Here is a 45,583-nt window from a genome sequence, read left to right on the forward strand (position 1 = left end):
GGCGCTGGTGCTGTCGGCCACCGCACCGGTGGACGAGCCGGTGGCCGAGGCCTGGCGCGCCGACATCGTCAGCCGCTCCTCGGCGATGGCCGAGGTGCTGGCCGAGACGCGCCTGGTCGCCGCCAGCGACGCCTCGGTGCTGATCCGCGGCGAGAGCGGGGCGGGCAAGGAGCTGCTGGCCCAGGCGATCCACCGGGCCAGCCCGCGGGCGGCCCGCCCGTTCGTCGCGGTCAACTGCAGCGCCATCCCGGAGGCGCTGCTCGAGTCGGAGCTGTTCGGCCACGTCAAGGGCGCCTTCACCGGCGCGGTGGCCAACCGGCGCGGGCTGTTCCAGGAGGCCGCCGGCGGCACGCTCTTCCTCGACGAGATCGGCGACATGCCGCTGCCGCTGCAGGTCAAGCTGCTGCGCGTGCTGCAGGAGCGGCAGGTGCGCCCGGTCGGCGCGCAGCAGTCGGTGCCGGTCGACGTGCGCATCCTGTCGGCCACCCACCGCGACCTCGAGGCCGCGATGGCCGGGGGCGAGTTCCGCGAGGACCTGTACTACCGCCTCAACGTGGTCACGCTGACCCTGCCGACGCTGGCCCAGCGCCGCGAGGACATCCCGCTGCTGGCGCAGCATTTCCTCGACCGGCTGGCCACGAAGTACGGCAAGAAGCTCAACGGCTTCGCGTCGGACGCGATGTCGGCGCTGGCCACCGCGGCCTGGCCGGGCAACGTGCGCCAGCTGCACAACGTGGTCGAGCAGGTCTGCGCGCTGACCACCACGCCGCTGATCCCGCTGGCGCTGGTGCAGCGGGCGCTGCGGGTGCCCACGGTGGAGGTGCTGACCTATGCCGAGGCGCGCCAGCGCTTCGAGCACGAGTACCTGGTCAACCTGCTCAAGCTGACCGACGGGCATGTCGCCGATGCCGCCCGCCTGGCCGATCGCAACCGCACCGAGTTCTACCGGCTGCTGCAGAAACACGGCCTGACCCCCGGGCTGTTCCGGGGCGAGTCGCTGCCCGGGGAGGCGCCCGATCTGCCTGTCGCCCTTTAGCGACAGGATTTTTCCCTTCCACATCAACCACTTGCATCCGCTGGCCGGATGAGGGTGGCGAGCTTGTCGCCGCAAGGCGACGCTTTGAGACCCCGGAAACCGTGTTTTCGGGGCTTTTTTTTGCAAGTGCTTGATCCGTAAGCGATTTTTTTTGCTGGCACAGGGTTTGCCCTAGAGGGTGGGCGGGGCCATCCGGCCGCGCCTACCGGACTGGAGGTCTGCCGTGGTGATGACATCTGTACTTGCCCCCCTGTCGCAGCGTGGCCTGTCGCCGCGGCTGTGCGTGGCGGGCGCCCGCCTGCTCTTCTGCGTCTGCACCGGCGTGCTGCTGGTGATGTCGGTTCCGGGCGAGACCTGGGCCGGCGTGATGCCGGTGGCCGACCCGGCCGCCTCGTCGTGCTCCCTGATGACCCGGTGAACCCCGACATGGATACCCTGCGTTCCTCTTCTTCGCCCGCCACGGGCATGCCGCCGATCCGCCGCGGCTCGATGGTGCCGCTGCCCTGGCTGGGCCTGGCCCGCCGCCTGCGCGGCGAGACCGCGCCGGCCGATGCCCCCTGGCGCCACAGCGCGCAGGCGCTGGCCGTGCAGCCGCAGGCCTGGGAGGGCGTGGCCCGGCAGCGTCGCCGCTGGCTGCTGTTCTGGGTGCTGCTGTCGACGGCCTTCGTCGCGACCGTGCTGTGGTCGGTGCAGCCGGCCGAGGGCTCGGTGGGGCTGCAGGTGGCCCAGATGGCTCTGTTCACGCTGCTGTTCGCCTGGGTGGCGGCCGGCTGCGTCACCGCGGTGATGGGTTTCCTGGTGACGCTGCGTGGCGACGCGCATGCGATGTCGGCCCGCCGCGCCGGCACCGCACCGATCGACGACGAGGCGCGCACCGCCATCATCATGCCGATCTGCAACGAGGACGTGGCGACGGTCTTCGCCGGCCTGCGGGCGACCTGCGAGTCGCTGGCGCAGACCGGCGAGCAGCGTGCCTTCGACGTGTTCGTGCTGTCGGACAGCAACCGGCCGGAGCTGCGCTCGGCCGAGCTGGCCGCTTGGCAGTCGCTGCGCGAGACGCTGCAGGCCGCGGGCAATGCGGTGCAGGTGCACTACCGCTGGCGCCAGCACCGCACCCGCCGCAAGGCCGGCAACGTGGCCGATTTCTGCCGCCGCTGGGGCCGTGCCTTCCGCTACATGGTGGTGCTCGATGCCGACAGCGTCATGAGCGGCGAGAGCCTGGTCACCCTGGTGCGCCTGATGGAGCATCATCCGAACGCCGGCATCCTGCAGACCGCTCCGCGCGCCTGCGGCCATGCGACGCTGCATGCCCGGGCCCAGCAGTTCGCCAGCCGCGTCACCGGCCGGCTGTTCACCGCCGGCATGCAGTTCTGGCAGCTGGGCGAGGCCCACTACTGGGGCCACAACGCCATCATCCGCATCGAGCCGTTCATGAAGCACTGCGCGCTGGCCTCGCTGCCGGGCACCGGTGCGCTGGCGGGCGAGATCCTGTCGCATGACTTCGTCGAGGCCGCGCTGATGCGCCGCGCCGGCTACGAGGTCTGGCTGGTCAACGACCTGGAGGGCAGCTTCGAGCAGCAGCCGCCGCACCTGCTGGCCGAGCTGCAGCGCGACCGCCGCTGGTGCATGGGCAATCTGCAGAACGCCCGCCTGATCAGCGAGCCGGGCCTGCACGGGGTGCACCGGGCCATGCTGTTCACCGGCGCGATGGCCTATGTGTCGGCGCCGCTGTGGCTGCTCTACGTGGCGCTGGGCGCGCTGCTGTGGTCGATGGGCGGCCGTTCGCCCGAGGCGCCGCTTGGCCTGTTCGCCCATGAAGGCGCGGCGCTGCTGTGGCTGGTGACCGGCACGATGCTGGTGCTGCCGCGGGTGCTGGGGGTGCTGGCCATCGTCTGGAACGGCGAGCAGGCCGCTCATGGTGGGGCGCTGAAGCTGGTGGGCAGCTCGGTGTTCGAGGCGCTGCTGTCGATGCTGCAGGCCCCGCTGCGCATGGCGGCCCACAGCCTGTTCGTGATCGGCGGGCTGACCGGCTGGGCGCTGGAATGGAAGTCGCCTCCGCGCGACGCCACCGACGTGCCCTGGTCGCAGGCCGCTCGCCAGTTCGGCGGGCTGTCGCTGCTGGTGGCCGGCGTGCTGGCGGCCGTGGCCTGGGTCGCGCCCGAGGCCGTGGGCTGGCTGCTGCCGATGGGTCTGCCCGTGCTGCTGGCCGTGCCCTTCACCGTGTGGTGCAGCCGCGAGGCGCTGGGCGCACGCTGGCGTGATGCCGGCTGGCTGGTGATCCCGGAAGAGGCCCGGTCGCCCGTGGTGCTGCAGCGGGCCTGGTCCTATGCCCGCGAGCCGATGCGTCCGGCGCCCCTGCCGGGCCTGAGCGGTGACCTGCAGCGGCTGGCCCAGCTGGTGCTGCAGGCGGTCGGGCCGCGCCGCACCGGCGCCGGCCTGCGCGGCCGGCTGCGCCAGACGCAGGTGCGCCAGCTGGCGCTGGGCGCCGCCGGCTCGTTGCCGGTGCGTGAGCAGATGCGTTTCCTCAGCGAGCCGCACAGCCTGCGCCTGCTGCATGCCGCGATGGTCGGCTCCGCCGGACACGCCGCCAGCTGATCCGCCGGCCTCGCGCGCCTCGACGGCCCTGCAGCGCCCGTCACGCCTTGGTGCGTGACGGGCGCTGTCGCGTGCAGCCGGCCGCCGCCATGCCCGTCATCGGGGCGGTGATGGCCGGTCTGCGCTGGCTCGCCACTTGCTAATCCTGTGGCGTGTGGGAAGTGGGGTGGGCCTGGGAGGGCCCGTGAAGGGGTGCGGAGCTGGTCCGCACCCCTTTGTTTTTCGATCCGCCACGATCGCTGCAAAGCGTACGCAGATGTAAGCCGATGCGTGAAGGATTCACGCCGCACCGGCCTGTCCCTGCGGGCGGGATCGGGCTGACGGGCCTGCCGGCCTGAAGTGTCCGGTTACCTGGGCGGCGGGCGGAGGCCACATCATGCGTGTCGACCCGGCCGACCTTGCGGTCCAGCCGGAAGGCGGGGAGCAAGGGTCGTGGTGGTCGCCGGCCTGACGGGCCGACATCCGGACGAGGTGCAGTGGGCGCCAGAGCGGTCGGATGCGTACCGGTTGGCAGGCGCGCTGCGGCCCTTGTCCATTTCAGGGGGACGCCCCAGGTAAATCCGGTGTGCAGCCTGCCCGAAGGTCTGCAAGCTGTGATGGTGTCGTGAGAAATGACCGGAAAACAAGCTTCCGGGCCGCGACGCTCCTGCCCGCCCGGCGCAGGACATCACATCGGAGGACCCCTCTCATGCTGAACCTTCTCCCCGTGCAGGACCGGATCTGGGCGCGCCGTCGTGTGGTGGCCGCCGCCTGCTGTGCACTGATCACGCTCGGTGCCTGCGGCGACGACGACAACGAGGACCTGAACCGCCTGCCCGCCGGGGTCCGGGGCGGGGTCAGCGAATCGGTCCACGACGGCGTCACCGACGACCTGCTGACCGCCGGCCTCGGCAAGACCGGCCTGATGGCTGCCGCACCGGCCTATGCCAACGCCGCCGCGCCCACGGCCGCCGAACTGCGCCGCAACGCCATCCACACCAACTACCGCGCCCTGGTCGACTACACCGCCAGCGGGGGCATGGGCACGCTCTACGGCCCCAACGTCGATGCCGCGGGGGTCGTCACCACGGGCGAGGGCCGCATCGCGGGGCGCGAGTACATCGCCTGGGCCGACGACGGCACCGGCCAGCGCAACGTCACGCTGATGGTGCAGCTGCCCGACAGCTTCAGCACCAGCAGTCCCTGCATCGTCACGGCCACCTCGTCGGGCTCGCGCGGGATCTACGGCGCGATCGGCACCGCGGGCGAGTGGGGCCTGAAACGAGGCTGTGCCGTGGCCTACACCGACAAGGGCACGGGCAACGGCCTGCACGATCCCGTCAGCGGCCTGGTGATGAAACGCGACGGCACGACCACGACGGCTGCCGCGGCCGGGCTGGACGCCGTCTTCAGGCTGCCCGACAGCGCCGCGGCGCTGTCGGCCTTCAACACCGCCACCCCCGACCGGGTCGGCTACAAGCACGCGCACTCGCAGCAGAACCCGGAGAAGCGCTGGGGCGCCGACACGCTCGACGCGATCCGGCTGGCGTTCTACGTCATCAACCAGCGCCATGGCGCACCGAGCGCGGACGGCACGCAGCGCCTGCGCACCTTCCAGCCGTCGAACACGCTGGTCATCGCCTCGTCGGTCTCCAACGGGGGCGGGGCCGCGCTGGCCGCGGCCGAGCAGGACACCGAAGGGCTGATCGACGGCGTCGCCGTCAGCGAGCCCAACGCCCAGCCGGGCAGCCTCGGCAGCCTGGCGCTGCGGCAGGGCTCGACCGCGGTCGCGACCTTCGGCCGGCCGCTGATCGACTACTTCACCTACGCCAACCTGTTCCAGCCGTGCGCGGCCCTGTCCAGCCAGGCGGGGCTGTCGATGTCCTCGGCGTTCTGGCCGGCGGCCTACACGACGGCGGCACAGAACCGCTGTGCCGGCCTGCAGGCCAAGGGCCTGCTGAGCGCGACCACGCTGGCCGGCCAGGCCGACGAGGCGCTGTCGCGGCTCGACAGCTACGGCTGGGCGGCCGAGCAGCACTTCTTCCAGCAGTCGCACTTCCGCTTCGCGAGCAACTCGATCGCCGTCACCTACATCAACACCTACGGCCGCTTCAGCGTCACCGACAGCGTCTGCGGCTACAGCATGGCAAACACCAATGCTGCCGGGGACGTGATCGCCCAGGTGGCCTCCACCCAGGCCGGCCTGTTCGCCAGCGGCAACGGCGTGCCGCCCACCAGCGGGGTCAACCTGGTCTACGACCGCTCGTCGGGCGGGGCGAAGCTCGACTTCCTGGCCGTCTCGCCCAGCACCGCCGTGGCCGACTTCGCGCTCGACGGCGCGCTGTGCCTGCGCTCGCTGGCCACCGGCCTCGATCCGGTGACCGGTGCCGCGCTGACCGGCACGCTCAAGGCGCAGTCGGACCGGGTGATCGCCGGGGTCGCCGAGGTCCAGCTGAGCGCGCGCCTGCAGGGCAAGCCGACCGTGATCGTGGCCGGCCGCAGCGACACGCTGCTGCCCGTCAACCACACCGCCCGGGCCTACTTCGGCAAGCAGCAGCTGGTCGATGGCCGCCACGCGGCCCAGGTGCGTTATTACGAGGTGACCCATGCCCAGCATTTCGACGGCTTCATCGCCTTCGGTGCGCTGCTGGGCTACGACACCCATGCCGTGCCGCTGCACCCCTACCTGAACCAGGCCCTCGACCTGATGTACGCCCACCTGAGCAGCGGGGCGGCCTTGCCGGCCAGCCAGGTGGTGCGCACGACGCTGCGCAGCAGCAGCGCGCAGGCGCTGACCGCGGCCCATGTGCCGGCGATCGCCACCTCCCCGGCGGCAGCGGACCTGATCACGATGAGCGGCAGCACGCTGCAGATCCCGGACTGAGCCGTCGCGGTCGCCATGAAAAAGGCGGCCCCGAAGGGCCGCCCGGCAGGAGGAACGCAGATCGGACCGTCAGGGGGTGGTCGAGGCCTGCGCCACCCGGGCGGCCAGGTGGGCCAGGGCCTCTTCCACCTGGTCGACCAGCACCAGGCACAGATCGCCCGGGCGCAGCTGCCCGAGCGCCGTGTCGATCGCGGTGAACTCGCCGCGGATCTCGCTGACCTCGGTGGTGCGGGGCGCCCCGACCAGACCTTCACGCAGCAGCGACAGCACCTCGCCATCGGCGCGGCCGCGCTGGCAGGCGTCCTGGTAGAGCACGACATGGTCGAACGCGCCACCGAGGATCACGGTCTGCTCGCGGATGTCCTCGTCGCGGCGGTCACCGGCACCGCTGATGACCACGCTGCGGCGCTGGCCGGCCTCGGTCGGCATCGCCTCGACGGCGGCGACCAGCGCACGCATCGCGTCCGGGTTGTGGCCGTAGTCGGCGATGACGGTGGCGCCGCGGTAGTCCATGACGTTGAAGCGCCCGGGGGCGTTGTCCGCGTCGTTGACGAAGCTGGCCAGCCCGCTGCGCACCGCCTGCCAGTCCAGCCCGACGCCCCAGGCGGCCGCGACGGCCGCCATGACGTTCTCGACCTGGAAGCTGATTAGCCCGCCACGGGTCAGCGGCACGTCGTGCAGCGACAGGAACTCGCGGCGAGCGCCTTCGGCCGCCACGATCTGGTCACCGTCGATGTAGACGCAGCGACGGCCCTGGGCCCGGTGCGTGGCCATCACCGGGTGGTCGGCGTCGCAGGCGAAGTAGATGATCTCGCTGTCGCACTTGGCGGCCATCGCCACCACCTGCGGGTCGGCGGCGTTCAGCACGGCATAACCGCCCGGCGCCACGTTCTGCACGATCACCCGCTTGAGCACCGCGAGGTCCTCGACGGTGGTGATGTAGTTCAGCCCGAGGTGGTCGCCCGCGCCGATGTTGGTGACCACCGCGACCTGGCAGCGGTCGAAGCCCAGGCCCTCGCGCAGCACGCCGCCACGCGCGGTCTCGAACACCGCGGCATCGACGTCCGGGTGCATCAGCACGTTGCGCGCGCTCTTGGGGCCGCTGCAGTCGCCGCTGTCGATCTGGCGGCCCTCGACGTAGACGCCGTCGGTGTTGGTCATGCCCACGCGCAGGCCGTCGGCGGTCAGCAGGTGGGCGATCAGCCGGGTCGTCGTGGTCTTGCCGTTGGTGCCGGTCACCGCGATGACCGGGATGCGGCCGTTGTCGCCATGGGCGAACAGGTTCTGGATGATGGCCTCGCCGACCGGGCGACCCTTGCCGTAGGACGGTGCCAGGTGCATGCGCAGACCGGGGGCGGCGTTGACCTCGACGATGCCGCCGCTCTGCGCCTCGAGCGGGCGCAGCACGCTCTCGCAGACGATGTCGACGCCGCAGATGTGCAGGCCGACCATCTGGGCGGCGGCGACCGCCCGGGCGGCCACCTCGGGGTGCACGTCGTCGGTCACGTCGGTGGCCGAGCCGCCGGTGCTCAGGTTGGCGTTGTTGCGCAGGATCACGCGCTGGCCCTTGCTCGGCACCGACTCGGGCTTCAGGCCCTGCATCGCCAGGCGGGCGATGGCGATGTCGTCGAAGCGGATGCGCGTGAGCGAGGTGGCGTGGCCGCTGCCGCGGCGCGGGTCGGCGTTGACCTGGTCGACCAGCTCGCGCACGGTGTGCACGCCGTCGCCGCTGACCTGCGGCGGATCACGCCGGGCCGCGGCGACCAGCCGGTCACCGACCACCAGCATGCGGAAGTCGCTGCCGGGCAGGTACTTCTCGACCATGACCTCGCCAATCTCGGCGGCGGCCTGGTAGGCCAGGTCCAGGTGGGCACGGTCGACGATGTTGACCGTCACGCCCTTGCCCTGGTTGCCATCCTGCGGCTTGACGACCACCGGCAGGCCGACCTCGAGAGCCGCGGCCCAGGCGTCGTCCGGATCGCTCACCGGCCGGCCGAAGGGCACCGGGGCGCCGGCGGCGCGCAGCAGGCGCTTGGTCAGGTCCTTGTCCTGGGCGATCGATTCGGCCACCGCGCTGGTGGTGTCGACCTCGGCGGCCTGGATGCGGCGCTGGCGCGAGCCCCAGCCGAACTGCACCAGGCTGCCCTGGGTCAGCCGGCGGTAGGGGATGCCGCGGGCGACCGCCGCATCGACGATGGAGCCGGTGCTCGGGCCCAGCCGCACGTCCTCGTCGAGCTCCTGCAGCTCGGCCACGGCGGCTTCGGCATCGAACTGGCCGCCGGTCAGCGCCGCCTGCAGCAGGGCCTGGGCGAGCGCGAAGGCGCGGCGGCCGACGTCCTCCTCGCTGTACTCGACCACCACCTGGAACACGCCGGCCTCGACGGTCGCGGTGGTGCGGCTGAAGGTCACCGGACAGCCGGCCGCGGTCTGCAGCGCCAGCGCGGCGGCCTCGAGCACATGGGCCAGGCCGGTCGCGCCGGTCGAGCCCAGCGGGTGCAGCGGGCCGATGGCCGGGAAGAGCTCGCGCACCGCCGACTCGAGCGCGGGCGTGATCTGCAGTTCGGACGTGTCGCAGGACACGACGGCCTCGATCGCCGTGTGCCGGCTCCAGAGGTTGGGGCCCCGCAGGGCACGGATACGTGAAACGTCCATCAACGCGTCTTTCGAGTGTCGGGTCAGGGGCTCAGGCGGGTGCCGTGTCGCGTTCGAAGGTCTCGATGCCGGCCGAGATCAGGTCGGGCGAGATGCCCAGCGCCCAGGCGGTGGCGGCGACGGCCAGCAGGCTGTCGATCGAGATCTGTCCGGCGCGCGGCAGGCGCTGCAGCGTCAGGCAGGGGGTCTCCTGGGGGCCGCGGGCCAGCACGATCTGCCCGTTCTTCAGGAACACGGCACGACCGTCCTGCGCTCGGTGGGCGCTGATCACCTCCAGCGCGCCGTCGGCGGCGTAGAAGATCACCTCGCCATCGCACAGGTCGGCCAGGTCGGCCAGGCGGGCATCGGCGGCGTTGAGCACGCCGGCGCCTTCGGCCAGCACCACGTCGACCTGCGTGCGCAGCACCTTGACCAGCTGGTCGCCGTGCTGCACGTCGTGCTCGGCCAGTGCCGCCGCGTCGGCGTCGGGCAGATCCAGGTCGGTGATCACGCCGACCTGGCAGCGGTCGTAGGGCAGGCCGTCATCGAGGATGGCGACCGGGTTGCTCTCGAACACCGCCAGCTCGACGTTGCGGTTCATCAGCAGCCGGGTGCCGGCTTCCCAGTGGGCCTGATGGCCGGCCTCGACGCGGCGACGGCCCAGGTAGAGGCCTTCGCGGCAGGCCAGGCCGACCTGGCGGCCGCTCAGGTGCACCAGCCACGCCACCAGGCGGGCGATGACCTGCGTGTCCCGCGAGCCGGCGATGCCGACGATCGGGATGCGGCCCGGCGCGGCGCTGTCCTCGTCGGGGAACAGGTGGTCCACGATGGCCCGGCCGACCGGGCGCGGCGAGCCCTGGGCCGGCTTGAGGTGCATCAGCAGGCCCGGCCCGGCGTTGACCTCGACGATCGCGCCGCCGGTCTCGTGCAGCGGGAGGCCGATGTCGGTCGTCACCAGGTCGACCCCGGCGATGTCCAGGCCGATGACGCGCGCGGCCAGGCAGACCTGGTGCGCCACCTCGGGGTGCACGGCGTCGGTACAGTCGATCGCGACATTGCCGTTGCGCTGGATCAGCACATGGCGGCCGGCGGCCGGCACGGCCTCACCGGCGAGCCCCTGGCGCTCCAGCAGCAGGCGGATGACCGGCTCGTTCTCCAGGCGGATGGTCTCCAGCGGGAACTCCTCGGCATCCCCGCGGCGCGGGTCGCTGTTGAGCTGGCTGTCGATCAGCTGCGCCACCGTCGAATGGCCGTTGCCGGTGATCCACAGGCTCTCGCCGCGTGCGGCGGCGGCGACCTGGCCACCGACGACCAGCACCCGGTGCTCGTCGCCGCGGATGTAGCGCTCGACGATGACCTCGCTGCCTTCCTGGTCGGCCACGGCCCAGGCGGCCTCGACCTCCTCGCGGGTGTTGAGGTCCAGGCTCACGCCCCGGCCGTGGTTGCCGTCGGTGGGCTTGACCACCACGGGCAGGCCGATGTCCTCGGCGGCGTCCCAGGCGGCGGCCGGGGTGTCGGCCACGCTGCCTTCGGGCACGGGCACGCCGCAGGCCTTCAGCAGGCTCTTGGTCAGGTCCTTGTCGCCGGCGATGCCTTCGCCGATGGCGCTGGTCATCTCGGTCTCGGCCGTCCAGATGCGGCGCTGGCGGGCGCCGTAGCCCAGCTGCACCAGGTTGCCGTCGTTGAGCCGGATGTGCGGGATGCGCCGGTCGGTGGCCGCGCCGACGATGCTGGCGGTGCTGGGGCCGAGGTAGCAGTCGTCGAGCTTCTCGCGGATCTGCGCGACCGCGGCCGCCACGTCGAAGGGCTGCTCGTGCAGCGCCGCCGTCAGCAGCGCATGGCCGGCCTGCAGCGCGCACAGCGCCACCTGCTCGTCACGGGCACGGAACACCATGCGGTAGACCCCGTGGCGCGAGGTGCTGCGGGTCTGGCCGAAGCCGGTGGGCATGCCCGACAGGTTCAGCAGCTCGATGACGATGTGCTCGAGGATGTGGCCCGCCCAGGTGCCGCTCTCGAGGCGTTGCAGGAAGCCGCCCCGCTCGCCGACACCGCAGTGGTGCTCGGTCAGCGCGGGCAGCAGCGCCAGCAGGCGGGCGTTGAAGCCGGGCAGCCGGTCCGACGGCCACTCCTCGAGTTCGCCCAGGTCGAGCCAGGTTTCCAGCACCGGACGGTAGGTCCAGATGTTGGGGCCACGCAGGTAGCTGCTGCGCAGCAGCGTCAGTTCAAGGTTCTTGTTCATCGTCCGCGAGGAGGTACGCGTCGGTTGGTCCGAGCACATCGACATCAAAATGGTCTGCAGACCGGCTGGGCCCGTCTCATGCCCTGCATTGTGACGAGGCCGCGAGGCGGTCCTGTTGTGGAAACCATGCAGTGAGCGTCAGATCATGCGGTCGTCCGTGGCGCCGCTGCCGCGTTGAAAGGGGATCAGCGAGAATTGCCCACCCCGAGACCGGTCGTTCCGAAGGGGTTCCGGCACTCGAAATCGACTTGAAATGAAAAATAAGCATCCAGTTTCTGCCGCAACCCGTTCCCAGGATCCTTCAGGGAACGACACGACCCCGTGGCTTCAAGGCCCTGAAAACGTCCTGATCGTGCTCGAGGTTGACCTCGACGACCAGTTGCGATTTTCACGCAGTCGCCTGGTGCTGACCGACCAGGCGCTGCTGGCCTTCCCCCCGGGTGGAGGTGAGCCGGCCCGGATGGTGCTGCAGCCGGACTGGCGCCTGTTGCACGGCGACCACGCCGGCCTGGGCACGCTGGCGCTGCACGACGGCCAGGGCCGGCTGGCGCAGTGGCGCTACACGCTCGGCCAGGACAGCCAGGCGCTGCGGCTGCTGGCGCTGTTCGAGCGCCAGATCGAGCAGCTGGCCCGTCCCGGTGCCGTCGAGGTCGAGGAGGTGCCGACCTGCCCGTCCTGCCACGCCCCGCTGCCGCCCGACACCGAGGACTGCCCGGTCTGCAGCCGCGAGGACAGTCGCCCGCCCTCGACCTGGGTGCTGCTGCGCCTGGGGCGTTTCGCCCGGCCCTACCGAGGCCAGCTGGCCGCCGGCTTCGCGCTGACGCTGGCCTCGACGGCCGCGACGCTGGTGCCGCCCTACCTGACCATTCCGCTGATGGACGACATCCTGATCCCGTTCCAGAACGGCCAGACGATCGATCCGATGCTGGTGATGTTCTATCTGGGCGGGCTGCTGCTGTCGGCGCTGCTGGCCTGGGGCCTGGGCTGGGCGCGCACCTACCTGCTGGCGCTGGTGAGCGAGCGCATCGGCGCGGACCTGCGCACCACCACCTTCGAGCACCTGCTGGGCCTGTCGCTGGACTACTTCGGCAGCAAGCGCACCGGCGACCTGCTGTCGCGCATCGGCAGCGAGACCGACCGCATCAACGTCTTCCTGTCGCTGCACGCGCTCGACTTCGCCACCGACGTGCTGATGATCGGCATGACCTCGGTCATCCTGTTCTCGATCAACCCGACGCTGGCGCTGGTCACGCTGCTGCCGCTGCCCTTCATCGCCTGGCTGATCCACCTGGTGCGCGACCGCCTGCGCACCGGCTTCGAGAAGATCGACCGCGTCTGGGGCGATGTCACCAACGTGCTGGCCGACACCATTCCGGGCATCCGCGTGGTCAAGGCCTTCGCGCAGGAGCGGCGCGAGGCGCAGCGTTTCCGGGACGCCAACCGCTACAACCTCGAGGTCAACGACAAGCTCAACCGCACCTGGAGCCTGTTCACGCCGTCGGTCTCGCTGCTGACCGAGATCGGGCTGCTGGTGGTCTGGGGCTTCGGCGTCTGGCTGGTCAGCAAGAACCAGATCACCGTGGGCGTGCTGACCGCCTTCATCGCCTACATCGGGCGCTTCTACGGCCGGCTCGACTCGATGAGCCGCATCGTCTCGGTGACGCAGAAGGCCGCCGCGGGTGCCAAGCGCATCTTCGACATCCTCGACCACGTCTCCAACGTGCCCGAGCCGGCGCAGCCGGTGAAGCTCGAGCGGGTCGAGGGCCGGCTGCAGATGGAGCAGATCGGTTTCCGCTACGGCAGCCGTTCGGTGATCCGCAACCTGAGCCTGGACATCCGCCCCGGCGAGATGATCGGGCTGGTCGGGCACAGCGGTTCGGGCAAGAGCACGCTGGTCAACCTGATCTGCCGCTTCTACGACGTCACCGACGGGGCCATCAAGCTCGACGGCGTCGACCTGCGCCGCATCGGCGTGGCCGACTACCGCCGCCACATCGGCCTGGTGCTGCAGGAGCCCTTCCTGTTCTTCGGCACCATCGCCGAGAACATCGCCTACGGCAAGCCCGAAGCCGGCCGCGAGGAGATCGTCGCGGCTGCCCGCGCCGCGCATGCGCACGACTTCATCCTGCGCCTGCCGCAGGGCTACGACTCGCTGGTCGGCGAGCGCGGCCAGGGCCTGTCGGGCGGGGAGCGCCAGCGCATCTCGATCGCGCGTGCGCTGCTGATCGATCCGCGCATCCTGATCCTCGACGAGGCCACCTCGGCGGTCGACACCGAGACCGAGAAGGAGATCCAGAAGGCGCTGGACAACCTGGTGCAGGGCCGCACGACGATCGCCATCGCCCACCGCCTGTCGACGCTGCGCAAGGCCGACCGGCTGGTGGTGATGGACCGCGGTCAGGTGGCCGAGGTCGGTCCGCACGACGAGCTGATGGCGCGCAAGGGCGCCTACTGGCGCCTCTACGAGGCGCAGGCGCGCCGCGTCGATGCCGACGGCAATGCGCTGCCGGCCTTGCCCGAGGCCGGCCACGCGGCCCACCCGGCGGGTCAGTCCTGATGTCGCGCGAGGAGTTGAAGATGAGCGGATCCGAGCCTTTCCAGGTCGAGCGTGATGCCCACGGCCGCCTGGTGCTGATCGATGCCCAGGGCGTGCGCCACGAGGGGGTGGTGCCGGTGCGCGCGTTTCCGCTGCAGGCCCCGGGTGAAGGGGTGTCGCTGGTCGGCGCCGACGGCCGCGAGTGCCTCTGGGTGCCGCGGTTGGACCGGCTGCCCGAGCCGCAGCGCACGCTGCTGGACGCCGAGTGCGCGCGGCGCGAGTTCATGCCCCGCGTGAGCCGCCTGCGTTCGGTGTCGACCTTCTCGACGCCCAGCACCTGGGAGGTCGACACCGACCGCGGCGCGACGTCCTTCGTGCTCAAGGGCGAGGAGGACATCCGCCGCCTGCCCGAGGGGCGGCTGCTGATCACCGACAGCCATGGCATCCAGTACGAGGTGCCCGATCGCCAGGCGCTGGACCGGCCCTCGCGCCGGCTGCTCGAGCGTTTCCTCTGACGCCGGCTCAGCGCGCCGGTCGCCGCCGCAGCCAGGCCCAGGCCAGCACCACGGCGGCCAGGGCCGCCAGCGGTGTGCCCGAGAGCGCGCCACCTCCACCGGGTCCGCCGGCGTCGGCCGGGCTCGAGCCGGTGCCCGTGCTGGTGGTGCTCGCGGGGGCGTCACCGCCGGCGGCCAGGACCGTCAGCGTCACCCGCGCGGTGGGGCTGGCCAGCCCCTCGCTGTCGACGGCCACGATCTCGAAGGTCCAGTGGCCGGGCTGGGGCGAGGTCCACTGCAGCAGGTCGCCCGACACGCTCGCCCCCTCCGGGCCCGACAGCAGCTGGTAGCCCAGCACGTCGGCGTCGGCGTCCCGCGCCTGCAGCCGCAGGCTCCATGCCGCCTGGCCGGTCTGGCTGGCGCTGGCATCGTCGAGCTGCGGCGCATTGTTCACCTCGACCTGCACCGGCGCGCCGTGGCTGATCTGGTGGGCCGTGGTGACCTCGACCTGGAAACCCAGGCGGCTGCGGGTGGCCGGGGCGGTGAAGCTCAGGGTGGCGCCATCGCTGCCCTCGAGCGCGACGGCCGGGCCCGACACCTGGGTCCAGCGCCAGGTGAACGGCCCCAGTCCGGTGGCCTCAGCCTGCAGCGTGACCCGCTCGCCGCCGGCGACCACCGCCTGCGCGCCCGTCACGCTCAGCTGGGGCAGCGCCACCGCCTGCACCGCCGCGGCGGCATCGAGCATGCCGGCGCCGCACAGGCCGGCTTGCCGGGCGCACAGCGTGCCGGCCGGGTGGGGGCGGGCGTGGGCCTGCAGCGTCGACTGGATCTGCGCCGGGGTCAGGCTGGCGTCGATGGCCAGCATCAGCGCGACCGCGGCGCTGACGTGGGGGGCCGCCGACGACGTGCCGCCGTAGAGCCGGTTGTCGACCGGCAGGCCGGGGGTGGTGGTGCCGCTGTTGCCGAGGGTCGGGATGGCGCTGCTGTCGCAGTCGCTGCCGGTCTGCACCGCGCAGGCGCCACCACCGGGGGCCGTCAGCGTCAGGCTGGCGGTGTGGTTGCTGTAGGCGGCCAGGTCACCCGAGCGGGTGTGGGCGCCCACCGAGATCACGCCGCTGCAGTTGGCCGGTGCGGCCAGCCGGGTGCTGCTGGCATCGTTGCCGGCCGACGCGACCACCACCGCTCCCCGGGCGATGGCCCGGGTGATGGCGTCCTGCAGGTAGCCGTGGCAGGCGGTGCCGGCGCTGGCGCCCAGGCTCAGGTTGATCACGCGGGCCGGTGTCGGGTTGGCGGGGCTGCTGCCGGCGCCCGAGGTCCAGAGGATGGCATCGGCCACGTCCGACAGCCAGCCGCCGCAGCGGCCCATCGCGCGGGCCGGCAGCAGCGACACCGCGGGCGCCAGGCCGGCGATGCCCCGCTGGTTGCCATGGGTGGCCCCCAGCAGACCGGTCGTCATCAGGCCGTGCCAGGAGCTGGTGGTGCCGGCGCTGGCGCACCAGTCGCCCGGATCGCTGGCGTCCCCGTCGCGGCTGTCCCCGTCGCCGCCGGTGGTGGCGTCGCTGACGAAGTCACGCCCGGGCAGCAGGGTCGCGCCCAGGTCGGGGTGGGCGAGCGAGCCGGTGTCGATCACCGCCAGCACGACGCCGAGGCCCCGGCTCAGCGGCCAGGCGTCGACGAAGCCCGCGGCGCCCGCCGCGGCGCCGCCGCTCGAGGCGATGTCCCACTGCCGTGCGGCCTGCGGGTCGTCCGGCAGCAGACCGTGACCGGTCACGCGCACGTCGGGCGCCACGTCCAGCACGCCGCTGTCGCGCGCCAGCCGGTGGGCCGCCTGGCGCGCCGCGTCCGCGTCCATGGCCGTGCGGCTGCGGTAGATCACGCTGCCGTCGCCGCGCTGGCGCACCACGCTCAGCTCCTGCCCGAGCCGGTCGGACAGCCGGCGCCGCACCGTTTCGGCCGATCGAGCCCCGGACGCGCCCGCGGCCAGTGCCGTGGCCCGCAGGTCCGGTTCGCTGCCCGGCCGGAAGCGCACGACCAGCCGGTCGGTCAGCGGCGGCGTCTGCACCGCCTGTGCCGCGTGGCCGGACAGCAGGGCGGCACCGGCCAGCAGCAGCATCCGGAGGGCCGACCACCGGCCCGGGCTGCGGCCCGCCGCGGTGGTGGAAGGGATCGGGTGAAGAGGCGGGAGGGGCATGGAGGCAGCAGGTGGACGCGGGTGTCCCGTGCTTATCGGCTGCGCCGGGGGGGATCCTGAAGCCCGGACCCCTGACCGGGTGGGACTTTCTGGCGCCGGGGCCGCATGACCCGGGTTCAACCCCGGTCACGCGAGCTTCCTAGAATGTCCGCTCCCCCCTCAGCCGCACCTGCACCATGACCGCAAAGAAAGGTTCACCCGCCGCCGGCGTGATCGCCGCGACCGCCCACGAGGCGTCGACCGGGCAGGGTCTGATCCGCATCCGGGGGGCGCGCCAGCACAACCTCAAGAACCTCGACCTCGACATCCGCACCGGCGAGCTGACGGTCGTCACCGGCCCGAGCGGCTCGGGCAAGTCCAGCCTGGTGTTCGATACGCTGTACGCCGAAGGCCAGCGGCGCTACGTCGAGACCTTCAGCGCCTACGCCCGCCAGTTCCTCGACCGCATGGACCGCCCGGCGGTCGACGCGGTGGAGGGCGTGCCGCCGGCCATCGCGATCGACCAGACCAACCCGGTGCGCACCAGCCGCTCCACGGTCGGCACGATGACCGAGCTGAACGACCACCTGAAGCTGCTGTTCGCCCGCGCGGCGCAGCTGTTCGACCGGGACACCGCGGGCCCGGTGCGCGAGGACGATCCGCAGAGCATCCGGGCCGACCTGCAGGCCCGCTGCGCCGCGGCCGGCGATCCGCGGCTGGTGGTCACCTTCCCGGTCGAGCTGCCGGCGTCGACCACGCCCGAGGAGATCGAGCAGTGGCTGTCGGCCAGCGGCTACACGCGGGTGCAGGCCGAGCGTGAGGTGGCCACGCTCACCGGGCCGCGCAAGGTGCTCGACGTCGTGGCCGACCGCTTCCGCCTCGGCAACGCGGAAAGCATCCGGGTGATCGAGGCGCTGGAGGCCGCGCTCAAGCGCGGCAGCGGGCGCTGCAACGTCTACGCGCTCGGGGTGGACGAGGGCCGGGACGCCATCTGGCGCTACAGCCAGGGCCTGCACTGCCCCGAATCCGAGCAGCGCTACAGCGCCGCCCAGCCGGCGATGTTCTCGTTCAACTCCGCCTTCGGCGCCTGCGAGACCTGCCGCGGCTTCGGGCGGGTGATCGGCGTCGACTTCGGCCTGGTCATCCCCGATCACCGCAAGACGCTGCGGGGCGGGGCGATCAAGCCGCTGCAGACGCCGGCCTGGAAGGAGTGCCAGGACGACCTGATCCGCTACGCCGGGGACGCCGGCATCCCGCGCGACACCGCCTGGGCCCAGATGAGCCCCGCCCAGCAGGCCTGGGTCATCGACGGTTCGCCGAACTGGAACGGCGAATGGAACCAGCAGTGGTACGGCATCCGGCGCTTCTTCGAGTACCTGGAGAGCAAGGCCTACAAGATGCACATCCGGGTGCTGCTGTCCAAGTACCGCAGCTACACCCCCTGCGGCGCCTGCGGTGGCGCCCGGCTCAAGACCGAATCGCTGCTGTGGCGCCTGGGCGGCAAGCCGCAGGCCGACGCCGCGCTGCCGGCGGCCCAGCGTTTCCTGCCGGTGGGCGTGAAATGGTCGCGCGCGCAGCTCGAGGCGCTGCCCGGCCTGAGCCTGCACGACCTGATGCTGCTGCCCATCGACCGCATGCGGCGCTTCTTCGACGGGCTGGAGCTGCCGTCGCAGCTGCTCGACGACGCCCTGAACCTGTTGCAGGGCGAGATCCGCACCCGGCTGAAATACCTCTGCGACGTCGGCCTGGGCTACCTGTCGCTCGACCGCCAGAGCCGCACGCTGTCGGGCGGCGAGGTGCAGCGCATCAACCTGACCACCGCGCTGGGCACCTCGCTGGTCAACACGCTCTTCGTGCTGGACGAGCCGTCGATCGGCCTGCACCCGCGCGACATGAACCGCATCAACGAGGCCATGCTGCGCCTGCGTGATGCGGGCAACACGCTGGTGGTGGTCGAGCACGATCCGGCGGTGATGCTGGCCGCCGACCGCGTCATCGACCTGGGCCCGGGGCCGGGCACGCAGGGCGGTCGCATCGTCTTCGACGGCACGCCCGAGGACCTGAAGGCGGCCGAGACGCTGACCGGCGCCTACCTCGGCGCGCGCCGCACCATCGGCCTGGGCCTGACCCGCCCGGTGGTCGACAGCACCCCCCGCCTGATCCTCGAAGGCGCGCGCGAGCACAACCTGCGCAACGTCACCGTCGAGTTCCCGCTGCAGCGCCTGGTGTGCGTCACCGGCGTCAGCGGCTCGGGCAAGTCCACGCTGATCCAGGACGTGCTGCATCCGGCGCTGGCGCGCCATTTCGGCCAGGCCACCGAGTCGCCCGGCGCGCACGACCGCCTGCTCGGCGCCGACGGGCTGAGCGACGCGGTGTTCGTCGACCAGAGCCCGATCGGCAAGACCGCGCGTTCCAACCCGGCCAGCTACGTCGGGGCCTTCGACACGATGCGCGAGCTGTTCGCCGCGCTGCCGGCGGCGCAGCAGCGCAGCTACACCGCCGGCATGTTCAGCTTCAACGCCGGCGACGGCCGCTGTCCGACCTGCGGCGGTTCGGGTTTCGAGCATGTGGAGATGCAGTTCCTCAGCGACGTCTACCTGCGCTGCCCGGACTGCGACGGCACCCGCTACCGCGCCGAGCTGCGCGAGGTGAAGATCGAGCGGCTGGGCAAGGCCATGTCGATCTCCGACGTGCTGGAGCTGACCGTGGCCGATGCGGTGCGCCTGTTCGCCGATGACCGCGAGGTGGTGCGTGCGCTGCAGCCGCTGGCCGACGTCGGCCTCGACTACGTCAAGCTCGGCCAGCCGGTGCCCACGCTGTCGGGCGGCGAGGCGCAGCGCCTGAAGCTGGCCGGCTTCCTCGCCGAGGCCGCCAAGGCGGCGACGTCGAGCAAGCAGAAGCTGGCGAAGAAGGGCACGCTGTTCCTGTTCGACGAGCCGACCACCGGCCTGCACTTCGACGACATCGCCAAGCTGATGCGGGCCTTCCGCAAGCTGCTCGAGGCCGGCCACAGCCTGCTGGTGATCGAGCACAACCTCGACGTGGTGCGGGCCAGCGACTGGATCGTCGACCTCGGCCCCGAAGGCGGCGAGGGCGGTGGCGAGCTGGTGGCCGAAGGCACGCCCGCGGACCTGAAGGCTCATCCGACGAGCCACACCGGCCGGTCGCTGCGCGAGTACGACCTGTCGCTCGGCCATGGCGGCCAGCGGGTGGAGGAGGGCGTGCCGCTGCAGACGCTGGTCAAGGCGCGCCGCGACCGGATCCGCCAGGCCCACGACGACGCCATCCAGATCGTCAACGCCCGCGAGCACAACCTCAAGGGCCTGTCGGTCGACATCCCGCGCGGGCGCTTCAGCGTCATCACCGGCGTGTCCGGTTCGGGCAAGTCGACGCTGGCCTTCGACATCCTGTTCAACGAGGGCCAGCGGCGCTACCTCGAGAGCCTCAACGCCTATGCCCGCAGCATCGTGCAGCCGGCCGGGCGGCCCGAGGTCGACGCGGTCTACGGCATCCCGCCGACGGTGGCCATCGAGCAGCGCCTGAGCCGCGGCGGGCGCAAGAGCACGGTGGCCACGACCACCGAGGTGTGGCATTTCCTGCGCCTGCTCTACGTCAAGCTCGGCACCCAGTACTGCCCGGCCTGCAGCGATTTCCACGCGCCGGCCGACGACTGGGTGGCCGTGCAGCCGCAGACGCCCGAGTCGATCGCCGCCCAGCTGCTGCGTGACCACCGGGGCCAGCACATCGGCCTGCTCGCGCCGCTGGTGATGAACCGCAAGGGCATCTACACCGACCTGGCCAAGTGGGCCAAGGGCAAGGGCCACACCCACCTGCGCGTGGACGGCGAGTTCCTGCCCACCGACAAGTGGCCCAAGCTCGATCGCTACAAGGAGCACACCATCGAGCTGCCGGTGGCCGAACTGCTGGTCGACGTGGCCAACGAGGCGCTGCTGCGCACCCGGCTGGCCGAGGCGCTGGAACATGGCAAGGGCGTGCTGCACCTGCTGACGCCGCTGAAGGCGGCCCAGAGCGCGAAGTCGCTGGCGGCTTCGCTCGAGGCTGGTTTCCTGTCGACGGCCTTCCGCAGCAAGGCGAAGGTGTTCTCGATCAAGCGGGCCTGCCCGCAGTGTGGCACCAGCTATCCGGAGCTGGATCCGCGCATGTTCAGCTACAACAGCAAGCATGGCTGGTGCCCCGACTGCGTCGGCACCGGCCTGACGCTGACGCGCGAGCAGCGCAAGGCGCTCGACGACAGCGTGCAGGAGGACAAGGAGAAGGGCCGCGAGAAGACCTTCGCCGAGCCGGAGGTCGAGGACCTGGTCGACACCGCCTGCGGCACCTGCAGCGGCGCCCGGCTCAACCCGGTCTCGCGCGCGGTGCGCTTTCGCGACACCTCGATCGCCGAGGTCGCCGCCCGTTCGGTCGACGAGGGCCGGCGCTGGATCGAGGCCCACAAGCTCGACGGCCGCGAGGCGGCGATCGCCCGCGACGTGGTCACCGAGATCCGCAACCGGCTGAGCTTCCTCGGTGACGTCGGGCTGGGCTACCTGACGCTGGACCGCGCCGCGCCGACGCTGTCGGGCGGCGAGGCGCAGCGCATCCGCCTGGCCGCGCAGCTCGGCAGCAACCTGCAGGGCGTGTGCTACGTGCTCGACGAGCCGACCATCGGCCTGCACCCGCGCGACAACCGCATCCTGCTCGACGCGCTGCACCGGCTCGGCCGGGCGGGCAACACGCTGGTCGTGGTCGAGCACGACGAGGACACCATCCGCCGCGCCGACCACATCATCGACATCGGTCCCGGCGCCGGCAAGCGTGGCGGGCAGGTCATCGCCCAGGGCACGGCGGTCGAGCTGATGGCCAACGCCGCGTCGATCACCGGCCGTTTCCTGAACGCGCCGCTGAAGCATCCGCTGCAGCCGCGCCGCCCGGTCGATGCCCAGACGCCCGGGCTGACGCTGCGCGGCGCGTCGCTGCACAACCTGCGCGAGGTCGACGTCGAGGTGCCGCTGGCGCGGCTGGTGGCGGTCACCGGCGTGTCCGGCTCGGGCAAGTCGACGCTGGCGCGCGACGTGCTGCTGGCCAATGTGCAGGCGGTGGTCAGCCACAAGCTGGCGGGGCGCAACGCCGGGCCGCGGCCCGCCTGGGTCGGCTGCACCGGGCTCGAGGGCTGGAGCAATGTCGACCGCGTGCTCGAGGTCGACCAGACCCCGATCGGCAAGACGCCACGCTCCTGTCCGGCCACCTACATCGGCTTCTGGGACACGATCCGCAAGCTCTTCACCGAGACGCTCGAGGCCAGGGCGCGGGGTTACGCAGCCAACCGCTTCAGCTTCAACACCGGTGACGGCCGCTGCCCCGGCTGCGAAGGCCAGGGCCTGCGCACCATCGAGATGGCTTTCCTGCCCGACGTGAAGGTGCCCTGCGACCTGTGCCACGGCGCCCGCTTCAACCAGGAGACGCTGGCCGTGACCTGGCGCGGCCGCAGCATCGGCGACGTGCTGCAGATGGAGGTCGACGAGGCGGTCGACTTCTTCGCCAGCATGCCGAGCATCGCCCATCCGCTGCAGCTGCTCAAGGATGTCGGCCTGGGTTACCTGACGCTGGGCCAGCCGTCGCCGACGCTCAGCGGCGGCGAGGCGCAGCGCATCAAGCTCGTCACCGAGCTGAGCAAGGTGCGCGACGACGTCACGCGCCGCGGCCAGAAGGCGCCGCACACGCTCTACGTGCTCGACGAGCCCACGGTCGGCCTGCACATGGCTGACGTCGAGAAGCTGATCCGCGTGCTGCACCGCCTGGTCAACGCGGGCCACAGCGTGGTGGTGATCGAGCACGACCTGGACGTCATCGCCGAGGCCGACTGGGTCATCGACCTCGGGCCCGACGGCGGTTCCGGCGGGGGGCAGGTGGTGGTGTGCGGCACGCCCGAGCAGGTGGTGAAGAGCCGCAGCCACACGGGCGTGGCCCTGAAACCCGTGCTGAAGCGGGGGGCGCCCAAGGCATGAAGGCCGGATAATGGCGCTCCGGCACGGCTGAATTCCCGGTTGGCCGGGCGGCCACCGTGGTACGGCATGGACCACCATGAGGCGTATTCACGCACCGTGATGGCAATCGCCAGGAGCTGCCCCATATCCGTGCGTTCGTGGGGTAGGCGGACCACCGGCGAAGGACTATCGTCCATCGTGCGTTTATCACTTTGGGAGTACGCAATGTCCTTTCTGTCCCGTTTCCTGGGCGCTTCCGCGCTCGCCTGTGCGGCCGTGTCGGCCCACGCCGTCACGGTGGACTTCGAGTCCGAGACCGTCGGCGCGCACCTGAATCCCTACACCGTCAACGGCGTGACGTTCGAGGCCTCGCTGGGCCACGGCCTGTACGTGGACGTGATCCCCAACTCCATCGGCAACCAGATGGGCGTGTTCGGCTCCCAGCTGAGCTCGCTGTTGATCTCGTTCACCGACGCGAGCTCGCTGTCGCTGGACTTCTCGGGCGGCACCAGCATTTCCGCTGGCGACACGGCCTATCTGTCGGTCTACGACGGCACGACGCTGGTCGGCACGAGCTCGCTGCTGCTCGACTCGGACGGCCTGTTCAACCAGACCATCTCCTACACCGGCGGCGTGTTCGACAACGCGGTGTTCTACTTCGGTGACACCGCGGGCAACGCCTCCGCGCTGCTGACCGAAGCCATCGACAACGTCAGCGTCACCCCGGTGCCCGAACCCGAGACCTACGCGATGATGTTCGCCGGCCTGGGCGTGCTGGGTGCGGTCGCCAAGCGCCGTCGCAAGTCCGCCTGAACCGCTCGCGGTTCTCGCCATGAAGGCCGGTGCTTGCGCCGGCCTTTCCCTTTTCCGGCCTGACGTGGCGGGTGCCATGGCGTTTTTGCGTCGCACCGGTCCCCAGGGTTCAGGCCCGATTCAAGGGGGATGCGTTCGTCGTTGTTGTTACCATTTGCGCGCTTGTTCACAATGTTCATTTCTGGTGGCATTGAACCGGCGCACGAATCACGGGCATCCATCGACATGCGACACGACCAGTTTTCCGGCCGCGCCTCCTGGCGCCGGCTGCTCAGCACGCTGTCCTGCGGATCGGCCTGGTCGCGGGTCCTGGGCTGGATCCGCGGCTGGGTGCAGGCGCCGCACGGGCGCCCCGGGCCGGCCGGTGAGCCGACCTCGCGGTGGGCTGGCCGGCCCGCCCCGGCGCCGGATCGGTGCCCGTCGGTGGCCGGTTTCCACCTGTCCCATTTTGACGACCGGCCGCCCCGCGCTGCCGTGGGCGACGACGAGTTCCTGAGCGGCCCGCTCCGGGTGGTCCGCGCGGAGGCGGCGGCCCGCGCGCCCGGTGAAGCCGCCCGCGTGAGCCGCCTGCCCGCCCGTGTCGTGCGCCGTGCGCGCGGGTCCGGCAGCCGCCACCGCGCGGCGGCGCGCTGAGCCCTCGCCATGCCGCCGGACATGGCCTGCGACGAGCTGGCACTGCGGCTGCACCAGGGCTTGAGCCGCCAGCTGGCGGCCCGCGGTCCGGTCCGCACGGTCGAGACCCACATCTCCCGGCTGCTGCTCGTCGGCGACGATGCCTACAAGTTCAAGAAGCCGCTGGCCCTGGGCTTCCTCGATTTCAGCTCGCTGGCCGCCCGCCGGCATTTCTGCGAGGAGGAGCTGCGGCTGAACCGCCGCACGGCGCCGCAGATCTACCTCGAGGTGCTGCCGGTGCTGGGCCCGGTCGACGCGCCGCGGCTGGGCCGCGCGGGCGATGCCGCACACGCGCAGGCCGCACTGGACTGGGTGCTGCACATGCGCCGCTTCGACGACCGCCAGGTGTTCGATCGGCTGGACGAGCAGGCCGCGCTGAGCCCCGCACGCATCGACCGGCTGGCGCAGGTGCTGGCCGGCTTCCACCTGCGGCTCCAGGCCGAGGCGGCGCCGGCCCCCGAACCCCATCCCGGCCGGACCGACAGGGTCGGGCACTGGGCGCGTGACAACCTGCAGGCGCTGCTGTCGCTGCCCGGCGGCGAGCCCTGGCATGCGGCGCTGCAGGCGCTGCAGCGCTGGACCCTCGACGGCTTCGAGCGCCTGCGCCCGCTGATGGCCCGCCGCCTGGCCGCCGGCCGGGTGCGCGAGTGCCACGGCGACCTGCACCTGGGCAATCTGGTGCTGATCGAGGACGAGCCGGTGCTGTTCGACGCGATCGAGTTCAATCCCGAGCTGCGCTGGATCGACGTGGTCGCCGACCTGTCCTTCCCGTTCATGGACCTGCTCTCGCGTGGCCACGAGGCGCTGGCCTGGCGCCTGGTCAGTGCCTGGTTCGAGCACACCGGCGACCACGAAGGGGCGGCGCTGCTGGCCTGGGCCGCCGCCTACCGAGCGCTGGTGCGCGCCAAGGTCGCGCTGATCCAGGCCGGGCAGCTGGGCGGCGAGGCCCGCCACGAGGCGCTCGGCAAGGTGCGGGCCGGCATCACCCTCGCGCAGCGCCTGGCCCGTCGGCCCGCGCCCCGCCTGGTGATCGTCTGGGGCCTGTCCGGCACGGGCAAGAGCACCGTGGCGCAGCAGGTGGTGCAGGCACTGGGCGCGCTGCGCCTGCGCTCCGATGTCGAGCGCAAGCGCCTGTTCGGCCTGCAGCCGTCGCAGCGGCCGGCGCCCGCGGGCCAGCCCGGCGTCGGTGCCGACCAGCTGTATGCGCCCGAGGCCACGCGGCGCACCTATGACCGCCTCGAGGCGCTGGCCTCGACCGTGCTGGCGGCCGGCCTGTCGGTGGTCATCGACGCGGCCTGCCTGCGCCGCGCCGAGCGGGACGCGCTGCGCTCGCTGGCCCGCACGGCCGGCGCCGAGGTGCTGCTGCTGCAGTGCCGGGCGCCGGTCGAGGCCTTGCGCCAGCGCCTGCAGGCGCGTGAGCGCCGGGGCGACGATGCCTCGGACGCCGGTGTGGCGGTGCTGGAGCGCCAGCTCGGTTTCATCGAGCCGCCGTGCGCCGCCGAAGGGCCGGCAGTGGTGGCGCTCGACACCGACGTGGCCCCCGGGCTGCTGCCCGGACGCGTCCGCGAGGTGCTGGACGCCGCCTTCGGCCCGCTCGAGGCCTGACCTCAGGCGGCCAGCGGCTGCCGCTCGGGGGTCGGGCTGCGCCCGGCGGCGGTCGCCAGATCCAGCCTCGCGGCGCCCGGGCCGAGGCCCTCCACGACCACCCGGCCGCAGCCGGCCACCACATGGGTGTCGCCGCCGGACAGGAAGTGATCCTGCTCGTCGCCTTCTTCGGTCAACCAGACGCGTCCCGTGATCACCGTGATGCACAGGCCGCGGGCCTGCTGCAGGCTCGTCAGGGCGCCGGGGGCGAGATCGACCGTGCGGGGCAGGTCGGCGGAAGCGGTGGGGGTGGCGGTGGTGTCCATGGGATCCAGCCTAGGGCCGGGCCGAGGGTCTGCACAGACACACGGCCCGACCAGTACAGCCGCCACACGCGGGCCGCCGACGGGCACTGTGTCGGTCGAGCTGAGGCCGATCTGTATGGGTCGGCACCAGGGTCGACCGTACAGAATGGGGCCATGCCTGCTGCAGCCCACCCCCACCCGGAGACGCTCTACCTCCAGATCGCGGACCGCATCGCCCAGTCGATCCGTGCCGGCACGCTGACCCGGGGCAAGCGCATCCCGTCGGTGCGCGAGCTGGCCGGCCAGCAGGGGGTCTCGCCGTCCACGGTGGTGCAGGCCTATCGGGCGCTCGAGGACGCCCGCCTGATCGAGGCGCGGCCCCGCTCGGGCTATTTCGTCGCCGCGCGGTCGACCCGCCTGCCCGAGCCCGAGCCTTCGCTGCCCCCGGCGCGTTCGATGCCGGTCGACGTCAGCTCGCTGGGCGAGCAGGTCATGCGCCTGGCGATGGATCCGGACTACGTCTCCTTCGGCGCCGCCTGCCCGAGTGGCGAGCTGTTCGCGCAGGAGCGCGTGCGGCGTGCGGTCAGCCGGGCGGCGCAGCGCCACCGCACCTCGCTGACCCGCTACCCGCTCGGTCCTGGCAACGAGAGCCTGCGCCGCGCCATCGCCCGCCACGCGCTGGGCATGGGCTGCCAGCTCGACGCCCGCGACGTGCTCGTCACCAACGGCTGCCTCGAGTCCATCAGCCTGTGCCTGCGCGCCGTGACCCAGCCTGGGGATGTCGTGGCGCTGGAGTCGCCGACCTATTTCGGCTTCCTCGAGATCCTCGAGAGCATGAACCTGCGTGCGCTGGAGATCCCCACCCATCCCCGCACCGGCATCTCGCTCGACGCGCTGCAGCTGGCCTTCGACACCCAGCCCGTCAAGGCCGTGCTGGCCGTGCCCACGCTGTCCAACCCGATGGGGTCCTGCCTGCCGCTGGCCGACCGCCGCCGGCTGGCTCAGATGCTGAGCCAGAAGGGCATCCCGCTGATCGAGGACGTGCTCTACAACGACCTGGCCGAACAGGACGACAAGCGCCGCGCGGTCAAGTCCTTCGACACCACCGGCCACGTGATGATCTGCGGCTCCTTCTCCAAGACCGTCGCGCCCGGCATCCGGCTGGGCTGGGTCGAGGCCGGCCGCTGGGCGCCGCAGGTGCGCCGCCTCAAGGCCGTGCACGCGGGCAGCCACACCGAACTGCTCGAGCTGGCCATGGCCGACCTGCTCACCCAGCCCGGCAACGGCTCGCAGTACCGCCAGCTGCGCGCCACCATCGCCGCCCGGGTCGACGAGGCCCGCGGCCTGATCTCCGAGAGCTTCCCCCGCGGCACCCGCGTCACCGATCCCGCCGGGGGGTTCATCCTGTGGGTCGAGCTGCCCGGCGGCCTCGACTCGATGGCGCTCTACCGTGCCTGCTTGGACGAGCGGATCTGCATCGCCCCGGGCACCATGTTCAGCGCCACCGACCGCTACCGCCACTGCATCCGCCTGGGCGTGGGCGGTCGCTGGGACGACGCGCAGCGCGCCGGCCTGCGCCGCATCGGCGCGATCGCCCGCGGGCTGATCCAGGAAGCGGCCTGAACGGGCCGGGAACGCTCCATGCATCGGTGCCAGCACCCTGTCACTGTTCACTGGAGGCTGCCATGCCCGACGATGTTGGTGAGATCGCCAGCGATACGCTCTTTTCCCATGTGAAGCCGATGGATACGGTGTTCCGCGGCGACGGGCTGAGGGATTTTTTCCTCTACCGCGACCTGGGCATCGCCGAGGCCACCAAGGGGCGGGTCATCGCCCAGCTCGTGATCGCGCACAACGCACCGGAGAAAGGCACCGGCTGGCACCGTCACGAGGCGGATTTCCACCTCGTCGTGATGCTGCGCGGCTGGGCCCGGTTCATGTACGAGGACCAGGAGACGCTGGTCAGCGCGGGCGACGTGGTGCACCAGCGCCCGGGCATCCGCCATTACCTGTTCGACTACTCGCCCGACATGGAGTACCTGGAGATCGTCGGCCCGGCCGACTTCAAGTCCATCGACGTCGATCCGGTCTGCGAGATCCCGGCGGCCAGGGGCTGGGGGACCTGAGTCCCCCGGGCTTCACTGCGGCTGGAAGCCGCTGGTCCGGATGACACGCGCCCAGACCTCGCGGTAGGCCTTCTCGCGGGCGGCCAGCTGCGGGCCGCTCATCAGCCCCACGCTCAGGCCCATGGCCGTCAGGCGCTCGTGCACGTCACGCTGCGCGATCACCTTGCCCAGCGCCGCGGTGAAACGCTCGGTCGTGGCCGCGGCCGTGCCGGCGGGGGCGAAGAGGCCGTAGTAGGGCACGTCCTCGAAGCCGCTCAGGCCCAGCTCGGCGAAGGTCGGCACCTCGGGCATCGCCGCCTGGCGGCTGGCGCCCAGCACCGCGACCACGCGGATCTTGCCGTGGCGGTGGTTCTCGATGAAGTCGGGGATCGAGCCCACGCCGGCGCCGATCTGGTTGCCCAGCATGTCGTTCATCATCGGCGCGCTGCCGCGGTAGGGCGCGGCGATCAGGTCGAGCTGGTACTTCTCGCCGATCACCTTGACCAGGAACTCGGGCACCGAGGCCGGCGCCGGCACGCCGACCGCTCCCTGGCCGGCCCCGCGCGTCTTCACCCAGTTCACGTACTCGGCCACGCTGCGCGCCGGCGTGCCGCCGGAGACCGCCAGCGCGTTGACGAAGGTGGCGAAGCCCGCGACCGGCACGAAGTCCTTCGCCGGATCGAACCCCGGGTTCTTCACCACCAGTGGCAGGATGGTGATGGTGTGGTCGTGCGACAGGAAGAAGGTGCTGCCGTCGGCCGGCGCCGCCTTGAGCGCCTGTGCGGCCAGCTGGCCACCGGCCCCGGGCTTGTTCTCGACGATCACCGGCGTGCCCAGCTCACCCTGCAGGCGCTCGGCCAGCGTGCGGGCGATGGCGTCGGTGCCACCCCCGGCCGGAAAACCGACCAGCAGCCGGATCGGCTTGCCGGTGTCGGCGCTGGCGAGACCACCGGCCAGCAGGGCGGCGGCGCCCAGCGCGAGGGCGTGGCGGCGGGTGCGACAGAAAGCGCGACGGAGCATGGGTCAGGTTCTCCTGGGCCGTTGCAGCCCGTGTGTCCAAGGAGGCAGAGGCTCCGATCTTAGGGCGAACCCGCCCCCGCGGGCGGGCCGCCGACGGCGCCGATGCCGCTCGTGTCGCCGGCCGGGTACCTGGACCTCAAGCGCCGGGCCTGCTCCTGTCCCAGCCGCCGCATGCCCTCGCTCAGGCCGTGCGCCTCGGTCACCCGCAGCCAGAAGGCGGTGGCCCATCGTGCGGCCCGCTCGGCATCCTCGCGCTCCTGCGGCAGTGGCGGTGGCGGCTCGCCAGCTTCCAGCGGCGGCACCTCTCCCCCCGCCAGCGGCGCATACCGCATCGGCAGCATGTCGTAGACCGGCGCCAGCCGCAGCCGTCCGCCTTCGGGCATGAAGCTGAGGTTGCCGGTGTGCATGTCGGTGTTGGCGATGAAGCGGCCGAACCAGTGCAGGCGGGTGATGCGGATGGCGTCGTCGGGGCTGAGCCAGCCCAGGGCGACGAGGGCGCGGGCCAGGCGGGGCCAGTGGCTGTGGCCCTGGCCGAGGACTTCGGCGTCGAGCGCGGCCAGGCTGACCACTGGGCGGCGTCCGCGCGGGCCGTGGCGGTCGAAGCGTTCGGACTCCAGGAAAGTGCGCCCGCCGTGGCGCAGCAGCCGCGAGCGGGCCACGGGCAGGTCGGACACTTCGGCCAGGGTCTGCAGGGCCAGGTGCTCGCCGTGCAGCAGGTCGGCCCAGCGGCGCACGGCGGGGGAGTCGTCCGCGCCGGAAAACTTGACGATGACTTCGGGCGTGTCCGCTCCGGCCAGCGTGCGCCTGGCGGTGAACTTGGGGAATTCGCCCGCGGCGCTGGAGCCGGCCACGCCGGTGGCGACAGCGGCCTCGGCCAGCGCGGCATAGGCCGGCGCCGCATCGGCTTCGGCGATCAGGTCGGCGTCCCGCACCTGGGCCAGCCAGCGGCGCAGGGCCGCTTCGCCCACGATCAGGTCGCCGGGGGCGTCGTGGCCGGCGCGGGTGAGGGCCCAGAGGTGGTCGTCGTCGGACCAGTCGCGCACGTCGGCCGGCAGGGCCAGGTCGTCGTGGTGGCGCCGGGCGAACTGCCGGCCCATGTAGCCCTGGAAGCGCAGGTCCTGCAGCGGGTAGGGCAGGCCGCTCCACCAGCCGTCGCGCGCCTCGGGTGGAGCGGGCCACAGCGCCTCGTCGAGCGCCCAGCAGCTGCCCTCAGGCTCGGTCAGGTGCAGCACGCCGGCCGCATGCACGCCACCTTCAGCGTCCACGCGATGGACCGGCACACCGCCCGCATCGCCCCGCAAGCCACGCCGAACGGCATACCGGCGCCGGCGTGCCGCGCCGGAGGCCACCAGTGCGTCCGCCTGCTCGTCGAGCATGCGCAGCAAGGTGGCGCGGGAGACAGACAGGGCCTCGGCCAGCGCAGCCGCCGCGCTCGGGCCTTGACGGCGCAGGACGGCCAGCAGGCGCTGGCGGGCTTCGATGTGGCTGGGGCGCATGGGTTTTGAGGAGATCCTGACACCTCACATTAACTAAAAATCCCTTTTTTGTCAGTCACTTGAGTGCATCGATCGGCATGAGCCGATCAGAGTTTTGAGGAGATTTTTTCTTCACTCCCACACCCGATGTGCCCAGAAACTCTCCTCGTCGCGGATCCGCCGATACCGCTCGTCCGGGCTCAGGCCGGTGAGGCGGCGGGTTTCGCGGCCCAGTTGGGCGAGTCGGTCTGTTGCTGGGCGTGGCCCTGGGCAGCGAAGCAGGCCTGTTCGGCCCGGCCCAGGCCGGACCAGCGCTTGATGCGGCGCTCCACCTGGCGCAGGCCGGCGGCGCCGGAGCGCAGGGCCCGGCACCGCCGATCCGCCGCGCTCAGGCGTCTGAGGCGGCGTCCGGCTTGCCGCGGTTGGAGCCGGCGACCAGGTCGAAGCGGAACAGCCGGCATTCGATCGGGCCGTTCCACATCGGCACGCGGCGGCTCTCCTTCAGGCGCATGGCCTGCGGCAGCTTGGCGTCGGGGCTGAGCACCCAGGCGGTCCAGCCGGGGTAGGCGCGTTTCCAGTGGGCGGACAGCGCGGCGAAGAAGGCGGTGGGGCTGCCGCCGTCCTCGAAGCCCTGGCGGGCGCCGGCGTCGGCCCGGGCGCCGCGGTGGGCGGGCTCGAAGCCGTGGTCGTCGCGGCCGCGGCCGGTCGAGCCGGTGCCCTTGGCGTCGATGCGCTCGCCGTAGGGCGGGTTGAGCATCAGCACGCCGTGTTCGGCGGGGGCGCTGCGCTGCAGCGCGTCGGCGGTCTTGAACTCGATGGCGTGGGTGACCCCGGCCCGCTCGGCGTTGCGGGTGGCGAAGTCGGTCATGCGGAAGGACACGTCGCCGGCATGCACCGCCACGCGGGGTGCGTGCACCCGTTCGCGGGCGGCGGCCTTCATCTCCTGCCAGGCCTGGGCCTCGGCGCGGAACGGCGCGAGCTTCTCGAACGCGAAGCTGCGGTGCAGGCCCGCGGCCATGCCGCAGGCGATCTGCGCGGCCTCGATGGCGATGGTGCCGGCGCCGCAGCAGGGGTCGAGCAGCGGGCCGTCCTGCTCGCGGCCATGCCAGCCGGAGGCGGCCAGCATCGCGGCGGCCAGCGTCTCCTTCAGCGGCGCCTCGCCCTGGGCCTCGCGCCAGCCGCGCTTGAACAGCGCCTCGCCGCTCAGGTCGACGTAGAGCGTGGCGTGGTCCTCGTGCAGGTGCAGCACCAGCGACAGGTGGGGGTGGCGCGGATCGACGTCCGGGCGCTCGCCGGTCGCGTCGCGCAGCACGTCGCACAGCGCGTCCTTGATGCGCAGGCTGGCGAAATGCAGGCTCTGCAGCGGCGAGCGCACCGCGGTGGTGTCCACCCGCAGCGTCTGGCGGGCGTTGATCCACTCCTGCCAGCGCACGGTGCGCGCGATGTCGTAGAGGTCGTCCTCGTCGCGGTAGCGCCCGGCGGCGATCTGCCACAGCACCCGGGCGGCCAGGCGGCTCTCGAGGTGCAGGCGCATCGCGGTGGCCGGGCCGCCCACCAGGCGCACCCCGCCACGGCCGAGCTGGACCGATTCGGCCGCCCGCGGCGCGGCCTCGGCCAGCAGGGCGCGCACCTCGTCGGCGAGCAGGGGTTCGACGCCGGCGGCGCAGGGCAGGAAGATCGGGGAGGGGTTCAAGGCGGGGACCAGCGTCGTTGATCGGGAGGCATGCCGGCTGCGGGATCGAAGCCGGCCTCACCCCGCTATTGTCGCCGCCCCGGATCCGTGGGGGTGATGGGCGATGCCCGGGGTGCGCAGGGCCTTGGTCGTACCGTGACCGGATGGTGAATGCGTACACACCTGGGGTGTCTGTGCGTCCCGCTTTGGAACAGAATGCCCCTCTGATCGACGGTCCTGCCAGGGGAATCGGATGTTGTTGACCAACGTGCTGGACGCGCTGCCCATTCCCGTGGCGATGCTGGACCGTGAGGGGCGCATCCTGCGTGTCAACCAGCGCCTGCTGGACGTCAGCCGCTGGGGGGCCGACGAGCTGGTCGGCCAGCGGGTGCTGGACGTCTCGCGCGACTTCGGCGGTCCGATCCACCAGCATGTGCAGACCGTCTGCCGCAGTGGCGAGGCCCTGCGCGGCCAGGTCCTGAGCGGGGCCATCACCCGCGACCCGGGCCTGCGGCGCACCTGGCACGTCGATTTCAGCCCGCTGCACGACGACCATGGCGAACTGGCGGCCGTGCTGATGGTGATGCAGGAGGTGACCGAGCAGCTGGCCCGCGAGCAGGCCCTGACCGACAACCTGGCGCACCTGCGCCGGGTGCTCGACAGCCTGTTCGCCTTCGTGGGCGTGCTGCAGCCCGACGGCACGCTGATCGAGGCCAACCGGGCGCCGCTGCAGGCGGCCGGGCTGACCTGGGACGACGTCGTCGGTCGCAAGTTCTGGGACTGCCACTGGTGGTCGCACGACGCCGGGGTCAGCGAGCGCTGCCGCGACAGCGTCCGGCGCGCGGCGGCCGGCGAGACCGTGCGCTTCGACGTCCCGGTGCGCATGGCCGGCGGCGAGCTGATGGAGATCGACTACATGATCGCGCCGATGTGCGACGAGCAGGGGCGCATCACGCACCTGATTCCCTCCGGTGCCGACATCACCGCGCGGCTGCGCACCGAGCAGGGCCTGCTGCGCAGCGAGCGGCGCTTCCGCGAGCTGTTCGAGTCGGTGCCCGAGGGGCTGGCGGTCGTCGACGAGCAGGGCATCATCGTGCAAGTCAACGCCCACATGGAGCGGCTGTGCGGCAGCTCGCGCCAGGAGCTGGAGGGCAGCCCGGTGCACCGCCTGATCCCGGCGCGTTTCGCCGCGGCGCATTCCGCCCACATGGCGGGTTACTGGACCCGGCCGACGCCGCGCCAGATGGGCGAGCGCATCCTGTGGCTGCAGCGCCGCGACGGCAGCGAGCTGCCGGTCGAGGCGGGGCTGACGCCGGTGCCGTCGGCCTCCGGCCGCCAGGTGCTGGTGACGCTGACCGACTGCTCGCAGCGCGAGGCGGCCAAGGCGCAGATCGAGGGCGCGCTCAAGGAGAAGACCGTGCTGCTCAACGAGGTGCACCACCGTGTCAAGAACAACCTGCAGGTGGTCTCCAGCCTGCTGAGCCTGCAGCTGCGCACCGTGCCGGCCGAGGTCCGCCAGCCGCTGTCGGCGGCACAGGGCCGGGTCCGCGCGATGGCGCTGATCCACCAGCTGCTCTACGAGGGCAAGGACTACGCGCAGATCGACCTCACGCTCTACGTGCAGAAGCTGCTGCGGCTGCTGCGCGAGAGCCATGTGCCGGCCGGGGCGCCCATCGAGCTGGTGGCCACGATGGATCCCGTGCCCATCTGGCTGGACCTGCCGCGGGCCGTGCCGTGCGGCCTGCTGATCAACGAGCTGGTGACCAATGCGCTGAAACATGCGTTTCCGGAGACCCGTCGTGGCCAGGTCGGCGTGGTGCTGGCGTCCACCGGCGCCCGCGCCCGCCTGGTCGTGCGCGACGACGGCGTGGGCCTGCCGCCCGAGGTGCGGTTCGAGGATCACCACAGCAGCCTCGGGCTGCAGCTGGTGCCGCTGCTGGCCGAACAGCTGGGCGCCAGCGTGACGCTCCATCGTGAGGCGGGCTGCAGTTTCGAGTTCGAGTTTGCGGTGCAGGAGGCGACATGAATTTCCTCGACATCCTGATCGTGGAAGACGAGCGGGTGGTGGCGCTGGACCTGAAGTTCAGCTTGGTCGGACTGGGCCACCGGGTCGTCGGCCTGGCGGCCCGGGGCGAGGACGCCATCCGGCTGGCCCACCAGCACCGGCCCGACCTGGTGCTGATGGACATCCACCTCGACGGGGCGATGCGGGGCACCGAGGCGGCCCGGCTGATCCGCGAGCAGCTGGGCATCCCGGTGGTGTTCCTGACCGCGTTCGCCGAGGACGACACCCTGCTCGAGGCGGCCGCGGCGGCGCCCTACGGCTACCTGCTCAAGCCCTTCGAGCTGCGCGAGCTGCAGGCGGCGATGACGATGGCGTTCGCGCGCCGCTCGGCCGAGCGTGGGGTCGAGGTGGCTCAGCGCCGCCTGAGCCTGGCGCTCGAGGCGGCCGAGCTCGGGGTCTGGGAGTGGTCCGATGCGGACCGGGGCTTCCATGTCGACGGCCGCACCGAGTCCATCCTCGGCGGCCTGCCCCGCACCTTCGTCGAGGCGCGCGAGGCTTTCCTCTCGCGCATCGATCCGGCCGACCGGCCCGCGGTCAGCGAGCTGCTGGCGCACGGCAGCGCGATCAGCCGGGTGGTGGCGGCCCGCGCGCCCGACGGCCGGCCGCTGTGGCTGGAGCTGCATGCCCGCCACTTCGGCGGCGATGGCGCGGGCGGCGGTGCCCGGGTGATCGGGGTCATCCAGGACGTGACGCAGCGCCGCGAGATGGAGGACCGCCTGCGCCAGGCGAGCGTGGTCTTCCGCACCAGCGCCGAGGGCATCCTGATCCTCGACGAGGCCCGCCTGATCGTGGCGGCCAACGCGGCGTTCTGCCGCCTGAGCGGCTACACGATGGACGAGGTGCTGGGCAACGATGCCGACGAGCTGCTGCATGCCAGGCGGCAGAGCGACCAGTTCTTCAGCCACCTGTCGGAGAGCAGCGAGCACCACTGGCACGGCGAGGTCGCCTGCCGCCGCAAGGACGGCGAGGTGTTCCCGGTCTGGGAGCATGTCTGCGCGGTGCACGACGACGAGGCCCGCCTGACGCACTACGTGCTGGCCATCACCGACATCAGCGCGATCCGGGCTGCCGAGGCCCAGATGCGCCACATGGCCTACCACGACGCGCTGACCGGCCTGGGCAACCGCCACATGCTCGAGGAGCGCCTGGACATCGAGCTGCAGCGGGCACGGCGCAGCCGCCACCTGCTGGCGCTGCTGTTCATCGACCTCGACGGCTTCAAGGTCATCAACGACACGCTGGGCCACGCCACCGGCGACCGGCTGATCCAGGTGATCGCCGGGCGGCTGTCGGCGGCGATCCGCCGCACCGACGTGGCCGTGCGGCTGGGCGGGGACGAGTTCGTCGTCATTGCACCCGACATCGACCGGCCCGAGGATTGTGCGGTCCTGGCGCGCAAGCTGCTCGTCGAGATCGCCCAGCCGGTGCAGTTGGGCGCTGACATGGTGAGCCTGACGGCCAGCATCGGCATCGCGCTGCACCCCGACCACGCCGACAGCGTGGCCGACCTGATCATGGAGGCGGACTCGGCGATGTACGCCGCCAAGGCCCAGGGGCGCAACGCCTACCGCTTCTTCTCGGCCGAGATGAGCAGCCGCGCCCGCGAGCGCCTGCTGATCGAGCAGGGCCTGCGCCGCGCGCTGCAGACCGACGAGCTGGTGCTGCACTGGCAGCCGGTGGTCGACCTGAACGGCGGGCTCACGGTCGGGCTGGAGGTGCTGGTGCGCTGGCAGCACCCCGAGCTCGGGCTGATCCTGCCGGCCCGCTTCATCCCGATCGCCGAGGAGAGCGGCCTGATCCAGGCGCTCGGGCGCTGGGTGCTGATGACGGCCTGCCGCCAGGCCCGCCTCTGGCGTGACCAGGGCGGACCGCGCCTGCGCATCGCGATCAATGTCTCGGTCTGCCAGTTCGCCGACGAGGGCTTCGAGAGCGGCGTGCGCCAGGCCCTGCAGGACAGCGGGCTCGATCCGGCCAGCCTCGAGCTGGAGATCACCGAGTCCGTGCTGCAGCGGCCCGAGCAGAACCAGCCGGTGCTCGAGCGCCTGCGGGCGCTGGGCGTGAACATCGCGATCGACGACTTCGGCACCGGCTACTCGTCGCTGGCCCTGCTGCGCCAGCTGCCGGTGGACCGCATCAAGATCGACAAGTCCTTCGTCGACGACCTGGCCGACGACCCGCACGCCACCGCGATCACCGGCGCGATCGTGGGGCTGGCGCAGACCCTCGGTTATGCGCTGACGGCCGAGGGCGTGGAGACGGCGGTCCAGCGCGAACGCCTGCGCTCGATGGGCTGCGACGACGCGCAGGGCTGGCTCTACAGCCGGGCGCTGCCGGTCGATCAGGTGCCGGCCTGGCTGGCCGGCCAGGCGGCGGTGCTGGTCGGCTGAGCGCGGGCGCGGTGGGCCCGCTTGCCGTCGATCAATGCGGGTCGCCGTGGCGGTGCCGTGGCGGGCCCGGACCCTTGATCTGTCGCGCCAGCCGCGCATGATGGCGCGATGGCCGACCCTGACAAGACCCCTCGCCCTGCCCCCTCGACCCCGCCCGACGCGCCCTGGTCGGTGTTCGGCGTCCCGCGCCAGCCGCTGTGGGTGTGGATGATCGCGCTGCTGGCGCTGTTCGGGCTGCGTGACCTGTGGGTCACCGGCACGCAGGTGCAGGCCATTCCCTACAGCGAGTTCGTCCGGCAGCTCAAGGACGACCAGCTGCAGTCGCTGCGCATCGGCGGGTCCTACATCGAAGGCGAGCTGAAGACCGCCACGGCCGATGGCCGCACGCGCGTCGTCACGACACGCGTCGATCCGGCGCTGGTGCGCGAGCTCGAGCCGTACGCGGTGCGCTACGAGGGCATCGTCGAGAACACGCTGCTGCGTGACCTGCTGTCCTGGATCGTGCCGGCCGTGGTGCTGTTCGGGCTGTGGACGCTGCTGGGCCGGCGCCTGGCGCAGCAGGGCGGCCTGGGCGGCATGCTGTCGGTGGGCAAGAGCCGCGCGCGGGTGCACGGCGAGACCGAGATCCCGGTGCGCTTCGACGATGTGGCCGGCGTCGACGAGGCCAAGGCCGAGCTGCGCGAGTCGGTCGACTTCCTGAAGAGTCCCCAGGCCTGGGGCCGGCTGGGCGCACGCATGCCCAAGGGCGTGCTGCTGGTCGGCCCGCCCGGCACCGGCAAGACGCTGCTGGCGCGGGCGATGGCCGGCGAGGCCGGCGTGCCCTTCTTCTCCATCACCGGTTCGGAGTTCGTCGAGATGTTCGTCGGCGTCGGTGCGGCGCGGGTGCGCGACCTCTTCGAGCAGGCCCGTGCCGCCGCGCCCTGCATCATCTTCATCGACGAGCTCGATGCGCTGGGGGGCGCGCGTGGCCTCGGCGGGCTGGCCGGCGGCCACGACGAGAAGGAGCAGACGCTCAACCAGCTGCTGGCCGAGATGGACGGTTTCGACGCCAGCCTGGGCGTGGTCATCCTGGGCGCGACCAACCGGCCCGAGGTGCTCGACGCGGCGCTGCTGCGGGCCGGCCGGTTTGATCGCCAGGTGCTGGTCGATCGCCCCGATCGCCTCGGCCGGGCCGCCATCCTGCGTGTGCACCTGCGCCAGGTCCGCGTGGCGCCGGGGGTCGATGCGGGCGAAGTCGCGGCGCTGACCCCCGGTTTTGCCGGGGCCGACCTGGCCAATCTGGTCAACGAGGCGGCGCTGGGCGCGACCCGGCGCGGGGCGGCCGCGGTCGAGGCGGCCGATTTCACCGTGGCGATCGAGCGCATCGTCGCCGGGCTGGAAAAGCGCCAGCGGGTCATGAACGCGCCCGAGCGCCGCCGCGTGGCGGTGCACGAGTGCGGCCACGCGATCGTCGCGATGTCGCTGCCCGACACCGACCCGGTGCACAAGATCTCCATCATCCCGCGTGGCATCGGCGCGCTCGGCTACACGCTGCAGCGCCCGACCGAGGACCGTTACCTGGCCACCCGAGGGGAGCTGGAACACCGCATGGCCGTGCTGATGGGCGGCCGCGCGGCCGAGCAGGTGGTGCTGGGCGAGATCTCCACCGGCGCCAGCGACGACCTGGCCAAGGTGACCGACATCGCGCACGACATGGTCACCCGCCACGGCATGGCCGCCGCCCTCGGCCAGGTGGTGTTCGAGCGCACGCGCACCCCCTTCCTGAGCCACGGCAACGGCGGCCCGCCGGACCGTGCCTTCGGGGACGCGACCGCCGATGCGATCGATGCGGCCGTGCGCGACCTCGTCGACGGGGCCTACGAGCAGGCGCTGGCGCTGCTGCAGCAGCGGCGCGAGCTGCTCGACCGCATGGCGGGCGAACTGCTGGCGCACGAGACGCTCGACGAATCAGCCCTGGCCGGCTTCGTCGAGCAGGCTCGCCGCGCGGGCCTTGGCGGGCCCTGAGACCGGCGCGGGCGGGGGCGCGGGCAGCGCGCCGATCGCCTCGGCCAGCCCGGCGATGCCGGCCGGGTCGAGCTCCGCGGCGACCACCCGCTGCGCCTGGGCCCAGCGGGTCAGGTGCGTCTGCTGCGAGCGCTGGTAGTGCGGGTCGTAGTGCGAGCGCATCAGCTCGTCGAACAGCGGCTCGAGCTCGCCGGTGCGTGCCCAGGCCTGCCAGCGCTCGATGGTCTCGCGGGAGTGCATGTCCTTCAGGTGGCCCACCTTCTGAGCCAGGTGTTCACCGTCGTCGCCCAGGTAGGCGTAGTCGTGCAGCAGGTAGCGCAGCCGCGCCTCGGGCGAGGCCTCGATCTCGATGCAGGGCGCGGCCCGCAGCGGCTCGAGCAGCCGGGTCGGCAGCGCGAGCTGGCCGATCTTGCGGCTCTCGGCCTCGATGTAGACCGGGCGGGTCGGGTCGAGCCGGCGCAGCGCCTCGTGCAGCCGGGTCTCGAAGCGCTTCTGCGAGGGCTGTTGCACGCCGGGCAGCCCGCCCAGCACCGAGCCCTTGTGGCTGGCGCAGCCCTCGAGGTCGAGCACCTGCCGGCCGGTCGCCTCCAGGGCCTGCAGCACGCGGGTCTTGGCGCTGCCGGTCGGGCCGCAGATCACCCGCAGGTCCAGCGTCGGGGCGATGCGGTCGATCTCGGTGATGACCTGGTGGCGGAAGGCCTTGTAGCCACCCTGCAGCTGGCGCGCGTCCCAGCCGACCAGGCGCAGCCAGGTGACCATCGAGCCGCTGCGCATGCCGCCGCGCCAGCAGTAGACCAGCGGTTTCCACGACGCGGGCTGCTCGGCGAAGCACTCGCGCAGGTGGCGCGCCAGGTTCTGCGCCACCATCGCGCCGCCGACGCGGCGGGCCTCGAAGGCGCCCTGCTGCTTGTAGAGCGTGCCGACGATGCGGCGCTCCTCGTCATCGAGCACCGGGCAGTTGATCGCGCCGGGCAGGTGATCGAGCGCGAATTCCGCCGGAGAGCGGGCGTCGATCACCGTCTGGAAACGGCCGAGATCGGCGACGGTGACGGGGCGGGGCGGGGCCATGGGCAGCTCGGGTGCAAAGACATGAGTGTGCCCCAGACCCGACCCGCCGCCGGGCCGACCTCAGGCGGCCGGCTTCCAGAAGATGTAGTCGGCCTGGTAGCTGACGACCTGCTTCTGGCCCAGGCTGGACGAGGTGCAGGGCGCGGCCGGCGCCACGCCCCCGCGGGTGGCGACCCGCTGGATGTGGCTCACGCCGGTCATCGCGCCCGAACCCGTCGCCGGATTGGCCTTGACCAGCTGCAGCGGGATGTTGCCGCTGCCCGCCGGCGCGACGGCCAGCTGGGTGGCCGTGACCTTCGAGCCGTCCATCGACTGCCAGGTCGCCGGCGGGCCGAAATAGCGGCCCACGGTGCGTCCCGAGCGCTCCTTCAGCGCCGCCTCCGGGCCGACGAACACCCACTCGAAGCTGTCGCCCATGCCGGCCTTGACGCGGCATTCGTAGGTGATCTCGCCGACGCCGACGGTTTCCATCGCGACGCGGTGGCCGGCCGGCACCTTGACGGTCTCGGGCAGGCTGTCCTGGCTGAAGGGGGTCATGGCCTGCGGCGGCATCGTGCCCATGGGCAGGTTCGAGCAGGCGGCGAGCACGAGGGCGGTCGAGGCGCAGAGGGCGAGGCGGGGGGTCATGCAGATCTCCGGCAGGTGAGGGAAGGGCGGGCGCCACGTGCCGCAGCGGCGGTGGTGCCCTTGCCTGTCCTTACGCCGCCGGCATCGATCCGGATGCAACCCTGATGATCGTGTGGGCTCTCTCCGCCGCTCCGGCCTCAATACCAGTGCAGCAGCTCGGCCAGCCGGCGCGACACCCACACGCCTTCTTCGGGCGACAGCACCGAGTCGGGCCCGCTCAGGCCGGCCTCGATGCGCATCAGCACCTCGACCTCGGCGACGCCGAGGTCGAAGTGGATGTGCTGGGCCTGGGCGACCAGCTGCTGCGACAGGTCCTCGCAGACCTCGTAGCGATCGCGCACCTCGGCCAGCGGCGTGCGCAGGCGACTGCGGCTGCGGTCGCGGTGCAGGTCGAGGAAGGAGTCGGGGATGAGGATCTGGTTCTCGTCGGACATGCGCGGCTTCGGGTTCAGTGGACGACGGCCGCGGCGGGCCGTGCGGGCGCGAGCGTACGCCAGGTCAGCGCGGCCGCGACCAGCGCGCAGGCGCCGATGCCGGTGACCATCGGCCGTGCGCTGCCGTCCACGAAGGCGGAGATCACCGCCATCACGGCCGCGCCGGTCACCATCTGCAGCGTGCCCAGCAGCGCCGAGGCGGTGCCGGCGATGCGTCCGTGCGGCTCCAGCGCCAGCACCGACGTGGTCGGGATCACCAGCCCCAGGAAGCCGAAGCTGACGAACACCAGCGCGGCCAGCACGTCCAGCCGGTCGACCCCGGCCAGCGTGAACAGCGCCCACAGCAGCACGGCCGTGCCGGCATGGCCGATCACGCCCAGGCGGATCACCCCGGGCAGGCCCAGCCGGGCGCACAGCCGGGCGTTGACCTGCGCCACGCCGATGAAGGCCGCGGCATTGATCGAGAAGAAGAAGCTGTACTGCGTCGGGCTCAGCCCGTAGTGCCCGATCAGCACGAAGGACGAGTTGGCCAGGTAGGAGAAGAAGCTCGACATGCCGAAGGCGCCGATGAGCACCAGGCCGAGGAAATGCCGGTCGCGCAGCAGCTGCCCGTAGGCCGACAGCGCGCCCGCGACGCTGCTGTCCGTCCGCTCGGCGGCCGGCCGGGTCTCTTCCATGAACACCAGCATCATGGCCATGGCGAGCACGGCGGCGGCCGTCACCGCCCAGAAGATCCAGCGCCAGTCGGCCCAGGCGATCACCGCGCTGCCCGCCAGCGGCGCCAGCACCGGCGAGACGCTGAACACCAGCATCAGCAACGACATCAGCCGGGTCGCCTCGGTGCCGGTGTGCAGGTCGCGCACGATCGCGCGCGGCACGACCATGCCGGCGCAGGCGCCCAGCCCGGCCACGAAGCGGAAGGCGATCAGCGACTCGATGTCGGGGGCCAGCGCGCAGCCGATGCTGCCCAGCGCGAACAGCGACAGCCCCAGGTAGAGCGGCCGCTTGCGGCCCCACAGGTCCGACAGCGGCCCGTAGACCAGCTGGCACAGCCCCAGCGACAGGAAGAAGGCCATCAGGCTGAGCTGCACCTGGCGGATGTCGGCGTCCAGGCTGCGCCCGATCTCCGGCAGCGCCGGCAGGTACATGTCGATCGCGAACGGGCCGATGGCCGAGAGCAGCCCGAGGATCAGGGCGTGGCGCAGGAGGGAGCGGGTCATGCCGGCGTGAACCGGGCGACCAGGGCCTCGCCCCATTCCCACGGGCCGGTGAGCGTCAGCGTCACCGTGGTCCAGTCGCCTTCAGCCTGCACCAGCAGGTCGTCGTCCCAGGTGCCGTCCTCGTCGAGCGGGCCGCGGGGGCCGGGGCTGTGCCGCTCGGCCCAGGTGCGCACCGCCTGCACCTCCGCCATCACCGCGGGCAGCTGGGCCGCGCGCACGCTGGCCACGGCGTCCCAGGTGCCGTGGCCCTCGCCATCGTCACCGGCCTCGAAGATCAGGTATTGCAGCTTCATGGCGGCGATTGTCGCCCCTGCCCGGACCTCGGGTCGCCCGGCTCAGGTCGCGGCCTTGAGGCAAAAAGTGCGGTAGCGACTCGGTGCCTGCTCCTTATGACAGAGTTGGTGCGATGGGCGCTAGATGCTTGAGAATCTGCCTAGAACATTGCTTGAATCATGAGGCTGTAAATATGCTGATCACACGCCTGAGGCTGAAGAACTGGCGCAATTTCCGTGAGGTGGATGTGCGGCTGGGGCCACGCGGCTACGTGATCGGGGCGAATGCTTCGGGCAAATCGAACCTGATGGATGTGTTTCGCTTTCTGCGCACGCTGGCGCAGACCGAGGGCGGCGGTCTTCAGAAAGCCATCAAGGAACGTGGGGGCCTGGGCAAGCTGCGAAGCTTGCATGCCCGGCGGGACCCGGAGGTCCGCATTGAGGTGGAGTTGGCCGATTCGGTCGATGCCCAGGTACCGACCTGGCGTTACGCACTGGCGTTCAAATCCGAAGGCAAGGGGCAGCAGCGGGTGTTAATCACCGAGGAGGCGGTTGATCACCAGGGACAGGCGGTGTTGCGCCGCCCGGGGGATGACGACTTGGGCGATACCGACCGCCGGACGCAGACGCACCTTGAACAGATCAACAACAACGCTCGCTTTCGTGCGGTGGTGGACTGTTTTGGCGCGACGACCTATCTTCACTTGGTGCCGCAGCTGCTGAAACACAGTGGCGAAATCGGGGCGCGGGTGCTGGAGAACGATCCTTTTGGCCAGGGCCTGCTGCAGCGCATCGCCAAGACACCGAAGAAGACGCGCGATGCGCGCATGGCCCGTATTGCCAAGGCGTTGGCTCAGGCGGTACCGTTGTTTTCAGAGCTGCGTTTCGAGCAAGAGCCCATATCGGGTCTGTGGCACCTGGAAGCCAACTTTACGCATTGGCGGGTGAACGGAGCGTGGCAGCGAGAGGACCAGTTCTCCGATGGCACGCTGAGACTGATCGCTCTGCTGTGGGCACTGCAGGAAGGGGCCGGTCTGTTGCTGTTGGAAGAGCCTGAACTGTCGCTGAACGACGGCATCGTCGAGCACATTCCGCTGATGGTCGATCGGGTGCTGCGGTTGGCCCGCATGATGTCTCGGCAGGTCCTGATCAGCACGCACAGCGAAGTGCTTCTGTCTCAGGTCACCGACGCTCGGACGGTGTTGCTGATCGAACCAGGTGCGAATGGATCTACGGTGCGCTCTCCGGTGGCAGATGAAGTGCTGGCTGTCGAGAACGGGCTGAATGCAGCGGAAGTTCTGTTGCCCAAGACCCGCGCCACGGGACTTGATCAGCTGGGGTTGTTCACATGACGCGCATCCTTGTCATCGGAGAGGACGCGTTGTGCTGCGCGCTCGGCGAGCGACTGGTGGCCATTTGCCTGCCGGGTTGGCGCTTGGCGGGGCCGACCATAGATACCCGCGGTGTTACCAAGCTGCTGCCCGCACTGCCTCGATACGCTCAGCAGGCAGAACGTGTCCAACCTGTGTTGTGCATTGCTGATACCGATGGTCAGTGCCCTGTGGACTTGCTGGCGCAATGGAGGCCAATTCGAACAGCGCATTGTTTGCTGCTGCGCTTTGCGGTGGCTGAAGCTGAAAGCTGGGTGATAGCAGATCGCGAGGGGGCCGCCCAGGCCCTGGCGATTCCACTGACCCGGTTGCCACATCGCCCCGATGAAGAGCCGGACCCGAAGCGGTTGCTGCTGACACTGGCGGCGAGGTCCAGGAAGCGCGTGATTCGTGAAGAGCTGGTCTCGTCCATAGACCGCAATAAACCCGGATCGGGTTACAACCTGCACCTGGGTGCGTTTGTGCGTTCACATTGGGACGCGCGCCGTGCAGCACTGGTGTCGCCCAGCTTGGCTCGCACTGTGAAACGCATCGAAGCGTTGGCGTCGATGATCTGATCTCCGGAGAAGACCCCGCAAAAAACACAAACGGCACCCCTTAGGGGCGCCGTTACGTCATCGATTGGGCTTTGGTGACGTGTGTACACAGGGGCCGGCTCACAGGCCGACCCGCCTCGGCATGCAGGGCCGAGTCTGCAGGGACTCAGCCCTGTTCAGCCCGCCTTGACCTTGAGGCGCCAGGCGTGCAGCAGCGGCTCGGTGTAGCCGCTGGGCTGCTCCTTGCCCTTGAAGACCAGGTCCAGCGCCGCCTGGTAGGCCGCGCCATCGGGGTGGGCGACCAGGCTCTTGTAGGCCGGATCCCCCGCGTTCTGGCCGTCCACCACCGCGGCCATGCGGGCGAAGGTCTCGCGCACCTGGGCTTCGCTGACCACGCCGTGCTGCAGCCAGTTGGCGATGTGCTGGCTGGAGATGCGCAGCGTGGCGCGGTCCTCCATCAGGCCGACGCCGTTGATGTCGGGCACCTTCGAGCAGCCCACGCCCTGGTCGATCCAGCGCACCACGTAGCCGAGGATGCCTTGGACGTTGTTGTCGAGTTCCTGCTGGCGCTCGGTAGCGCTCCAGATGGCTTCCTTGACGACCGGCACCGTGAGGAGGTCGGTCATGAGCTTCTCGGTGACTTCGGCCTTGGTGGCGTCGCCGCTGGCTTCGATCTGCTGCTGGACGTCGGCCACATTGACCTGGTGGTAGTGCAGCGCGTGCAGGGTGGCGGCGGTGGGGCTGGGCACCCAGGCGGTGTTGGCGCCGGCCTTGGGGTGGCCGACCTTCTGCTCCAGCATGGCGGCCATCAGGTCGGGCATGGCCCACATGCCCTTGCCGATCTGGGCGCGCCCGCGCAGGCCGCATTCCAGGCCGATCAGCACGTTGCGGCGCTCGTAGGCGGCGATCCAGGCGCTGCTCTTGATGTCGCCCTTGCGCATCATCGGGCCGGCCAGCATGGCGGTGTGCATTTCGTCGCCGGTGCGGTCGAGGAAGCCGGTGTTGATGAAGGCCACGCGGCTCTTGGCCGCGGCGATGCAGGCCTTGAGGTTCACGCTGGTGCGGCGCTCCTCGTCCATGATGCCGAGCTTGACGGTGCTGTCGGGCAGGCCGAGCAATCTTCGGACTGACGATGTAGACCCGATCTGAGAGATCATCCCTTCAAACGAGGTGGCACGCCCTGGAAAGCGTCTGTAGACTTTGCCGGTCAAATAATTAGCTATCTAGAGCGTGTTATGAACTTCCCCCCGAAGCCAGCACCGCTGCGGCCTTGGGGAGCATGAGGATGGAGAAGACCACGAAATGCAAACTGGCCAGCACCTGAGGCAAGCGCTCGAAATCGCGGCTGAGCCGACGAAACCGCGACAGCCAGCCGAAACTGCGCT

General features: G+C 71.4%; 29 protein-coding genes and 2 pseudogenes (1 of these 31 cut by a window edge). 17 read left to right on the top strand and 14 right to left on the bottom strand.

Going from position 1 to position 45,583, the window contains the following annotated elements:
- From C7444_RS01870 to C7444_RS01880, 4 genes are all read left to right on the top strand, one after another.
- On the top strand, nucleotides 1-1,036 hold the 3' portion of the coding sequence (locus tag C7444_RS01870; RefSeq protein ID WP_110399103.1) for a sigma 54-interacting transcriptional regulator. 353 nt of this gene lie to the left of the window's left edge; only the last 1,036 of its 1,389 coding nucleotides appear in the window; its start codon lies beyond the left edge, outside the window; its stop codon occupies nucleotides 1,034-1,036.
- A 229-nt stretch (nucleotides 1,037-1,265) separates the two neighbouring features.
- A complete protein-coding gene (locus tag C7444_RS19935) occupies nucleotides 1,266-1,454 on the top strand; it encodes a hypothetical protein (protein ID WP_146219323.1) in 189 nt (62 codons plus the stop codon).
- An 8-nt stretch (nucleotides 1,455-1,462) separates the two neighbouring features.
- Complete coding sequence (mdoH, locus tag C7444_RS01875) at nucleotides 1,463-3,631, top strand: glucans biosynthesis glucosyltransferase MdoH (RefSeq protein ID WP_110399172.1); 2,169 nt, start codon at nucleotides 1,463-1,465, stop codon at nucleotides 3,629-3,631.
- Between the two features lie 688 nt (nucleotides 3,632-4,319).
- On the top strand, nucleotides 4,320-6,494 hold the full coding sequence (locus tag C7444_RS01880; protein WP_110399104.1) for a 3-hydroxybutyrate oligomer hydrolase family protein: 2,175 nt from the start codon (nucleotides 4,320-4,322) through the stop codon (nucleotides 6,492-6,494).
- A gap of 69 nt (nucleotides 6,495-6,563) precedes the next feature.
- On the opposite strand, the gene cphA is transcribed toward C7444_RS01880, so the two are convergent.
- Together cphA and C7444_RS01890 are read right to left on the bottom strand one after the other, a co-directional pair.
- Nucleotides 6,564-9,146, bottom strand: a complete 2,583-nt coding sequence (gene cphA / locus C7444_RS01885; RefSeq protein ID WP_110399105.1) for a cyanophycin synthetase — start codon at nucleotides 9,144-9,146, stop codon at nucleotides 6,564-6,566.
- A 31-nt stretch (nucleotides 9,147-9,177) separates the two neighbouring features.
- The gene (locus tag C7444_RS01890; protein WP_110399106.1) at nucleotides 9,178-11,364 is read right to left on the bottom strand and encodes a cyanophycin synthetase; all 2,187 of its coding nucleotides are present in this window, start codon (nucleotides 11,362-11,364) and stop codon (nucleotides 9,178-9,180) included.
- 253 nt (nucleotides 11,365-11,617) lie between these two features.
- Here C7444_RS01890 and C7444_RS01895 point away from each other — a divergent pair, with 253 nt between their 5' ends.
- Together C7444_RS01895 and C7444_RS01900 are read left to right on the top strand one after the other, a co-directional pair.
- Nucleotides 11,618-13,921: a cyanophycin metabolism-associated ABC transporter gene (locus tag C7444_RS01895; RefSeq protein ID WP_110399107.1), complete on the top strand. Its 2,304-nt coding sequence runs from the start codon at nucleotides 11,618-11,620 to the stop codon at nucleotides 13,919-13,921.
- Between the two features lie 20 nt (nucleotides 13,922-13,941).
- On the top strand, nucleotides 13,942-14,415 hold the full coding sequence (locus tag C7444_RS01900; protein ID WP_110399173.1) for a cyanophycin metabolism-associated DUF1854 family protein: 474 nt from the start codon (nucleotides 13,942-13,944) through the stop codon (nucleotides 14,413-14,415).
- A 7-nt stretch (nucleotides 14,416-14,422) separates the two neighbouring features.
- On the opposite strand, the gene C7444_RS01905 is transcribed toward C7444_RS01900, so the two are convergent.
- Entirely contained in the window at nucleotides 14,423-16,507 is a 2,085-nt protein-coding gene (locus tag C7444_RS01905; protein WP_170130592.1) for a S8 family serine peptidase, read from the bottom strand.
- Nucleotides 16,508-16,761: 254 nt separating this feature from the next.
- Between C7444_RS01905 and uvrA the strand changes: the two genes are divergently transcribed.
- The 4 genes from uvrA to C7444_RS01925 all read left to right on the top strand — a co-directional run bounded on the left by uvrA (nucleotide 16,762) and on the right by C7444_RS01925 (nucleotide 25,638).
- Nucleotides 16,762-22,569, top strand: coding sequence for an excinuclease ABC subunit UvrA (uvrA, locus tag C7444_RS01910; protein WP_110399109.1), 5,808 nt, complete (start codon nucleotides 16,762-16,764; stop codon nucleotides 22,567-22,569).
- A 204-nt stretch (nucleotides 22,570-22,773) separates the two neighbouring features.
- Complete coding sequence (locus C7444_RS01915; RefSeq protein ID WP_245909360.1) at nucleotides 22,774-23,361, top strand: PEP-CTERM sorting domain-containing protein; 588 nt, start codon at nucleotides 22,774-22,776, stop codon at nucleotides 23,359-23,361.
- Nucleotides 23,362-23,586: 225 nt separating this feature from the next.
- Complete coding sequence (locus tag C7444_RS01920) at nucleotides 23,587-23,994, top strand: hypothetical protein (RefSeq protein WP_110399110.1); 408 nt, start codon at nucleotides 23,587-23,589, stop codon at nucleotides 23,992-23,994.
- A 9-nt stretch (nucleotides 23,995-24,003) separates the two neighbouring features.
- Nucleotides 24,004-25,638 (top strand): bifunctional aminoglycoside phosphotransferase/ATP-binding protein, encoded by a 1,635-nt coding sequence (locus C7444_RS01925; protein ID WP_110399111.1) that lies wholly within the window; start codon nucleotides 24,004-24,006, stop codon nucleotides 25,636-25,638.
- A 2-nt stretch (nucleotides 25,639-25,640) separates the two neighbouring features.
- Here the strand turns inward: C7444_RS01925 and C7444_RS01930 are convergent, their stop codons facing one another.
- Complete coding sequence (locus tag C7444_RS01930) at nucleotides 25,641-25,943, bottom strand: DUF2917 domain-containing protein (RefSeq protein WP_110399112.1); 303 nt, start codon at nucleotides 25,941-25,943, stop codon at nucleotides 25,641-25,643.
- 153 nt (nucleotides 25,944-26,096) lie between these two features.
- On the opposite strand from C7444_RS01930, the gene C7444_RS01935 reads away from it, so the two are divergent.
- Together C7444_RS01935 and C7444_RS01940 are read left to right on the top strand one after the other, a co-directional pair.
- On the top strand, nucleotides 26,097-27,545 hold the full coding sequence (locus tag C7444_RS01935; protein ID WP_110399113.1) for an aminotransferase-like domain-containing protein: 1,449 nt from the start codon (nucleotides 26,097-26,099) through the stop codon (nucleotides 27,543-27,545).
- Between the two features lie 62 nt (nucleotides 27,546-27,607).
- Nucleotides 27,608-28,048: a cupin domain-containing protein gene (locus C7444_RS01940; protein ID WP_110399114.1), complete on the top strand. Its 441-nt coding sequence runs from the start codon at nucleotides 27,608-27,610 to the stop codon at nucleotides 28,046-28,048.
- Between the two features lie 12 nt (nucleotides 28,049-28,060).
- Here the strand turns inward: C7444_RS01940 and C7444_RS01945 are convergent, their stop codons facing one another.
- The 3 genes from C7444_RS01945 to C7444_RS01955 form a co-directional block, all read right to left on the bottom strand.
- Nucleotides 28,061-29,047 carry a Bug family tripartite tricarboxylate transporter substrate binding protein gene (locus C7444_RS01945; protein ID WP_110399115.1) on the bottom strand — a complete coding sequence of 329 codons (987 nt, stop codon included), beginning with the start codon at nucleotides 29,045-29,047 and terminating at the stop codon, nucleotides 28,061-28,063.
- 59 nt (nucleotides 29,048-29,106) lie between these two features.
- Nucleotides 29,107-30,543 (bottom strand): type II toxin-antitoxin system HipA family toxin YjjJ, encoded by a 1,437-nt coding sequence (gene yjjJ / locus C7444_RS01950; protein ID WP_110399116.1) that lies wholly within the window; start codon nucleotides 30,541-30,543, stop codon nucleotides 29,107-29,109.
- Between the two features lie 367 nt (nucleotides 30,544-30,910).
- Nucleotides 30,911-32,215, bottom strand: a complete 1,305-nt coding sequence (locus C7444_RS01955) for a THUMP domain-containing class I SAM-dependent RNA methyltransferase (protein WP_170130593.1) — start codon at nucleotides 32,213-32,215, stop codon at nucleotides 30,911-30,913.
- Nucleotides 32,216-32,447: 232 nt separating this feature from the next.
- Here C7444_RS01955 and C7444_RS01960 point away from each other — a divergent pair, with 232 nt between their 5' ends.
- The 3 genes from C7444_RS01960 (at nucleotide 32,448) to ftsH (ending at nucleotide 38,650) form a co-directional block, all read left to right on the top strand.
- Nucleotides 32,448-34,220, top strand: coding sequence for a sensor histidine kinase (locus C7444_RS01960; protein WP_110399118.1), 1,773 nt, complete (start codon nucleotides 32,448-32,450; stop codon nucleotides 34,218-34,220).
- Nucleotides 34,217-36,646 carry a two-component system response regulator gene (locus C7444_RS01965; protein ID WP_110399119.1) on the top strand — a complete coding sequence of 810 codons (2,430 nt, stop codon included), beginning with the start codon at nucleotides 34,217-34,219 and terminating at the stop codon, nucleotides 36,644-36,646. The genes C7444_RS01960 and C7444_RS01965 overlap by 4 nt, the downstream gene beginning before the upstream one ends.
- Nucleotides 36,647-36,754: 108 nt before the next feature.
- Nucleotides 36,755-38,650: an ATP-dependent zinc metalloprotease FtsH gene (gene ftsH, locus C7444_RS01970; protein ID WP_110399120.1), complete on the top strand. Its 1,896-nt coding sequence runs from the start codon at nucleotides 36,755-36,757 to the stop codon at nucleotides 38,648-38,650.
- Here ftsH and mnmH read toward each other — a convergent pair.
- The 5 genes from mnmH to C7444_RS01995 all read right to left on the bottom strand — a co-directional run bounded on the left by mnmH (nucleotide 38,594) and on the right by C7444_RS01995 (nucleotide 42,292).
- Complete coding sequence (mnmH, locus tag C7444_RS01975; protein WP_110399121.1) at nucleotides 38,594-39,718, bottom strand: tRNA 2-selenouridine(34) synthase MnmH; 1,125 nt, start codon at nucleotides 39,716-39,718, stop codon at nucleotides 38,594-38,596. The genes ftsH and mnmH overlap by 57 nt on opposite strands.
- Before the next feature lie 60 nt (nucleotides 39,719-39,778).
- On the bottom strand, nucleotides 39,779-40,345 hold the full coding sequence (locus C7444_RS01980; RefSeq protein ID WP_110399122.1) for a DUF3455 domain-containing protein: 567 nt from the start codon (nucleotides 40,343-40,345) through the stop codon (nucleotides 39,779-39,781).
- Between the two features lie 137 nt (nucleotides 40,346-40,482).
- Nucleotides 40,483-40,779: a hypothetical protein gene (locus tag C7444_RS01985; protein ID WP_110399123.1), complete on the bottom strand. Its 297-nt coding sequence runs from the start codon at nucleotides 40,777-40,779 to the stop codon at nucleotides 40,483-40,485.
- Nucleotides 40,780-40,793: 14 nt separating this feature from the next.
- Nucleotides 40,794-41,999 carry a multidrug effflux MFS transporter gene (locus tag C7444_RS01990; RefSeq protein WP_110399124.1) on the bottom strand — a complete coding sequence of 402 codons (1,206 nt, stop codon included), beginning with the start codon at nucleotides 41,997-41,999 and terminating at the stop codon, nucleotides 40,794-40,796.
- Nucleotides 41,996-42,292 (bottom strand): hypothetical protein, encoded by a 297-nt coding sequence (locus tag C7444_RS01995; protein ID WP_110399125.1) that lies wholly within the window; start codon nucleotides 42,290-42,292, stop codon nucleotides 41,996-41,998. Before C7444_RS01995 ends, C7444_RS01990 begins: the two co-directional genes overlap by 4 nt.
- A gap of 173 nt (nucleotides 42,293-42,465) precedes the next feature.
- Between C7444_RS01995 and C7444_RS02000 the strand changes: the two genes are divergently transcribed.
- Nucleotides 42,466-43,623, top strand: a complete 1,158-nt coding sequence (locus tag C7444_RS02000) for an AAA family ATPase (protein WP_110399126.1) — start codon at nucleotides 42,466-42,468, stop codon at nucleotides 43,621-43,623.
- Nucleotides 43,620-44,219, top strand: a complete 600-nt coding sequence (locus C7444_RS19940) for a hypothetical protein (protein WP_146219324.1) — start codon at nucleotides 43,620-43,622, stop codon at nucleotides 44,217-44,219. Before C7444_RS02000 ends, C7444_RS19940 begins: the two co-directional genes overlap by 4 nt.
- 155 nt (nucleotides 44,220-44,374) lie before the next feature.
- On the opposite strand, the pseudogene C7444_RS02005 reads toward C7444_RS19940, so the two are convergent.
- Nucleotides 44,375-45,325: pseudogene (locus C7444_RS02005) on the bottom strand (malate synthase G); the annotation flags it as partial.
- 106 nt (nucleotides 45,326-45,431) lie between these two features.
- Nucleotides 45,432-45,583, bottom strand: a pseudogene (locus C7444_RS02010) (IS5/IS1182 family transposase); the annotation flags it as partial.

It is taken from the genome of Sphaerotilus hippei, assembly GCF_003201595.1.
Taxonomy (GTDB): domain Bacteria; phylum Pseudomonadota; class Gammaproteobacteria; order Burkholderiales; family Burkholderiaceae_C; genus Sphaerotilus; species Sphaerotilus hippei.

What these genes read in the sequence shown, in the direction of transcription:
- C7444_RS19935 (WP_146219323.1), top strand. Translation starts at nt 1,266, where the DNA reads ATGACATCTGTACTTGCCCCCCTGTCGCAGCGTGGCCTGTCGCCGCGG.
- mdoH (WP_110399172.1), top strand. Translation starts at nt 1,463, where the DNA reads ATGGATACCCTGCGTTCCTCTTCTTCGCCCGCCACGGGCATGCCGCCG.
- C7444_RS01880 (WP_110399104.1), top strand. Translation starts at nt 4,320, where the DNA reads ATGCTGAACCTTCTCCCCGTGCAGGACCGGATCTGGGCGCGCCGTCGT.
- cphA (WP_110399105.1), bottom strand. Translation starts at nt 9,146, where the DNA reads ATGGACGTTTCACGTATCCGTGCCCTGCGGGGCCCCAACCTCTGGAGC.
- C7444_RS01890 (WP_110399106.1), bottom strand. Translation starts at nt 11,364, where the DNA reads ATGAACAAGAACCTTGAACTGACGCTGCTGCGCAGCAGCTACCTGCGT.
- C7444_RS01895 (WP_110399107.1), top strand. Translation starts at nt 11,618, where the DNA reads ATGAAAAATAAGCATCCAGTTTCTGCCGCAACCCGTTCCCAGGATCCT.
- C7444_RS01900 (WP_110399173.1), top strand. Translation starts at nt 13,942, where the DNA reads ATGAGCGGATCCGAGCCTTTCCAGGTCGAGCGTGATGCCCACGGCCGC.
- C7444_RS01905 (WP_170130592.1), bottom strand. Translation starts at nt 16,507, where the DNA reads ATGCTGCTGCTGGCCGGTGCCGCCCTGCTGTCCGGCCACGCGGCACAG.
- uvrA (WP_110399109.1), top strand. Translation starts at nt 16,762, where the DNA reads ATGACCGCAAAGAAAGGTTCACCCGCCGCCGGCGTGATCGCCGCGACC.
- C7444_RS01915 (WP_245909360.1), top strand. Translation starts at nt 22,774, where the DNA reads ATGTCCTTTCTGTCCCGTTTCCTGGGCGCTTCCGCGCTCGCCTGTGCG.
- C7444_RS01920 (WP_110399110.1), top strand. Translation starts at nt 23,587, where the DNA reads ATGCGACACGACCAGTTTTCCGGCCGCGCCTCCTGGCGCCGGCTGCTC.
- C7444_RS01925 (WP_110399111.1), top strand. Translation starts at nt 24,004, where the DNA reads ATGCCGCCGGACATGGCCTGCGACGAGCTGGCACTGCGGCTGCACCAG.
- C7444_RS01930 (WP_110399112.1), bottom strand. Translation starts at nt 25,943, where the DNA reads ATGGACACCACCGCCACCCCCACCGCTTCCGCCGACCTGCCCCGCACG.
- C7444_RS01935 (WP_110399113.1), top strand. Translation starts at nt 26,097, where the DNA reads ATGCCTGCTGCAGCCCACCCCCACCCGGAGACGCTCTACCTCCAGATC.
- C7444_RS01940 (WP_110399114.1), top strand. Translation starts at nt 27,608, where the DNA reads ATGCCCGACGATGTTGGTGAGATCGCCAGCGATACGCTCTTTTCCCAT.
- C7444_RS01945 (WP_110399115.1), bottom strand. Translation starts at nt 29,047, where the DNA reads ATGCTCCGTCGCGCTTTCTGTCGCACCCGCCGCCACGCCCTCGCGCTG.
- yjjJ (WP_110399116.1), bottom strand. Translation starts at nt 30,543, where the DNA reads ATGCGCCCCAGCCACATCGAAGCCCGCCAGCGCCTGCTGGCCGTCCTG.
- C7444_RS01960 (WP_110399118.1), top strand. Translation starts at nt 32,448, where the DNA reads ATGTTGTTGACCAACGTGCTGGACGCGCTGCCCATTCCCGTGGCGATG.
- C7444_RS01965 (WP_110399119.1), top strand. Translation starts at nt 34,217, where the DNA reads ATGAATTTCCTCGACATCCTGATCGTGGAAGACGAGCGGGTGGTGGCG.
- ftsH (WP_110399120.1), top strand. Translation starts at nt 36,755, where the DNA reads ATGGCCGACCCTGACAAGACCCCTCGCCCTGCCCCCTCGACCCCGCCC.
- mnmH (WP_110399121.1), bottom strand. Translation starts at nt 39,718, where the DNA reads ATGGCCCCGCCCCGCCCCGTCACCGTCGCCGATCTCGGCCGTTTCCAG.
- C7444_RS01980 (WP_110399122.1), bottom strand. Translation starts at nt 40,345, where the DNA reads ATGACCCCCCGCCTCGCCCTCTGCGCCTCGACCGCCCTCGTGCTCGCC.
- C7444_RS01985 (WP_110399123.1), bottom strand. Translation starts at nt 40,779, where the DNA reads ATGTCCGACGAGAACCAGATCCTCATCCCCGACTCCTTCCTCGACCTG.
- C7444_RS01990 (WP_110399124.1), bottom strand. Translation starts at nt 41,999, where the DNA reads ATGACCCGCTCCCTCCTGCGCCACGCCCTGATCCTCGGGCTGCTCTCG.
- C7444_RS01995 (WP_110399125.1), bottom strand. Translation starts at nt 42,292, where the DNA reads ATGAAGCTGCAATACCTGATCTTCGAGGCCGGTGACGATGGCGAGGGC.
- C7444_RS02000 (WP_110399126.1), top strand. Translation starts at nt 42,466, where the DNA reads ATGCTGATCACACGCCTGAGGCTGAAGAACTGGCGCAATTTCCGTGAG.
- C7444_RS19940 (WP_146219324.1), top strand. Translation starts at nt 43,620, where the DNA reads ATGACGCGCATCCTTGTCATCGGAGAGGACGCGTTGTGCTGCGCGCTC.